The sequence below is a fragment of the Pedococcus sp. P2_E2 genome (genome assembly GCF_056403955.1).
The window spans coordinates 228,073-284,533 of the sequence record NZ_JBFUEM010000001.1 but is presented as its reverse complement, the minus strand read 5'-3'; the positions used below and the strand labels follow the sequence as shown (position 1 = coordinate 284,533).

Sequence of the window (56,461 nt, the reverse complement as noted above, 5' to 3'; positions counted from 1 at the left end):
TGACCGTGATGCGGTCCTGAGCCAAGGACCGGCCGATGCTTGCCGCCGCGGCCTTCACACGGTTGGGCGACTGCGCGCAGGCCGTGTCCGGGAGACCACCCAACATGAACGCCGGGAGGCCCCCCGACAGGTGGGCCTCGACCTCCACCACGGCACCGGCAAGTCCCTCCAGCGTCACGGAGCGCGTCCGCCCGAAGGTCATCCGCCGACCCCCTGGAGGTGCCTGACCCGGGCCGGGCCGGCGACGGGACGCAGGATGCCGATCACGTCGATCCGGATCCGCCCGGGGTGCTCGTCGTGGGCCTGCAGCCAGGCGGACGCGAGTCGTCGGAGTCGGGAGGCCTTGCGCCGGTCCACGGCCTCGACAGGGGCACCGAACCGCTCGGTCCGGCGCGTCTTCACCTCACAGAAGACCAGGCAGTCGCCGTCCCTGCCCACGAGGTCGATCTCGCCGCGGGCGCACCGCCAGTTGCGGTCGATGACCGCCACCCCGTGCTCCCTCAGGTAGCGCTCGGCCAGTCGCTCGCCGTACTCCCCGAGCGCCCGGCGCGGATCTGTCTGGTGTGCCATGCGCCAAGCCAAGCCGCCTGCCCGTCCCGCTGACAGCAGCCAAGCGCCGGGCTGTGGACCAGGACGACGCGGCAGGGTCCCCTGTGGGCGTCGACTCCCGATACGGCGCCATTGCTGTCGCCGTCGCGCCCTGGGCCACCGTGGCCGGCCAGTGGCGCGCGACTCCGACCTAGAAGCCCTGCCCCTTGGGCAGCTCGAGATCGGACTTGGCCAGCTCCTCGACGTTGACGTCCTTGAACGTCACCACCCGCACCTGCTTGGCGAACCGCGCGGGCCGGTAGATGTCCCACACCCACGCGTCGGCCATCGTCACGTCGAAGTAGACCTCGCCACCGTCGGAGCGCACCTTCACGTCGACGGAGTTGCACAGGTAGAAGCGACGTTCGGTTTCCACGACGTGGGAGAACAGGCCCACGACGTCGCGGTACTCCCGATAGAGCTGCAGCTCCATCTCGCTCTCGTACTTCTCCAGGTCCTCTGAACTCATCGCGCACTCATCTCCACCTGCGTCACGTCGGGTGCTGTCAGCGCACCCTGCCCTGCCCGATCGCCGAGACCAGTCCCATCATCTCCCGAGATGCCGGGCAGCCGCCACGACCTGCGGTGCAGGTCCGTGGCGCCGAAGGCCTCCAGCGCCGCGAGGTGTTCCGGCGCGGCATACCCCTTGTTCTCGTCCCAGCCGTAGGCCGGGTGGTCGGGGGCGGCGGCCACCATCATCGAGTCGCGCTCCACCTTGGCCAGCACCGACGCGGCGGCCACGGAGGAGCACTTGAGGTCGGCCTTGATCATGGTCGTGACCGGCGGGGCAACGGGGGCGGAGTCGGACGCGAAGGCGAAGAGCCCCACCTCGTCGGGCGCGGTGAGCCAGTCGTGGTTGCCGTCGAGGATGACCAGGTCGGGCACGATGTTCACGGCCGCGAGCGCGCGGCACCCCGCCAGACGGAGGGCGGCGATGATCCCGATCTCGTCGATCTCCTCGGGCGAGGCGTGGCCGACGGCATACGCCAGGGCCCACCGCCTGATCCGCGGCACCATCGCTACCCGCGCTGCGGGCGTGAGCAGCTTGGAGTCCTTCACGCCGGCGGGCGCGCTGCGACACGTCTCGTCGATGAGGACGACGCCGACGCTGACGGGCCCCGCGAGGGCGCCACGGCCCACTTCGTCCATGCCCGCGAGGATGCGGTGTCCGTCTCGCTGGAGCTGGCGTTCGACCCGCAGGTTGGGTTTACGGCTGCGTCCCGCCGGTTGCGCCTGAGCCACCGGTCAGCCCGTTCCTGTCGGGGCGTCGGTGTCGGTGCCTCCCACCTCGCCACCACCCTGGCCGTCGGTCGCCCCGTCGGACCCGCCCGTCGTCGAACCCCCCTGGGGATCGCCGGCGGGCGCACGGCTGCCGCTGGTAGCGGGCGCGGGCACGGTGGCGAAGGTGTCCTTGGGGTTGGACAGCCAGGTCAGGTGGTCCAGCGGCCAGACCAGCGCCACCGCGCGGCCCACGATGAGGCGCTCGTCGACCGAGCCCTCGCTGCCGTTGTTCTCGGGAGCGTCGTGGGCGCGCGAGTCGGCGGAGTTGGAGCGGTGGTCGCCCATCACCCAGACGCGTCCTCTGGGCACGGTGATGTCGAAGTCCTGCTCGCTCGCCGCGTCGCCCGGCTTGAGGTAGGGCTCCTTGATGGCGGTGCCGTTGATGGTGATCCGGCCGCCCTCGTCACAGCAGACGACATGGTCACCGGGTAGCCCGATGACACGCTTGATGAGGTGGTTCTCGGCGTTGTCGGGCAGCAGTCCGACGAAGGTCAGGGTGTCGCTGACGATCGTCGCCAGCGGTCCGCGCTGGACCGGTGTGGTCGCGTCGAGCCACTGGCCCGGGTCGGCGAACACGACGATGTCGCCGCGTTCGAGGTCGATGGGTCCCGGCGTCAGCTTGCTGACGATGACGCGGTCGTTGAGGACGAGGGTGTCCTCCATGGAGCCTGACGGGATGTAGAACGCCTGGAGCAGCCAGGTCTTGACGATGAAGGACAGCACCAGGGCCATCCCCACGACGATCGCGAACTCCTTGAGGGCAGCACCGAGCACCGCCAGACCGCCCACCGGCGCATCGTCGGCATGGCGTCCCTTGCGAGACGCCGATGCCGCCGTCGGTCCTTCGGGCTCGGCGGACTCGTCGGCGCCGGGATCGACCGCGTCGACCCCGTCGACCTGGGCGGGCTCCGACGATGGCGGGGACTCTCCCTCGTAACCGAGCCACCCCGCGTCGCCGCGGCGCGCGTCCCGCGCGTCGCCACTCACGGGGCACCGACGCGGGGGATGTCGGCCAACGCCTCAGGGGTGTCGAAACCACCGACGCGCGACAGCGGCCAGTAGGTCGCACTGGCGCGGCCGATCACGTCGGACAGCCGCACCGTGCCGCCGCCCGGGTCGCCGAGGTGGGAGCGGGAGTCGGCGCTGTCGCTGCGGTGGTCGCCCATCACCCAGACCCGGCCAGCCGGCACGGTGACGTCGAAGGTGAGGTCGCTCGACTGGTCCCCCGAGAAGAGATAGGGCTCGGCCAGCGGCACTGCGTTGACGGTGAGCCGGTGCTGGGCGTCACAACAGACGACGTGGTCGCCGGGCAGCCCGATGACCCTCTTGACGAAGTCCTGCTCACCGAGGTCGAGACCCACCAGGGAGGCCGCGCCGCCGAGTGCCCGTCCGATCAGACCGTCGTCCTTGTGGGGCTCGCGCTCGGCGACGGCGAAGCTCGTGGTGCCGTCGAAGACGACCACGTCCCCCCGCCGCAGCGAACCGCCGGAGACCAGCTTGTTGACCAGGATGCGGTCGCCGGGCTCGATCGTCGGCTCCATCGATCCCGACGGGACGTAGAACGACTGCACGAGGAAACCCCGGACCAGCACCATCACCAGCAGGGAGACGCTCGCCAGGAGCAGCCACGACGGGCCGCCACGTGGGCGTTCCGACGCGACCGCCGCATCAGTCTCGACTGGAGCGGCGGCCGGGTCGTGCTGGGGTGATTCCGGTCCGGGGTTCATCGCATCCGGAGCCTAACCCTCGGGCCTGTGCCGCCGCGTGGCGGGACACCTGAGGGAGAGATGGTTCCCGCCTTACTTGGCGGTGACCGTCTCGCGCTTCTCCTTGATCTTGGCAGCCTTGCCGCGCAGGTCGCGCAGGTAGTAGAGCTTGGCGCGACGGACGTCACCGCGGGTGACGAGCTCGATGTGGTCGATGATCGGGGTGTGCAGCGGGAAGGTGCGCTCCACGCCGACGCCGAAGGAGACCTTGCGGACGGTGAACGTCTCGCCGATGCCACCACCGTGGCGACGGATCACGACGCCCTTGAAGACCTGGACGCGCGAGCGGGTGCCCTCGACGACCTTGACGTGCACGTTGATCGTGTCGCCGGCGCGGAAGGCCGGGATGTCGTCACGAAGGGATGCCTTGTCGATCGCATCGAAACGCTGCATGGCGGATTCGCTTTCTTCTCGGCGCCACAGGTCGCCCAGGGTGTTGGGTGGTGCTGCTGATGATGGTGCGCGCCTGGTGCGTGACCGACCACGTGGTCGGGACACTGCCCGGACACTCCCCCTGTGGCAGGGGTCGCTGGTCACGCGGGCGCGAGGAGCCATTCTGCCACGCACAGGGGCCGCGACAGAAATCGTCGCGGCCCCTGTGATCCCGGTATGCCGCGTGGCTGGGCCACGCGCTCAGGCGCTGGCGTGCGCCGGACGGCAGGCCGGGTCGATCCGGTCGGCCCAGCGACGCTGGACCGACGCCGTGCTGCGCAACGTGGTCGCGAACGAACGGCGCACGGTCCCGCGAGTCGGACGGGTTCCGAGGCCGTCGTCGACGACGGCGGCGTCCGGGCGGGCCGACCGGGCCAGGGCGGCGCCTGCGTTGCGGTTGATGGTGAGGGCGATGTAGTCGCTCATGTCCTTCTCCTTCCGGGGATGTGGTGGTGCGGTGGTGCTATCGGTGGACGCTGACGGGTCCGTCAGCGCGTCTGTGGCGTCGTGGCAGGTCCGGTGCTGGACCGCACGACGAGCTCGGTGGGGAGCACGATGCGGCGCTCGGTGTAGTTGGGGTCGAGGAGCATGCGGCCGGCGATCCGACCTCGTTCGGCAATGGGCTGCCGCACGGTCGTGAGGCCGTTGTCGGCCGCCGCCGGCACGTCGTCGAAACCGACGAGGGACAGGTCCCGACCCGGGGTGATGCCGCGCTGCCGCATCGCGTCGAGCACGCCGAGGGCGAGGACGTCGCTCACGGTGATGATCGCCGTGGGTCGGTCCTGGCGGTCGAGCAGGTGGGCGCCGGCCGCCCGCCCGGCCTCGACCGAGTTGTGGCCGGGAGGTGCGACGGTGCGCACGCTCACGTCCGGGCCCAGGCCCTCACGGAAGCCGTCGTAGCGGTCCCACGAGAAGGACATCGAGCGGTGCTGCACGTCGTCCACCTCGACGACCTGGTGGGAGTCGACCTTGCTGTCGACGACGATGCCGACGTTCCGGTGCCCCAGCCGTCGGATGTACTCGCCGACCTCACGGGCCGCGCCCCGCTCGTCGATCAGCACCAACCCGTCCATCCGCGGGTCCTTGTCGTCGGTCGCCACCATCCGCAGGCCCCGCTCGACGGCGATCTCGCGGGCCGGGTGGCCGATGTCGAGGCAGTAGGCCAGGACCCCGTCGATGACCGCGGCCCGCATGGCCTCGGCGCTCGCCTCGACCTCCTCGGGCCGCTCCGGGTCGAAGGGCGTCAGCGGGATCAGCAGCAGGCCGGTCTGGAACTGCTCGGCGACCTCGGCCAGCCCCGCCAGCATTCCGACCGAGTAGGGGTCCGAGAACGCGTAGCTGAGCCGTTCGGTGAACACCAGACCGATGGCCCTGGCCCGCTGGGACCGCAGGCTCCGTGCGGCCGGGTTGGGACCGGCATACCCGAGCGCCTTCGCGGTCTCGAGCACCCGCTGGCGCACCTCGGCCGACAGCTGGTCGGGCTTGTTGTAGGCGTTGGAGACAGTGGACACAGACACGCCGGCAGCCTCTGCGACGGACTTCAAGGTGACGTTTCCCATGGCTGGCCTCCCTCCCGAATCTGCGATCTGTATCGATGTACTAAATCGTTCAAGAAAAACGATACAGAAAACATTCCCAACTCGCGCAGCTCTTTTTCGCGAGGGGCCCGCTCGCGCACCACCGCCAGCACGCGGCATACGGTGGCGCCTGTGAGCATCGACCCCGGGTGGCCCGTCGCCATCGCCTTGGCGCTGCTCCTGTTGATCGCGCTGGCGGCCCACCGAGTGGCGGGCTACGACCTCGAGCGTCCGGTGCTGGTCGCGGCCGTGCGGGCCATCGCCCAGCTCGGGGTCGCCGCCCTGCTCATCGCCGCGGTTGTCGACAGCCTTCCGCTGTCGGTCGCGCTGATCGGGGTCATGTTCGCGATGGGCGTGCTGACCACCTCGCGGCGCGTCGAGGCGCCGCAGGCCTGGCGGTGGGCAGCGCTGGCCATGGCTGCCGGCGTCCTGCCCGTGGTCGCGGTGGTCCTCGGCACGGGAACCATCCCGCCCGAGGGCATCGCTCTCATCCCTGTCGTCGGCATCATCGTCGGCAACGCCATGACAGCGCACACCCTCGTGGGCCGCCGCGCCTTCGCTGCCCTGCGCGAGGAGCACAGCCAGTACGAAGCGTGCCTGTCGCTCGGGCTGCTCCCCCACCAGGCCGTCCTCGAGATCGTCCACCGCCGCGCGCCAGAGGCGTTGTTGCCGGGGCTCGACCAGGTGAAGACGACCGGTGTCGTGACGCTGCCCGGCGCCTTCATCGGCGTGATGCTCGGCGGCGGCACGCCGGTGGAGGCCGCCACGGCGCAGGTGCTGGTGCTGTTCGGGATCATGGCCGCCCAGACGGTGACCGTCCTGGTAGCGGAGCGCCTCGTCGCCAGCCGTCGGCTCGTCCCGTCCGACCTCGCCACGGCCCTCGTCGACTGAGCCGACCCGCATCCCTGCAGGTGTCGGTGGCGGCATACTCACGGCATGCCACCGGACGAACGGCGAGACCTGCGGCCGTTCGCGCTGGCCTCCACGGTGGCGATCGCCTCGGTCACCCTGCTCGGACTGGCGACGGTCCACGGCTGGCTCGGCCCGGACGTCGGCCGCGGTGACCGGTTCTGCGAGGCGGCCCGGGACGGCATCGTGCGGCAACCCGCCAACACGCTCAGCAACGTCGGGTTCGTCGTCGCCGGTCTCGCGATCGCATGGCGGGCTGGGGCATCGCGCACCACGATCATGGCCAACCCTCGGCTCGCGGCCGCCTTCGCCGTCGTGGTCGTGCTGCTCGGGCCCGGCAGCGCGGCGATGCATGCCACCCAGAGCGCCCTCGGAGGCCACCTGGACCTGCTCAGCATGTATCTCGTGGCGGCATTCGCCTCGTCGTACGCCGTGACCCGCTGCCTGCACCGCGGTGACGGCTTCTTCGCAGGCCTGTTCGTCGCCGTCGTGGTCGTCTGCGAGCTCGTCGAACGCATCCCTGGGCACGTCCCCGTGGTCGACATCGCCGCCAACCTTGCGTTCGGGGCCTTCCTGCTGGTGGCCCTCACGGGCGAAGCGGTCCTCTGGCGTCGAGGCAGCACGCACAGCGACATCCGCTGGGGCTTCGCGTCGGCCGGCGCCCTGGCCCTGGCCTTCGGGATCTGGAACCTCGCCAAGGACGGCACGGCTTTCTGCCACCCGGACTCGCTCCTGCAGGGGCACGCCGCGTGGCACCTGCTCTGCGCGGTGGCGGCCTACGCGGTGTACCGGCTCTACGCCAGTGAGCGGGTCAGCGGCGCGGCTTGACCAGGTCTACGGTGCCGGGAAAGGCACCCTCGTCCGGCTGCACGCGATAGCCCGCCTTGCGGTAGATCCGAAGGTTGCGGTCGCTGCGGATCCCGGTGTTGAGCCAGTATGCCGCCGTCCCCTCCGGCGCCTGCGCCTCAGCGAAGGCGAGCAGGGCACGCCCGAGTCCGCGGCCCTGAAGGTCGGGCGCCACCATCAGCCGGCCGATCTGCCACAGGGTTCGTTCGGTCGGAGCCGTGCGGCCGCGCACCGACCCGACCAGGCGCCCACCGGCGCGAACGGTCCAGGTGCGCCACTCGGCGATGCCGGCCACGACCTCTGGCAGGGTCTCGACGAGTGGCGGGATGCTGAGCGAGTCGTTGGCTCGCGCCTCGCTGAGCCAACAGGCGCGGCCCAGCGTCATCAGCTCCGGGGCATCCGCCGCAGTGGCGACGGCGACCTCCAGCCCTTCAAGCCCTTCCTGCCCTGCCTGTCCGGTGCCGGTCCGGTGCACCGTCTGGGACACGTGCAACAGGTCGGGGCGGCGGGCCGCGGTGCGATCGAGCCGCTGCTGGTGCCGCCACGCGGCGATGGCGCCGTGGTCACCCGAGAGAAGGACCGGGGGTACGTCGCGGGTGACGCCCGGAGCGGACTCCCAGGACGCGGGCTTGGTGTAGACGGGGTACTCGAGCAGGCCGTCCTCGTGGGACTCCTCGACCAGTGACTCGGCGTTGCCGATGACACCCGGCAACAGGCGGGCGACGGCCTCGACCACGGCCAGCACCGCGACCTCTCCCCCGTTGAGGACGTAGTCGCCGAGCGAGATCACCGACACCTCGAGGCCCAGGTCCTGCGCCGCGTACTCGTAGACGCGTTCGTCGATGCCCTCGTAGCGGCCGCAGGCGAAGGCCAGCCACGGCTCCTCGGCGAGCTCGCGCGCCAGGGCCTGCGTGAACGGCATACCTCCCGGACCGGGGACGACCAGACGCGGACGCGTGCCGCCGTCGGCTGAGGCGACCAGGTGGTCGAGCGCCTCGGCCCACGGCTGCGGCTTCATCACCATGCCCGCCCCACCGCCGTACGGCGTGTCGTCGACGCTGCGGTGCCGGTCGTGGGCGTACTCGCGCAGGTCGTGCACCCTCAGGTCGAGCAGGCCGTCGCGACGCGCCTTCCCGATCAGCGAGAGGTCGAGCGGCGCGAGGTACTCCGGAAAGATGGAGACGACATCGATGATCACGGGGTCACCGGGCCGTCACTCGGCATTGAGCTCGAGCAGTCCCGGCGGGGCGTCCACGACGACGCGGCCGCCCTCGACGTCCACCTCGGGCACGATGGCCTCGACGAACGGGACCAGCGCCTCGGCCCCACCGGTCAGTCGCAGCACGAGCTGGTCCTGGACCGCCCCCGTGCGCAGTCCGGCGACCTCGCCGAGGACGCTGCCGTGGGGGTCGACGGCGGCCAGGCCCACGAGCTCGTCCTCGTACCAGGCGTCATCCTCGTCCTGCGCCACGGCGGCCTCGGCGTCGATGAACAGGCGGGTGCCGCGCAGCGACTCGGCCCCGGTGCGGTCGGGGATCTCCTCGAAGGCCAGCAGCCAGGTCTTCTGGTGCAGGCGGGCCGAGCGCAGCGTCAACGACCTCGGAACCCCCGAGCCCGCGACGGCCTCGGTCTCGTAGGCCACGCCGGGGACGTACCTGACCTCGGGGTCGTCGGTGTGCGTCTGGACCGTCACCTCACCATGCAGGCCGTGCGGCTTGCCGATGCGGGCGACGAGGAGTCTGGAGTCGGCAGGCATGGGTTGATCCTCTCAGGGGTTGGTGGGCTGGCACGACGACGGGGTTGCGGGCCGGCACGACGAAGGGCCACCGGGAAGCCCGGTGGCCCTTCGTCACTGCGTCTGCTGTCGGCGGAGCCTCAGCGCACGCGGTCGGTGTCGACGATGTCGACGCGGACGTTCTGGCCGCCGGCCAGCGCACCCATGACGGTGCGCAGGGCGCTCGCGGTGCGACCGGAGCGACCGATCACGCGACCGAGGTCTTCGGGGTGGACCCGGACCTCGAGCACCTCACCACGGCGGAGCTCCTTGCGTCGCACGGCCACCTCGTCCTTGTGGTCGACGATGCCCTTGACGAGGTGCTCGAGCGCCTCTTCCAGCACGGTCAGGCCTTGTCCGCGGCGTCGGCGTCGGCGGCCACGGGGGCCTCCTCGGTCTCAGCCTTCGCGTCGTCAGCCTTGGGAGCCTCGTCAGCAGCCTTGGGCTCCTCGACGGCGACCTCTGCGGCCGGGGCCTCGGCCTTGGCCTCGTCGACCTTCTCAGCCTTGGCGGGCTTCTCGTCGGCCTTGGCGGGCTTGTCCTCGACCTTGCCGTCGGCCTTGGCGGTCTCGGCAGGAGCCTCGTCGGCCTTCTTGGTGGCCTTCTTCTTCGGGGTGGTGGCCCCGTCGGCGCCGGCCTCGGACTTGCCCGCCGCGGCGATGGCCGCGTCGTACAGCTCCTTCTTGGACGGCTTGGCAGCCTTGACACGCAGGGTGCCCTCGGTGCCGGGCTCGCCCTTGTACTTCTGCCAGTCACCGGTGATCTTGAGCAGAGCGGCGACGGCCTCGGTCGGCTGCGCGCCCTGGCCCAGCCAGTACTGCGCACGGTCCGAGCTGATGTCGATGACCGAGGGCTCCTCGGTGGGGTGGTACTTGCCGATCTCCTCGATGGCCCGGCCATCGCGCTTGGCGCGCGAGTCCATGACGACGACGCGGTAGAACGGAGCATGGATCTTGCCCATGCGCTTCAGACGAATCTTGACGGCCACGGTGGTGGTGTCTCCTGTTTCTGGTTGTGAGCACGGCGAGACCGCGCAGGATTCACGCGGGGTACCGGAACTCGGTGTAGGCGTTCCAGCCAGGAGGCTCCGGTGCGAGACCGAGCCCGTGCCTGGACGGGTACAGCCCACCATTCTGCCAGACCCTCACAGTGCTCCCGACCACGGCGACCCCGCCGGCCAACGGGTCCAGGCGACACGCGAGGGTATGCCGCCTGCTCACCTGCCTGCGCCGCTCCCGACTTGGTGCTCTCCGGTGGTCACCAGATCCCCGATCCGGGTGCTCCGTGACCAGCAGCCGGCACCAAGTCGCCACTCCCGGCCACTTGGTGCTCTCCGGTGGTCACCAGACCCACGATCCGGGTGCTCCGTGACCAGCAGCCGGCAACAAGTCCCACCTCTCCCCGACTTGGTGCTCTCCGCTGGTCACCAGACCCCCGATCCGGGTGCTCCGTGACCAGCAGCCGGCAACAAGTCCCACTCCCCTGGACCGGGCTCTCACCAGGGGCTGGGTTCGAAGTCCTTGACGAAGCAGCCGTAGACGTCCTCACCGGCTTCGCCCCGGACGATCGGGTCGTAGACGCGGGCGGCCCCGTCGACGAGGTCCAACGGGGCGTGCCAGCCCTCGGCGGCGATCCGCAGCTTCTCGTGGTGCGGACGCTCGTCGGTGATCCAGCCCGTGTCGACCGCGGTCATCAGGATCCGATCGGTCTCGAACATCTCCCCCGCGCTCGTGCGGGTCAGCATGTTCAACGCCGCCTTGGCCATGTTGGTGTGCGGGTGGCCGGCACCCTTGTAGCGGCGGGAGAACTGGCCCTCCATGGCCGACACGTTCACGACGTAGGCGCGCCTGGCACCGGCCGCCACCGCCGCCCGCATCGACGGCCGGAGCCGCGAGACGAGGATGAAAGGCGCGGTGGCGTTGCACAGCTGCACCTCGAGGAGCTCGAGCGGGTCGACCTCCTCGACCTTCTGCGTCCAGGAGTTGTTGACCTGGGTGTCGGGCAGCAACCCGCCCGCGTCGACCGCCGTCCCCGCGAGGTGCGCCTCCAGGCTGGCGTGACCGGCGGACAGCGCCATCGACGTCATCGAGGCGGCCGAGCGCTGGGCGAGCGCCTGCGCCGCCTCTCGCTCGGACTCCCCCTCGTGGTGGGCCACCTTGTGCTCGCGCAGGGTGCCCAGCAGGTTGGCGGGGTGCGCCTCGCTGATCCTGTCGAAGGTGACCAGCTCGGGCAGGGCGATGCCCGCAGGGAGTGGGACCGACTCGCCTTCGACGAGGTGGGAGTAGGCGCCCGGCGTGCGGCGCACCGTCTGGGCCGCGTTGTTGATGAGGATGTCGAGGGGGCCCGCGGCGGCGACCTCGTCAGCGAGGGCGACGACCTGGGTGGGGTCGCGCAGGTCGATGCCGACGACCTTGAGCCGGTGAATCCACAGGTGCGAATCCTCTTGTGCCGCAAAGCGTCTAGCCGCATCGTGCGGGAACCGCGTGGTGATCGTGAGGTGGGCGCCGTCCCGCAGCAGCAGGAGCGCGATGTACATCCCGATCTTGGCGCGGCCGCCCGTGAGCAGGGCTCGCTTGCCGGTCAGGTCGGTGCGCTGCTCGCGCTTGGAGTGGCTGAGGGCGGCGCAGTCGGGGCAGAGCCAGTGGTAGAAGGCGTCGACCAGGGTGTACTCCGCCTTGCAGATGTAGCAGTTGCGCGGCTTGAGGAGCTCACCGGCGTGTGCGCCCCGGGTCGTCGACACGAGTGGGATGCCCTTGGTCTCGTCGTCGATGCGCATCGGGGACCCGGTGGCGGTCTGGGCGAGGATCGCCTCGTCGTGGTCGACCTGGGGCTGCTTCGCCTCGCGACGACGGGCCTTGCGCACCCGCTTGTACATCCGGCCGGTGGCTCGCTTGACGGTCTGGATGTCGGGGTGGTCACCATCGAGCTCGGCCAGCTCCTCCAGCACGCGCAGCGCTGTCGCGAGGTCGTCCGGGTCGATTCCCGGCCCGACGTCCAACGGGACAGCGGGCGTGATGTCAGCCGCCGCCCGGTCTGCCCGGTCGTGCGCCATCAGCGGCTGCGCCAGGCGTCGGGGTCAGCGGCGAGGGCACCCACCCGGTCGGGCAGGTTTCCGGAGAGGACGGCAGCAAGGCTGGTCTCGTCCAGCACCGAGCGCAGGCTCGCCCGCAGGGCGACCCACACCGTGGGCAGGTGCTCGGCGACCCCTTCGTATGCCGTCTCGTGCGGCCGCAGGCCCCTCACCTCCGCGAGTGGTCCGTCCACGGCACGGAACACGTCACCGAGTGAGATGTCCCGGGGTTCGCGGGCGAGGGAGTAGCCGCCGCGAGCGCCCCTCGTGCTCTTGACCAGGTCAGCCGTCTTGAGGTCGGCGACGATGGCCTCGAGGAACTTGCGCGGCAGGGTCTGCCGGTACGACAAGGTCTCGACGCTCACCGGACCGGCCGACATCGTCGCCGCCTCGGCGAGGATGAGCATGGCCCGGACCGCGTACTCAGTGCGTGCCGAGATGTCCACCCGCGCATTGTGTCGCACGGGCGGGCGACGGACGCAGCGGACCCTGCGCGCGGCATACCAAAGCGTGTTGCGCCGCTCAGATGGCGAGCGCGGGCTCGACCTCCGCTGCGTCGGGCCGCGTGGTCGCCCGGGCGAAGACCGTCTCACCCTCGACGAGCCGCAGGGCATCGGCCTCCGCGCGCGTGACCTGCGCCGCGAAGCGCACACCCGCGTCGGTGCGCAGGTCGACCCGTACCTCGAAACCGAGACGCACGACGCGTTCGACGACAGCCTCGACGACGCCCGGCGAGCCGCCGACGCGGGCGTCCTGGGCCTGGGCGCGCTCCCGGCTGCGGTCGAGGGCGATGTCGTGCGGACGTACCAGCTGTCCACCGAGCCGGGCCACCGAGCCGAGGAACGACATGACGAAGTCGTTGGCCGGTCGGTCATAGAGGGTCACGGGGTCGCCGACCTGCTCGATGCGGCCCTTGTTGAGCACGGCGATCCGGTCGGCCACGTCGAGGGCCTCCTCCTGGTCGTGCGTGACCAGGACGGTGGTGACGTGGACCTCGTCGTGCAGCCTGCGCAGCCACTGGCGCAGGTCCGCGCGCACCTTGGCGTCGAGGGCACCGAAGGGTTCGTCGAGCAGCAGCACCTCCGGGTCGACCGCGAGCGCCCTGGCGAGCGCCATCCGCTGGCGCTGCCCACCCGACAGCTGGGCGGGGTAGCGGTGCTGGAACCCGTCGAGCCCGACGATCTCGAGCAGGTCGTCGACCTTGCGCGCGATCTCGGCCTTGGGCCGCTTGCGGATGGTCAGGCCGAAGGCCACGTTGTCGCGCACCGTCATGTGCTTGAACGCGGCGTAGTGCTGGAACACGAACCCGATGCCGCGCTTCTGCGGGGACACCCCGGTCACGTCCCGTCCGCCGATGACGATGCGTCCGCCGTCGAGCTGCTCCAGACCGGCGATCGAGCGCAGCAGCGTCGACTTGCCGGACCCGCTCGGCCCCAGCAGGGCAGTCAGTGAGCCCGCGGGGATGTCCAGGGTCACGTCGTCGAGGGCGGCGAAGTCCCCGTAGTGCTTGCGGGCGCCAAGGACGGTGATCATGTGGTTCTCCTCTTGCGGTCGAGCGCGGTCATGCCGAGCAACGTCAGCACGGCCAGGCCCATGAGCAGGGTGGCGGCGGCGTAGGCGCCGTAGGTGTTGTGGTCGTCGATGTAGCGGGAGTGGACGAGCAGGGTCAGGGTCTGGGAGACCCCGGGGAAGCCGGAGCTGACCATGATCACGGCGCCGAACTCTCCCAGCGCCCGGGCGATCGTGAGGACGACGCCGTAGGTCAGCCCCCAGCGGATCGCCGGCAGGGTGATCCGCCAGAACGTCTGCCACGTGCTGGCACCGAGGGTGGAGGCGGCTTGCTCCTGCTCGGTGCCGATCTCGTGGAGCACCGGCTCCACCTCGCGCACCACGAACGGCAGGGTGACGAACAGCGTGGCGATGACCATGCCCGGCAGCCCGAAGATGACCTTGAAGCCGAGCCGTTCGAGACCACCGAACCAGCCGTCGGCTCCCCAGAGCAGGATGAGCGACACGCCGACGACGATCGGCGACACCGCGAACGGCAGGTCCACCACGGCCTGGACCAGGCCGCGTCCACGGAACCGTCCGCGCACCAGGGCCAGCGCCGTCCCCACCCCGAACACGACGTTGAGGGGCACGACGATCGCCACGATGAGCAGCGACAGGTTGAGCGCGGAGATCGCCGCGGGAGTCCTGATCGACTCGAGGAACGCCCCCACACCCTCTCCGAACGTGCGCACGAGGATGAGCACGATCGGGACGGCGAGCAGGAGCACGAGGTAGCCGAGCGCGACGGTGCGCAGGCCGATCCGGGCGGTGGTGGAGGTCTTCACTGGGCCTCCTCCTCCCGGCGCAGGCTGCGGCCGGCGAACACCCGCAGCACGAACAAGGTGGCGAAGGCGATCACCAGCAGCGCCACCGACACCGCCGCGGCGTTCAGCGGCCGGTCGATCTCGATCTGCTGCTGGATGTACTGCGAGGCGACCTGGGTCTCGCGTGGGATGTTCCCGCCGATGAGCACCACCGAGCCGTACTCCCCGATCGCCCGGGCGAACGCCAGTCCGGTGCCGCTGATCAGGGCCGGAGCCAGGGTCGGCAGCACGACCCGTCGGAAGGTCGTCCAGTTCGACGCCCCGAGGGAGGCGGCGGCCTCCTCGACCTCGCGGTCGGCCTCGATGAGCACCGGCTGGACGGACCGGACGACGAACGGCAGCGTCACGAAGGCCAGTGCGACGAGCAGCCCGGGCTGGGTGGCGTTGAGGTGGACGTGGATCGGGCTGTTCGGCCCGTAGAGCGACAGCAGCACGATGCTGGCGACGATGGTGGGCAGGGCGAAGGGCAGGTCGATCAGGGCGTTGACGACGCGCTTGCCCCGGAAGTCGTCGCGCACCAGCACCCAGGCGATGAGCGTGCCCATCACGGCGTTGACCACCGCGACGACGGCGGCGACCAGGACGGTCACGCGCAGTGAGGCCAGGGCGACGGGTGCGGTGACGGCATCCCAGAAGCCGCCGACGCCTTCGCCGAGCGAGGTGACCGTGAGGGCTGCGAGCGGGAGCAGGACGAGAACGCTCAGCCACAGGCCCACCAGGCCGATCCCGAGGGGGCGGGCGAGCGGTCTGGCGCCCTGGAGCCGGCGACGAGGGGTGTCTGCGCGCGGCGGCAGGGACGCCACCTCGGAGATCGAGATGTCGTCCCTGCGCGCGCTGTGCGTGGTTGCGGTCATGGCCTACGACGTGGCCTTGTCGTAGATGACGGCGATGGAGCCGGTCTCCTTCTTGAAGAGCGTGCCGTCGACCGTCTTCCAGCCACCCAGGTCGTCGATGGTCCAGAGCTTCTGGGGCGCCGGGAAGTCGGCCGCGAACTCCTTGGCCACTGCCGGGTCGACGGGGCGGAAGCCTGCCTGGGCCCACAGCTTCTGGGCCTCTGGGGTGAAGAGGTAGTCGTTGAACGCCTTGGCCTTGGCGAGGTTGGGGCTCTTGCTCAGCACGGCGGTGGGGTTCTCGATCTTGAAGGTGGTCGGCGGCGTGACGTGCTCCACCGGGTCCCCGCTGCGCTCGGCGAACAAGGCCTCGTTCTCATAGCTCAGCAGCACGTCGCCGGTGCCCTGCAGGAACGTCTCGGTCGCCTCGCGCCCCGACTTCGGCTGCACCTTGACGTGATCCGTCACCAGCTGCTCGATGAAGGCGAGCCCCGCCTTGGGGTCCTTTCCACCGTCGCTCTTCGCGGCATACGGCGCCAGGAGGTTCCACTTGGCGCTGCCCGAGCTGAACGGGTTCGGGGTGACGACCTCGACGCCCGGCTTCAGCAGGTCGTCCCAGTCCTTGATGCCCTTGGGGTTGCCCTTGCGGACGACGATGGTGACGACCGAGCCGAACGGGATCCCCTTGTACTGGTTGGCGTTCCAGTCCTTGGCGACCAGTCCCGCGTCGACGAGGCGGGTGATGTCCGGCTCGACCGAGAAGTTCACGAAGTCAGCCGTCGCCCCTGCCGCCACCTTGCGCGACTGGTCTCCCGAGGCGCCGTAGGACTGCTGGAACTGAATGCCCTTGCCGGCCTCGGTCTTGTTGAACGCGGGGATCACCTTGTCGTAGCCGACCTTCGGCACGGCATACGCGAAGAGGTTGATCGTGCCCGTCTTGGCGGCGGCATTCTCGGCGTCCGCGGCGGCACCGACCGTGTCGCTGGCTCCGCCGCCGCCACAGGCGGTCATCACCATCGCGCCGACGGTCGCGGCGGCGGCCAGGGCGAGGCGGGGGTGACGGCGGGTCGACTTCATCGGAGCTCCTTGGTTGCCGTGAGGCGTTGGATGCGCACCCTGCGCATCTCCTATGTGACAACTAGGAGTTTGGATAGCAATTTGTTATCGGTCAAATAACGTGACCTTATGTCTCGCATCGTGGAAGGGCCGGGACTGGCACGTATGCCGCGCGCCGGCCACCGCGCGGAAGTCAGGACGCGCGTGGGTCAGGAGAAGTCGCGACCGCGCAGGACGACGTGCTCGGGGGCCGCGAGCGCGCGGATCTCGCGTCGCGGATCGGCCGCGTAGACCACAAGGTCGGCGTCTGCACCCTCCTCCAGCCCAGGTCGGCCGAGCCATTCGCGAGCGCCCCAGGTCGCGGCGTACAGGGCCTCGTCGGTGGACAACCCCGCCTTCGTCAGCTCATGGGCCTCGTCGGCCACCAGTCCGTGCCGCAAGGATCCCCCCGCGTCCGTGCCCAGATAGATGGGTATGCCGGCGTCCCGGGCCGCGCCGATCGTGGCGTAGCGGCGTTCGTGGAGCGCGAGCATCCGGCGGTGGTAGTCGGGGAACCGGTCCCTGGCAGGCTCGGCGACGGATGGGAAGGTCGCGATGTTGACCAGGGTCGGCACGATCGCGATCTGCTGCTCCGCGAACTGCGCGATGGTCTCGGCCTCCAACCCGGTCGCGTGCTCGATGCAGTCGGTGCCCGCCGCGGCGAAGTCGTAGAGCGAGGCCTCGCCGAAGCAGTGGGCGGTCACCCTGGCGCCCTCGTCGTGGGCGGCGGAGATCGCATCGGTGAGCACGTCGACCGGCCAGCAGGGCGTGAGGTCGCCGGCGTCGCGGTCGATCCAGTCGCCCACGAGCTTGACCCACCCGTCCCCTGCGCGAGCCTCGATCCGGACGCGCTCGACGAGCTGGTCGGGCTCGATCTCGTGGGCGTAGTTGCGGATGTAGCGACGGGTGCGCGCGATGTGGCGGCCGGCCCGGATGACCTTGGGCAGGTCGTCGCGCTCGTCGATCCACCGGGTGTCGGCGGGCGATCCCGCGTCGCGGATGAGCAGCGTCCCCGCCTCGCGGTCGGCCAGCGCCTGGGCCTCCGCGGTCGCGTCGTCCACCGCGCCGTGGGCGTCGAGCCCGACGTGGCAGTGCGCGTCGACGAGGCCGGGCAGGACGTAGCCGCGCAGCGTCTGGACGTCGGATCCGCTCCCGCTCGGCCGTTCGAAGGTCAGCCTTCCGCCGACCACCCACGCCTCGGGCCGCACGTCCTCGGGGCCGACGAGGACCTCACCCTGCAGGTGCAGCACCGTTGCCGTCATGTCGCCGACCCTACCGGCGCAGGGAACTCACCCAACTGGACCGATATTCACGCCTGGCCCGCGCAGGTATCGGTCCAATTGGTGAATTGGACCTGCGGGGGTCAGCGGGTCTCGGTGAGCGGCCGGACGAAGCGGCGAAGCGCCTCGACCACAACCTCCGGAGCGTCGGTGTGCACCCAGTGAGTGGCGCCCTTCACCGTTACCTGGCGCACCTTCGGGAACAGCGCCCGCATCGAGGGCAGGTCCTCGTCGGTGATGTAGGACGACTCCGAGCCGGCGATCCACAGGACAGGCCCGGCAAAGGGCGGGAGCTCGGCGGCGGTCTCGGGCCAGTCCGCGATCACCGAGCCCGCCCCCCGGGCGGCATCGGCGGCGAACAGCTCGAGGTTGGCCTGCCAGCGCCAGGAGTCGCCGTCGCGCCGGAGGTTCTGCAGCAGGAACGCCTTCACACCCGGGTCGGGTTCCTCGAAGCGCGCCTCGGCGTCACGCCGGCTGGCCAGCTCTCCCAGGGGCAGCCGCTGCATCTCCTCGATGTAGCCGCTGAACCGCTCCAGGCTGCCGTAGCTCTTGGGCGCGATGTCGACGACGACCAGCCTCGACACCAGCTCGGGGTGCTCGAGGGCCAGCAGCATCGCGGTCTTGCCACCCAGGGAGTGCCCCACGACCACCCACGACGCGTCGGCGTCGATGCCGCGCAGGGTGTCGGCGACGGCCGCGGCATACCCCTCGAAGGAGAACTCCTGTGACCACGGGGACCGGCCGTGGTCCGGGAGGTCGACCAGGGTGCTGCGCGCACCCCTGCCGTCGGGTCCGGCGAGCGCCTTGGCGATCTGCGACCAGTTGCGCCCCTGCCCGAAAAGCCCGTGGAGAAAGGCGATTCGCGGCCCTGCGGTGCCGACCGAGAGGGTGTGCAGCGGTGCTGCGTGGCTCACCTGCCGAGGAACTTCTCGAAGCCTGCGGGCAGCTGGTTGGGGTCGAGGTCAGCGGGTATGCCGCCGTCCCCGGCGCCTCCTCCGAAGGCGGCCCCGCCACCGCTCGCCTTGGCGGCCGCGCCCTTCTCGAGGGCTGCCCGCTCCTCGGCGGCCCGCTTCGCCGGGTTGCCCGACTTGGACTTCTTGCGCTGTGGCTGCTGCTGGCGGCCCTTCTTGCCGCCACCCATGCCCGGCATTCCGGGCATCCCGGGGATGCCGCCACCGCGCGCGAGCTGCTTCATCATCTTCTGCGCCTCGGTGAACCGCTCGAGCAGCCCGTTCACCTCGGACACCTGCACCCCCGAGCCCTTGGCAATGCGCAGCCGGCGCGATCCGTTGATCTGCTTGGAGTGGGTGCGCTCGAACGGGGTCATCGACCGGACCATCGCCTCGATGCGGTCGAACTCGCGCGGGTCGAGGTTGTCGAGCTGGGCCTTCATCTGGCCCATGCCCGGCATCATGCCGAGCATCGCCTTCATGCCGCCCATCTTCTTGAGCGCCGACATCTGCTGCAGGAAGTCGTCGAAGGTGAAGTCCTCCTCGGCGAGGAACTTGCGCTGCATCTCTTCGGCCTGGCTGCGGTCGAACGCCTTCTCGGCCTGCTCGATGAGGGTCAGGACGTCACCCATGTCGAGGATGCGCGAGGCCATCCGGTCGGGGTGGAAGACCTCGAAGTCCTTCACGCCCTCGCCGGTGCTGGCGAACATGATCGGACGACCGGTCACCGAGGCGACGGACAGGGCGGCGCCACCACGGGCGTCGCCGTCGAGCTTGGACAGCACGACGCCGGTGAAGTCGACGCCAGCCTGGAACGCCAGGGCCGTCTCGACCGCGGCCTGGCCGATCATCGCGTCGATGACGAACAGGACCTCGTCGGGCTCGATCGCCGTGCGGATGTCGGCGGCCTGCTGCATGAGGTTGGCGTCGACGGCCAGGCGTCCGGCGGTGTCGACGATGACCACGTCGTGCTGGGCGCGGCGCGCCTGGTCGATTCCGGCTCGGCTGACCGAGACCGGGTCGCCGAACGAGCGGGTGCCCTCACCCGTCGGACCGACGGCGTCGTGGCCCCCGATGTTGCCGCGCTCGGGTGCGAACACAGGCACGCCCGCGCGCTCACCGACGACCTCGAGCTGGGTGACGGCGTTGGGTCGCTGCAGGTCGGCGGCCACGAGGATCGGCGTGTGGCCCTGCTCCTTGAGCCACCGGGCGAGCTTGCCGGCGAGGGTGGTCTTGCCGGCGCCCTGCAGACCGGCGAGCATGATCACGGTCGGCGGGTTCTTGGCGAACGCGATCGTGCGCGTCTGGCCACCGAGGATGCCGATGAGCTCCTCGTTGACGATCTTGACGACCTGCTGGCCCGGGTTGAGGGCTCCCGACACCTCTGCCCCGAGGGCCCGCTCGCGCACGGCGTGGGTGAACGCCTTGACGACGGGCAGCGACACGTCGGCGTCGAGCAGCGCGAGCCGGATGTCGCGGACCGTCGCGTTGACGTCGGACTCGGACAGCCGGCCCTTGCCCCGCAGGTTCTTGAAGGTGGCTGTCAGGCGGTCGGAGAGTGAGGTGAACACGGGCCCAAGGTTAATCGACCCAGGGTCCTGCGCCGGACGCAGCGCCAGAAGGTGGTCCGCGTGCAGGTATCCGTCCGATTGGACGGATACCTGCACGCGCGGGGCGGCAGCTCCTAGGCGGGAGCGGCGCCGTCGCAGGTGTCGATCACCATGGCCACGGTCTGCGCGACCTTGGCCGGCGACAGGAGCCGGCCACCGAACTCGGTGAGGTAGAAGGTGTCCAGGGTCTGGCCGGCATACGTAGCGATGTGCGCGGAGCGCACCGAGAGCCCGGCCTTGGCGAACCCCATCCCGAGCTCGTGCAGCAGGCCCGGACGGTCCTGGGCACGCACCTCGATCACGGTCGCCTCCTCGGAGGCGCGGGGCACGACGAGGGCCCGGGCCTGGCCGGGAGACCCTGTTCCCGACTCGGCGCTGGGTCGCGCGGCGAACTGGCGCCGGCGTTCGAGGAGCCCCAGCGGCCCGCGGTCCCCTTGCGCGAGCCGCTCCAGCCCACGGACGATCCGCTCCTCCTGGGGCGCCTCTCCGCTCGGGTTCTCCACGTGCCACTCGTTGGCGGCGACGCCGTCGATGGTGCGCAGGATGGCGGTGCGGACGACCAGCCCGTATGCCGCGAGCAGCCCCGCGGTGTCAGCGAACAGTCCCAGCCGGTCGCGGTCGAAGACGTCGATGCGGTAGGACCCGCCCTGCGGACGGATGATGACGCGGGGGTCCCCAGCCGCCACCGACTGGAGGTCGGCCTCGTCGACGGTGGCTGTCTCGGCCGGCGGTGGCACGCTGCCTTCCTCCCAGCCCTTGCGGGCTCCTTCGGCGAGCTGGGCCAGCAGGGTCGCCCGCCAGTCGGTCCAGGCCTGCGGGCCGGCGGCGCTCGCGTCGGCCTCGGTCAGGGCCACGAGCAGGTCGAACACCTCGCGCGAGCCGCCCACCGCGGCCCGGGCCGCGGTGACCGTGCCTGCGTCCTGGTGGTCGCGGCGGGTGGCGAGGTCGATGAGGGTGAGGTGCTCGCGCACGAGCGTGGTGATGACCTCCACGTCGGCGGCGGGGTACCCCAGCCTCGTGGCGATGGTCCGGGCGAGGGGAGCTCCGGTGGCCGAGTGGTCGTGGGCACCCCGGATCTTGCCGATGTCGTGCAGCAGGGCGGAGAGCAGCAGGAGGTCGGCCCGGGTGACCCCGCGCACCAGTCCGCCGGCGAGGACGACGGTCTCGATGAGGTGCCGGTCGACGGTGTGGCGGTGCACGGCGCTTCGCTGCGGGCGAGAGCGCACGGCTGCCCACTCGGGCAGCCAGCGGTCGATGATGCCGGCCTGGTCGAGCCCCTCCCAGACGGCGACGAGGCCGGGACCGGTCGCCAGCAGGTCGGCAAAGAGGTCGCGAGCGATCTCCGGCCACGGCTCGGGCAGGGTGGGTGCCTGGCCGGCGAGGTTGGCCAGCGTGGTCGGGGCGATGGGCAGGTGGCTGCGGGCGGCGACGACTGCCGCGCGCAGGGGCAGCAGCGGGTCGCTCGACAGGGTGCTGCGCGGTCCGAGGACCACCTCGCCGTCGTGCTCGAACATGCCGAACCCGAGCGGGTTGAGCTGTGGGCGACGCGGTCCGACGCGCAGGGTGCGGGCTCGCTGGGACTGCCCGGCGCGGCGCACCGTGCCGTCGAGGGCGTAGGCGATGGTCCGGCCGGCGTCGGCGACCGCCGTCATCATCTCGTCGGAGTCGCCGTGGCCGAGCAGCGCCGACACGGCATCGTGGTCCTCACGGGTCAGCCGGTCGCGGCCACGGCCAGTGACCACGTGGACGGCGTCACGCGCGTCGAGCAGGGTCTGGTGGGCCTCGTCGACCCCCACGTGGGGACGGTCGGTCAGCCAGGCAGCCACGAGGGCGCCGAGCACCGTCATGTCTCGCAGGCCGCCGTGGGCCTCCTTGAGGTCGGGTTCAAGGCTCTGGGCGAGCTCGCCGTGGCGGGCGTGCCGGGCCTTGAGGCTCTCGACCAGCTGCGGCAGCCTGCGCCGGGCGTTCGCGCGCCAGTCGTGCGCGACGGTCGAGCGGGCTGCGGCCACCACCTCGGGGTCGCCGGCCACGCATTGGAGGTCGAGCAGTCCGACGGCTGCGGCGAGGTCGCCGGAGGCGACCGTCCGGCACTGGTTGACGGTACGCACCGCGTGGTCGAGCTTCACGCCGGCGTCCCAGACGGGGTACCAGACCCGGTCGGCCAGTCCGCGCAGGTCGTCACCGCTGAGTGAGCGCCCGTAGTGCAGCAGGACCAGGTCGACGTCGCTGAGCGGCCCGGCGTCACCCCGCGCGAGGCTGCCGACCGCGGCCAGGGCGATCCCCTCGGTCGAGCGGCCGTCCAGGGCCACCTTCCAGACCTCACCGAGCCAGCCCCGCGTGAGGGACGCGATCGCGTCGCGGCGGACCGGGCCGGCCCCGGGGGCGTCGAAGCCCCTCGCCCCCGCAAGGTCGAGGCGGCGGGCCGCCAGGTCGGTCTGCTCGATGGTCACGTGCTCCACCCTCCCCTTCCGACGTTTCGGAACGTGAGCCGTCGTGTTACGCCCGTGTTAGACGTTCCATGGCCGATGGCGCCCGGCCCCGCGAACGGGACCGGGCGCCATACCCAGTGGTTGGTGTGCTGCTAGAGGGCGTCGACGCCGCGCTCTCCGGTGCGGACCCGGACCACGTCCTCGACGGGGATGGTCCAGATCTTGCCGTCACCGATCCGGCCGGTCTGGGCCGCCTTGAGGATCACGTCGGCCACCGAGGTGGCATCGATGTCGTCGACGAGGACCTCCACCCGCACCTTCGGTACGAAGTCGACGGTGTACTCGGCGCCGCGGTAGACCTCGCTGTGGCCGCGCTGCCGACCGTATCCGGACGCCTCGCTGACGGTCATGCCGGAGATGCCGTAGGCCTCGAGGGCCTCCTTCACCTCGTCGAGCTGGTGGGGCTTGATGATCGCGGTCACGAGTTTCATGCCGATGCTCCCTCATGGGTCTTGGCAGGCTTGCCGGACGACGTGGTCGAGACTGCACCAGAGGAGCCGAACCGGCCACCCGTGAGACCGCTGAGGTCGTAGGCGCTCTCAGCGTGCTCGGAGAGGTCGACGCCCTGCGACTCCTGCGTGTCGTCGACCCGGAAGCCCATGGTCTTGTGGATGGCCAGGCCGATCAGGTAGGTCATCACGAAGGAGAAGACCAGGACCACGAGGGCACCAAGGACCTGCGCTCCGAGCTGCGAGAACCCGCCGCCGTAGAACAGTCCCTCGTTGACATCGAGGCCGGCAGCACCCGTGGGGCTGCCCTTGGTGGCCAGCAGGCCGATGAGCAGGGTCCCGATGAGACCACCGACCAGGTGGACGCCCACCACGTCGAGGCTGTCGTCGAAGCCGAACTTGAACTTCAGGCCCACGGCCAGGGCGCAGCCGGCGCCGGCAACCAGGCCGACGATCAAGGCACCGATGGGCGAGACCGTGGCACAGGCCGGGGTGATGGCGACCAGGCCGGCGACAACGCCAGAGGCCGCGCCGAGGGAGGTGGGGTGGCCGTCGCGGACCTTTTCCACGATCAGCCAGCCGAGCATCGCCGTGCAGGTTGCGGCCAGGGTGTTGACCCAGACGCCTGCGGCCTGCGTGCCGGCACCGAGGGCGGAGCCGGCGTTGAACCCGAACCAGCCGAACCACAGGATGCCTGCGCCGATCATGACCAGCGTCAGGTTGTGCGGACGCATGGGCTCCTTGGCGAACCCGATGCGTTTGCCGAGGACGATGGCCAGGGCCAGACCGGCTGCACCGGCGTTGATGTGGATCGCGGTTCCACCCGCGAAGTCGTAGGCGCCGGCGCCGCCGAACAGCAGCCCGTCCGCCTTGTTGGCGATCCAGCCACCGGTCTCAGCTGCATAACCGCTGAAGGCGAAGACCCAGTGGGCGGCCGGGAAGTAGACAAGGGTGGCCCAGACGACGGTGAATACGGTCCAGGCGGTGAACTTTGCCCGGTCCGCGATCGCGCCGGAGACCAGGGCCACCGCGATGATGGCGAAGACGACCTGGAAGGCGACGAAGGCCGGGGCCGGGATGCCGCCGGCTGCGGCGGTCCCGGTGGTTGCGTCTGCGGCGACGAAGCCGTAGATCTGGTCGAGAGTTCCCTTCAGTCCGAAGTGGGTGAAGGGGTTGCCCACGATGCCGCCGCCCACGTCCGGGCCGAAGGTCTCGCTGTAACCCCAGAGGATCCACACTGTGCCGACCGTGCCCATGGTGATGAAGCTCATCATCATCATGTTCAGCACGCTCTTGGTCCGAACCATGCCTCCGTAGAAGAGGGCGAGGCCCGGTGTCATGAACAGCACCAGGGCCGCCGCAGCAAGGACCCAGGCGGTGTTCCCGCTGTCGGTGAACGGCACGTCGGCCGCCACGAAAGTTATAGCGCTCATGCGGAGAACCATGCCGTCGGCGGATTTCGCGGAGAGCCACGACATGTTACGGGCGTGTTAGCGGATCCTCACATCGGTAAGCATCAGGTAACTGGATGGTCAACGTCTCACATCGTGGGAGCGTCTGCCCTGGTGAGGTATGCCGCGGGCGCGCAGCGGTCAGAACGCCGAGATCACTGCGGGTGCCCGTTGCGGGCGGCTGAGACCGCGAACCACCGCGGTCTGGCCGTGGCGGCGGACCGCGACGCCGGTGAGCAGCCCGAGCACGGGAGTGATGACACCCTCGGGATAGGTCGGGGTGTGGAGCCCGACACTGGCGGCCAGGTCGTCGCCGTGGACGACGAGCTCCATCATCCGCGTCGTCAGGAAGTCCTCGGTCGTCAGCGACCAGCCCTGCCACGGGATGAAGATCGTGTCCGGGTCGCGAGGTGCCGCGAGCAGCCCCGGGAGGTCGTCGGCCCACTCCCCAGCCAGCTCGAGCACGACGTGGGGGCCGACCTGGGCGCCGTCGTTCTCACCGTCACGGATGGACACGTTGGCCTCGTCCTCCGGACCGGCCTCCACCCACGCAGCCCGGGCGTAGTGGTCCAGCAGCGCGATCGGCGGCGCGTCGTCGGGCTCAGCCCGCAGGCCGCGCACGGTGTTGCCGGCCTGCTTGAGCAGGTGGTGGGTGAGCCCTCCCACGGTCATGCCCGCGCAGGCGCTCTCCTGCTCCCAGGCATCGCGCACCTGCGGTCGGGCAGCCAGCTCGAGGGACAGGTCGACGGCCCCCAGGAACGCGGTGACGTGCTCGCCTCTGCTCACGCGACGACCCTAACCGGCGGCACCGACGGGGTCGCGGCTCGATCGGTCGATGTCCTCCGGCTCTCCGTCGGGTGGAGTGGCAGGTGACCCGCCGCGAACGCGGGCGAAACGGTCACGGAGCCACGCGGCATACCTCTCGAGGGGGAGGAACGCGAGCATCATCACGAGGTGTGGCCAGAAGGCGATGGTGATCGCGCCGTAGGTCATGGCGTGGAAGACGAACCACCCGCCCACCGCCCGCCGCCGCCACTTCTCGGAGAGCAGGAAGATGACCGGCGAGGTGAGCTCGGCTCCCATCAGCACCCACTGGAACCAGTGCAGCGTCCAGGGCACCTCGAGCAGCCACTGGGCCATCGGGGTCCCGCGTCGCACGACCGCCCGGACCATGGTCGCCGAGTTGACCCAGTCCCAGCCACCGAACCGGACCTTCGCCCAGGACGAGAGGAAGTAGGTGGCGATGGCCGCCAGCTGGACGGCCCGCAGCGCGAAGCCTGCCGCCTCGCTGCGACGGCGGTCCGACAGGTGGGCCAGCCCCACCGTCGGCAGCAGCGCGAGGGCGACCACGAAGTCAGCACGGTCGTGGTCGACCTTGCCGTAGGAGAAGGCGACGTACTGGTACCAGACCCAGCCGACGGCGACTGTCCAGCCGAGCACTCGTGGCGCCCGGCCGGTCATCGCAGCCAGCGCCGCGAGCACGCAGCCCCACTTGAGGACCTGGACGAGCAGGACCGAGGCAGCGGGCAGGTGCAGGATCCTGCCCATGACCAGCGGTTCGTACCAGACGGGGTCTGCGTAGCCGTGGTACCAGCCGGAGGTGTGCAGCAGCACCACGTCGACGATGACGAACGCGAAGACGAGCACCCGCAGCGCCGCCACCCGGGACACCGGCATCGGGGCGAACAGCCAGCCGGACAGACCCTGCGCCCCACGTCGGCGCCAACCCGTCAGGGCACGCGGTCCCGCGCTCATGGCGCCTCCCACTGTGCGAGCACCTCGGTGCGCACCTCGCCGGTGGGCTTGCGGTCGACCACGACGATGAGGCGGCGCACGACGCGCAGCGCGGTCCACTCGGCCGCCGTCGGGCGCAGCTCGGCATGGCTGCGCGCCAGGGTGCCGAGGCGGGACGGGTCGGCTTCGATCTGGGGGATGCGACCCTCGACCTCGGCGCGGTTCAGGCCGACGTTCTCGGGCGTGAGTGGCGCGCGCACCCACGTCCCTGGCGCGTCGGCGGTCTGGACCTCGATGCCGGTCGACCACACCGAGCCGGTCGCGGCCTGCGACGTGGAGAACATCCGCCACGGCCCGAACGGCCACCAGTGGTCGTCGCCCACGAGCGAGCCCGCGCAGAACACGACGGTGAAGGCGAGGACGACAGCCACGCGCCACGCCTTTGCCACTCGACCGAGTCGGTCCACCCCCGTCTCCACGCGCTCAGGCTAAGCCATCCGGTGTGCCGGCCGGTCCTCCGCGATGGCGGCGGCGAAGAGCGAACGGCTGGACGCAAACCACTCCGCATCGCGCAGTGGTCGCTCGGCATGACCCGCTGCCACCATGCGCACGAAGGCCGGATCGCCTTGCGCTGCAAGCTCCTCCACCGTGCGGGAATGGTCCAGCATGCATCGCAGGACGGCGTCCGGCACCTGCGCACGCAGCCCGGCGTCGGCGGCATACCCGTCGAGGACGGCAGCGAACTTGTGCAGGCGGCCCGCCATCGTCACCACACCCATCTCCCTGCGAACGGCCGACTGGTCGTGCCAGAGCGGCGTCCACGACCACAGCACGTAGGCGAGATCCTCGACCGGCCACCCCGGCGAGGCGAAGTCGAAGTCGATGACGGCGAACGACCCGTCCGGGCGCAGCACGGTGTTGTAGGTGCCGACGTCATGGTGGGCGATCACCTCGCCGGGTCCCAGTGGTCGGCCCGGCACCACGCGCCAGGGCTGCGCGGGGTCGGGTTCGAAGCCGGCCTGGGCGTCGTGGAACGCCCGCAACCAGGCGCCGATGGCACGGCACGCCTCGACCGTCCGGAACTGCGGCGCGAGCTGGTCCGGGCCCAGCGTGCCCGCAACACCCTCGACGTATGACGCGACCTCGCGTCCCAGCGCATCGGTGCCCAACGCGCGGGGTGCGGCGTCGAAACCTGCGGCCGCGAGGTGGTCCAGCAGCGCGTGCACGGCGGGAGTCCAGTGGCCAGCCTGCCGCCGGACCGTGTCGCCGACGCGGACGACGTGGCCGGTGTTGCCGCCGCTCAGCGCCTCCTCGCGCACGTCGGCGTTCACCGGCGCCTCCTCCGTGCCAGTTTCGCGACGACGTACGCCAGGGCCACGAGACCGGCACAGGCTCCGAGGCCCGAGATGAGCTCGCCACGGTTGGCCTCGACGACGCGGGTGTCGTCGTCGCCGGTGGATGAGCCGGATGGCCTGGACGGGCTGGGCGAGCCCACCTGCACGACGCTCACGCGCTGGATCAGCGAGTGCAGGCCCTCACTGCCTGCGAGGAGGTGCTTGCCGCCGGGCGCCATCGACAGCGTCTCGCCCTGGGGCTGCATGGGAAGCACCTGGTTGGACTTCGCCTGCCAGGTCGCCGGGTCGAGCACGGCCAGTGCGGTGTAGGTCCGGACCGCCAGCCCGGAGCCGTCGGGCAGGAACACCGCGTCGGTCACGATGTCGGGCGCGGTCGCGACCTTGGTGAGCCGGTTCACGCCCTGGCGGCTGGGCGTGGCGGGGAGGGCGTAGATCCCACCCGGCCGCTCCTTGGTCACGACGAGAACCCCACCCGACCTGGGGTCGACCGCGATCGCCTCCGCGTTGTGAGAGCCGTCGGGATAGGTGAGCTCCCACGACGCCCACGGCCCGGAGGTCGTGCCCAGCTCGGGCTCGTCGAACCAGAACACCCGCACCATCGGCCGGGCGCCGTCGTTGTCGCCGATGTCCGCCACCAGCATCCGGCCCTGGGGCGTGATCGCCAGGGCTTCGACGTCGCGCACCGGCGCGTCGAAGGTGTGCACCCCGACCGTCCTGCCGGTCGCGGTGTCCACTGCGAAGACCCGGGACGTGTCACCCGAGTCGTTGACCGTCCAGACGGTGTGCGGGTGCCTCCGGCTGAGCGCCAGGCCCGACGACTCGGTAATCCGGTCGTCGTCGATCCGGATGGCCGGGCCCTGAGACCCGGAGGTCCCGGTTGGTCGCGCCGGATCGAGCAGGGCGGTCGCGGCACCGTGCCGGGCGGCTGGAGCGGCAAGGGCCGCCCCCGGGACACCGATCACCGCTGCGGCCAGTAGCGCGGCCGTGAGGGCGAACCCCCTAGGCAAGAAGCGCGTCGACGAAGGCCTCGGGGTCGAACGGCGCGAGGTCGTCCGGCCCCTCCCCCAGCCCCACGAGCTTGACGGGTACACCGAGCTTGCGCTGCACCGAGACCACGATGCCGCCCTTGGCGGTGCCGTCCAGTTTGGTCAGCACGATCCCGGTGACATCGACGACCTGGGCGAACACCTCGGCCTGGCGCAGGCCGTTCTGTCCGGTGGTGGCGTCGAGCACGAGCAGCACCTCGTCGATCGGGCTCTGCTTCTCGATGACTCGCTTGACCTTGGCCAGCTCGTCCATCAGGCCGACCTTGTTGTGGAGCCGTCCGGCCGTGTCGATGAGCACGACGTCGGCCTCCATCTCGGCCCCGGCCCTGACGGCGTCGAAGGCCACGGCCGCGGGGTCGGCACCGTCACGCTCGGAGCGGACGGTCGGCACCCCGACCCGGGCCCCCCACGTCTCGAGCTGGTCGGCGGCGGCGGCCCGGAAGGTGTCCGCAGCGCCGAGCACGACGTCCTTGTCCTCGGCGACGAGCACGCGGGCCAGCTTGCCGACCGTGGTCGTCTTGCCCGTGCCGTTGACACCGACGACCAGCACCACGGCAGGACGCCCGTCCACCCGCGAGCTGACGACGGTGCGGTCGAGCGACGGGTCGACCAGCCGCAGCAGGTCCTCGCGGAGCCAGCCGCGCACGGTGGCCTCGTCGGTGGTGCCCTCGACCTTGACCCGTGCACGGAGGGTCTCGACGAGCTCAGTGCTGGCCTCGACCCCGAGGTCGGACGCGATGAGGGTGTCCTCGACCTCCTCCCACGCAGCCTCGTCGAGCTTGCCGCGGGAGAGCAGCGTCAGCAGTCCGTGCCCGAGGGCGGTGTTCGAGCGGGCCAGTCGGGCGCGGAGCCGCTGGAGCCGTCCGGCGGGCGCGTCCGGGCGGTCGAGCGTCGGCGTCGGCTCTGGTGAGGGCAGGGACTCCTGGGGCGGCGACGGCAGGGTGTCGACCGAGCCGGCGTCCTCGATGGAGCGCTTCGGGGCGTCCCGTGGCGGTTCGGCGTCGTCACCGACACCGGGCAGCACATCGGTGGGCCCCTTGGTGCCGCCCCTCGGGGCGGGTGCCGACTTTCCCCGGCCCCCGCGTCCGCGCACGAGCCCCAGCAACACCGCGCCCAGGACGACGAGGAGCCCGACGGCGACGGCAATCCATTCCCACAGCTGATCGATCACGCGCGCCATCCTCTCATCCGGAGGAGCGCGCGCCGACCGCACGCCGACCGCAGACCCACGGTCGGCACCGCCGCGGCTGGACGCGCCGGTGCCCCGCCGACGAGGTCGACGGGGCACCGGGATGACGCAGCTGCTGCTACTGGGGCACGGGGATGCTCCAGATGCCGCGGCCATGGGTGGCGGCGTACACGTTGCCGTCAGGACCTGACTCCAGGTCCATCACCACGGTGCTCGGCAGCCCTGAACCCAGCACCTGCCAGGAGGTCGCCCCTGGTGCTCGGTAGAAGGCGCCCAGGTCGGTGCCCACCACCAGCGCGCCGTTGGACAGCCGCTTGACCGTGCTCGAAGGGACGTCCGGCAGGTTGGCGCTCACGTCGGTCCAGGTGGCACCGCCGTCGGTCGTCTCGTAGACGTGACCCACGCCCGCACCCGGGCCTTCGGTGAACCGGCGCGAGAAGCCGTTGATCGCGGCATACGCGTGGTTGCCGTTGGCGGCATCGATGGCCAGGCCCTGGACGAACCGCAGCGGGAAGCTGGCGGCCAGCGTGAGCTGGTGCCAGGTGCCTCCCGCGTTGGTCGCGATGCCCCGCGCGAACCCGGCGTTGTTGCAGGGGCCGCACCACGACACGTAGGCCGTGCCGCCCTGCATCGCCACCGCGGTCGCCGAGTGCCCCGCTCCGAGGTCGAACGCCTTGGTCAGGTCGGCGGCGCTGCGCGTGGCCGTCCAGCCCTTGGTGCCGACGTAGACGTAGCGGCCGCCGAAGATGAAGTGGTCGGACGCTGCGCCGTCGAGCGCGATCGGGGCGATGAACCGCGGCGACGGGTCACCCGGGTCGAGTGACCACGAGCTCGCGTCGGCCTCGCTGAGCGCCCCTGGGTTGAGGGCGCAGTTGTTGGTGATCTTCACCGCGAGGTTGACGTACTCCTGCAGCTGGTTGCACCCGTTCGCCGGGTCTGCGGCACCGTCACCACCGTCACCGCCGAAGTTGGAGCCCATCTCGGTGTCGGCGTTGGTGCCGTTCGGGGCGACCTTGAACAGGTTCGACACCCCGTTGTCCTGCAGCCCGCCCGAGACCACGACACCGCTGCCGTTCTTGGTGTCACGCCCCACGGAGACCGAGTAGTACTGGAGGGCGTCCATCGTGCCGTCGGTGGTCGTCGACACCAGGTCGGTGGCGTTGCCGTTGGCGTTGACCGCGCCGTTGACCGGGCGCCGGTAGACGCCGCCGTCGTTGCCGAAGAAGACGACCGGGGCGCCGCCCGCGGTCCCCACCGTCACGGAGTGCTGGTCGGGGTGACCCGCCAGCGGACAGGTGTTCTTGCCGTCGGCGATGTTCCAGCACGGGAAGTAGAAGTTCCAGTACGGCGACACGGCCGACCAGTGCGAACCCGCGTCCTTGGTCTCGAAGACCTCTTCGAGGCCCGCCCACACGTGGTCACGGTTGGCCGGGTCGACGGTGAGGAACTGGTTGTACCAGGCCTGCACACCGACGCCGTAGCCCTTGCGGTCCAGGGCGGAGCCGCTGTTGTGCAGCTGTGCCTGGTCGCCGATCTTGTTCCATGGTCCGTTGGGTGAGCCACTCTTGGAGACGAAAATGCCTGCGAGAGAAGACGATGCGTTGATCTTGCTCGGCTGCTGGACCATCGCGTAGAGGCGGTCACCGGTCTTGCTGAACGCGAACGTCGTGTAGCCCACGTCGCTCGTGTTCGTGATGCTGCCGAGGGTCACCGACAGCTTGTGCCAGCCCGACGGACCGGTCGTGAAGTCGTTGGTCTCGTAGAAGCCGTTGTAGGTGTCACCCGAGCGCCAGCCGATGGCTGCGATCACGTGCTTGGGGTTCTTGGGGTCGACCGCGATGTCGTTGACGATGTTCTTGTATGCCGCGTTCGTGGGTCCCGAGGCAGTGTTGCCTCCCCAGTCGCTGCCTGCCGGCACGAGCACGTTGCCCGCGTTGTCCTTGATCTCGGGCATCCAGCTCATGTTGGGGGCGAACCCGAAGGTCCAGGCGCCGGCCTTGGTGCCCGCAGCGTGGTACCAGATCCCCCTGTTGGTCGCGGCGAAGACGGTCGCGCCGCCGCCCCAGCGGATCCGGCCGATCGTGGTCGACTCGAGCTCCTTGCCACCGACCCGGTCGGTCGGGGCGAAGGAACCGGACGTCGGGTTGGCGAGGCGGAAGACCCCGGCGCCGACGTAGGAGGTGGCCCCGGTGTTGGACTCCCCGGTCGCGAACCAGAGGGAGCCGTCACCCGCGAGCTGCAGGTCGCCCGAGCTCAGCGAGGGCAGCGAGTCGGCGATGGGCGTCCAGCCGCCCCCACCCTGGGAGGATCGCCAGACCCCGCCGTCTGCGCCGGCGGCATACACGTGGTTGGCAGCGTCAGCCGCGAGTCCGGTGATGCGACCGGTGACGTGGCCCGCGCCGCCGGAGGAGTTGGAGTACCAGTCCCGGTAGCGCGGGTCGTCGGCGTTGTAGGGGACCTTGGTGACCTCGTTCCAGCTGCCGGGGCTGTGCTGCATGGCCTGCATCTGGGCGAAAGCCGAACCATAGGCGCCGGGCGCGACGATCCCCGAGGGAGCGGTGCGAGCCTGGTCGAACTGCTCGGCGATCGTGACGGCTTCCTTGGACTCGCTCTGCGCCTCGGCGGGGTTGCCGCCGGCGATCATGAGCGCCTTCTCCATCACGGCGGCGTTGTAGTGCCGGTCGCGCCATTGGTACTTCAGCCATGCTTCGTTGAGCTCGTGCCGGCCGAGGAAGCCGGCGGCTCCGCCGGCGACCAGTGCCAGTCCAGCGCCGCCGGCGATCAGCCTGCGGGCTCGGGGTGTGAACGATGCCATCCGCGCATCTCCTCCTGGAGGGATAGGACCCGATCGGGCCCGCCCCAGCATCCAGCCACAGCGCGGGAAGCACCCATGACATTTGTCATGGGTGGTGAGGGTCAGTTGCCTGCTGACCTGCGCAAACGCGGACGGCTAGCGGTGTCTTGGCACCGCCTCGCCAGCCCAGGGAGAGGTATGCCGTGCGGGCCACGCCGGGCACGCAGGGGCGCCGAGGCACGCCGGGGGCGGCCGGGTGCGTCAGGCGTCAGGCGTCAGACGGCGCGGTGACGGCCAGCGTCGTCCAGGCTGTCACTGGGGGCACTGCTGCTCACGGTGTCGCTGACCTTGTCCTTGGCGGACGTGATGGCGTCGCCGGTCTTCTCCAGCGTCGACTCGGTCTTCTCCTTGACCACGGCGATGAGCTCTTCGCCCTGCGGCGTCAGGAGCTCGCGGCCCTCGCGGCGTGCCGGGATTGCGACCACGGCGACCACCGCAACAGCGAGTCCGACGCAGAGCAGCATGCCGATGATGAGGGGGACCATGCTTCAAGGGTGCCCCGCGGGGCGGGAATGCTCAAATCGACCCGCCGCGCGCCCGAGCCCGTCGCTGTGAGGTCCGGCACGGCGGCATACCCGTTGAACTGCACGTTCGTGCCGCGCGGCCCATCAGGGTCGGCGCGCTCAGGCGCTCTGCGCCGCCACGTCGCGGATCCGCTGCGAAACCACAGTGGTCACACCGTCACCACGCATCGACACACCGTAGAGCGCGTCGGCGACCTCCATCGTGCGCTTCTGGTGGGTGATGACGATGAGCTGGCTGGAGTCGCGCAGCTCCTCGAACAGCGTGATCAGGCGGCCGAGGTTGGCGTCGTCGAGCGCCGCCTCCACCTCGTCCATGATGTAGAACGGGCTGGGCCGCGCCTTGAAGATCGACACCAGCAGCGCGACCGCGACCAGCGACCGCTCGCCGCCGGAGAGCAGCGAGAGCCGCTTGATCTTCTTGCCGGGTGGGCGCGCCTCGACCTCGATGCCGGTCGTGAGCATGTTGGCCGGGTCGGTGAGGGTCAGCTTGCCCTCACCGCCGGGGAACAGTCGGCTGAAGACGCCCTCGAACTGGGCGGCGGTGTCGTGGAAGGCCTCGGTGAACACGCGCTCCACCCGCTCGTCGACCTCGCGCACGATGTCGAGCAGGTCGCGCTTGGACTTCTTCAGGTCCTCGAGCTGCTCGGTGAGGAACTTGTGCCGCTCCTCCAGCGCCGCGAACTCCTCGAGCGCCAGCGGGTTAACGCGACCCAGCGCGTTGAGCGCTCGATCAGCCTTGCGCAGCCGCTTCTCCTGGGTCTCGCGGACGTAGGGCCCGGGCTCGGGGATCTCGTCGGGGTCGTCGTCGGGCCCGACGACGAACGGGACGAGCTGGTGGGGGCCGAAGTCCTCCATCAGGGCCTCGGGGGAGATGCCGAGCTCCTCGACGGCCTTGGCCTGCATGGCCTCGATCCGCAGCCGCTGCTGGGTGCGGGCCACCTCGTCGCGGTGCACGGTGTCGGTCAGCTCTCGCAGGTCGTCCTGCAGGACGGAGACGTCGCGCCGCACGACGGTGAGCGCCTGGTCTCGCTCGGTGCGCTCCTGCTCGGCGACGGCGCGCCGGAGGGCCGCGGTGTCGAGGGCGCCGGCGATCAGGGTGCTCGCGTACGCCGCGCCGCGTCGGACGGCCTCGGCCACCGTCGCCTCGCGCTTGCGGCGTTCCTGGCGCGCGGCCAGTCGCTGGCGGGCGGCCAGCTCGTTGCGCGCCGCCCCCTCGAGGGAGTCGGCGCGGCCCTTGAGCGCCCGGGCCCGCTCCTCCTTGGTGCGCAGCGTCAGCCGCAACTCGGTCTCGGCCGTTCGTCCACGGCTGGCTTCGAGCTCGAGGCGATCACGCTCGTCGGTGCTCGGGTCCTGCGACTCGGTCGGCTCGGCGCTCGCCTCGTCGAGGCGCTCGGTCAACTCGGCGAGCTCGCGGCGGTCGTTCTCGAGCCCCGCCGTCGCGTCGGCGATGGAGCGCTCGGTGCGCTCGGCCTCGGCCTTGGCCGACCGAACGGTGGCGCCGAGGTGGCCGAGCCGCTCGGCCACCGCGGCCATCTTCGCGTCCGAGTCGTGCAGCCGCTCGAGGGCGGCCTCGACGTCGTCGGTGGCGACGCGGTGCCGCTCCTGGGCGGAGGTCAGGGCGAACCGCGCCTGCTCGCCACGCCTGGTGGCATCGGCCACGCGGTCGCGCGTCTCGTCCACGGCCGACTGGATCTCGATGAGGCTGGGCGCGTGGCTGCTGCCGCCACGGACGAAACCGGGGGCGAACACGTCCCCATCGGTCGTGACCGCGGTGATTCCCTCGCCCTGGGCGACCAGGGCGGCCGCCAGGGCGGGGTCGGACACGAGGGCGACCCGGTCGAGGAGCTGCTCCACCGCCGGGCGCACCGTCGCGGGGGCCTCCACCACCTCACGGGCCCAGACCGCCGAACCCTCGAGTCGCGGCCAGCTGGCCGGGTCGCTCGACGAGGCAGTCTGTCCGACGAGGAAGGCAGCCCGACCGGCGTCGTCGGCACGCAACGTGGTCAGTGCGCGAGCGGCGTGCTCGACGGACTCCACGGCGAGGGCGTCACCGGCCCAGCCGAGGGCTGCGGCGACCGCGGCCTCGTGACCGCCCTTGACCTGGAGAAGCGACGCGACCGACCCGACGATGCCGTGCCGGGAGTCCGCGGCGGCGAGGAGAGTGGCGGCTCCGTCCTTGCGGGACAGGCTGAGCTCGAGGGCCTCGAGCCGGGCGGTGCCGCTGGTTCGGTCGCGTTCGGCGAGACGCTCGGCCTCGCGGTGCTGCTCGACCTCGGCCTCGACCTGCTCGAGGACGGCGGCGGCCTTCTCGTAGGCCGAGTCCAGCCCTTCCTCACCCTCTTCGTCGACGGCGACGGAAGCCTCGAGGGTGTTGAACTCCTGTTCGGCGGCTGCGGCTCGTTGCAGGGACTGCTCGATGACGCCGCGCAGGCGACCGATCTCCGCCTCGCCGGCTTCGAGACGGCTCTTGCGGGCACCGACCTGACCGGCGAGCTTCGCCAGCCCTTCGCGGCGGTCAGCGGCCGCTCGGGCGAGGCGCTGGAGGCGTTGCTGCTCCGCGGCATACGCCTGCTCGGCGGCCTCGCGGGCGGCGACGGCCCCCTCGAGCTCGGCCCTGGCCTCGCGCACCTCGGCGAGAAGGGCTTCCTCCTGCTTGCGCGCCTCCACGGCCTGGGCGCGCAGCTCCTCCGGGTCGCGACCTGAGGTCTGCTCGTCCTGGGTGTCCTGCGACAGCAGGCGGACACGTTCGGCGGCGAGCGACTCGGTGGAGGTGAGCTTGTCGCGCAGCTGCTGCAGGCTGAACCAGCGCTCCTGGGCCCTGGCGAGCTCGGGAGCCGCGTCCTGGGCCTGCTGCTCGAGCGTGGCCAGGCGGCTCCGCAGGGTGGCCAGGCCCTCCTCCACCTCGGTGCGTTTGGCGATGAGAGCGGTCTCGTCAGCCACCTCCTGCTCCAGCGTGGAGGTGAGCTGGACGAGGTCGTCCGCGAGCAGCCGCAGGCGGGCGTCGCGGGCGTCGGCCTGGATGACGGCAGCCTTGCGGGCGGCTTCGGCCTGACGACCGAGGGGGCCGAGCTGGCGGCGGATCTCACCGGTCAGGTCGTTGACCCGGGTGAGGTTGGCCTCCATCGACTCGAGCTTGCGGAGCGCCTTCTCCTTGCGCTTGCGGTGCTTCAGGACGCCGGCGGCCTCCTCGATGAACCCGCGACGCTCCTCCGGGGTAGCGCGCAGCACGGCATCGAGCTGGCCCTGACCGACGATGACGTGCATCTCGCGGCCGATGCCGGAGTCGGAGAGCAGCTCCTGCACGTCGAGCAGGCGGCACGAGGTGCCGTTGATGGCGTACTCGGAGCCGCCGTTGCGGAACATCGTCCGCGCGATCGTGACCTCGGTGTAGTCGATCGGCAGCGCGCCGTCGGTGTTGTCGATGGTCAGGGCCACCTCGGCGCGACCCAGGGGCGCGCGTCCGGCGGTGCCGGCGAAGATGACGTCCTCCATCTTGCCGCCGCGCAGGCTCTTGGCGCCCTGCTCCCCCATCACCCAGGCGAGCGCGTCCACGACGTTCGACTTGCCGGAGCCGTTGGGCCCGACGATGCAGGTGATGCCGGGTTCGAGGCGCATCGTGGTCGCCGAGGCGAAGGACTTGAAGCCCTTCAGGGTCAGGCTCTTGACGTACACGAGCGGGTCGGCTCCTGGTTCGTGGCTGGCGGGGTCTGCCGGGGCTGGCTGTGCGTGGGCCACCTTACCTGCGGGAGGGAGGCGCTCCCGGCACCTTCCGCCGTCCTGCGTTGCCTGTGCACCGTGAGACTGGAGTGACGCCAGAGGTATGCCGCCCCGCCCCGTCAGCCCGGCACCTCGCCGTGGGACCCGCCCCACCTTCCCCGACTTGTTGCCGGCAGATCGTCACGAGACGCCATTCCGGCGCGTCCGTGACCACCAGGTCGCAACAAGTCCCAGCGGCCCCGGACTTGTTGCCGGCAGATCCTCACCGGACCCCCAGTTCGGGCCGTCCGTGACCACGAGGTGGCAACACGTCCCAGGCCCTGACTTGTTGCCGGCAGATCGTCACGAGACGCCATTCCGGCGCGTCCGTGACCACGAGGTGGCAACACGTCGCGGCGCCCCCGGACTTGTTGCCGGCAGATCGTCACGAGACGCCATTCCGGCGCATCCGTGACCACCGGGTCGCAACAAGTCGCGTGGCAACACGTCGCGGGCGGAGCGCTCCGAAGTCAGGAGCCGGCGATGGCCTCGTGGTGGTGGATGACCTCGGCGATCACGAAGTTGAGGAACTTCTCGGCGAACGTCGGGTCGAGCCCGGCCTGGTCGGCGAGGTCGCGCAACCGCGCGATCTGGGCCTCTTCGCGCGCGGGGTCAGCGGGCGGCATACCCTCACGCGCCTTGAGCTCGCCGACCTCCTGGGTGCACTTGAACCGCTCGGCCAGCAGGTGGATCAGGGCGGCGTCGATGTTGTCGATGCTGGCGCGAAGGCGCACGAGATCCTCGGGCGTCGAACGGGAAGTACGGGACCCAGGTCCTGGTGCGGAACCGGGTGTCTGTGCGGGCGAACTCACCCGGCAATCGTAGGCATGCCCGCCGCCACGACGTCGGGCTGTCTCAGATCCTCACGAAGCTGGTCGTTGTCACGTTGCAGCCGTTCGACGAGGAACTCGAGGTCGCGGACGCGGCGGCGCAGTTCGACGGTCTCGAGCATCAGTCGCGGGTCGGACGCCACGCGATAGCCCACCAGGGCCTTGGCCATGTCGACTCCTTCTCCGCAGACGTCGGGGGTCGCGTGCTGCGGGTGCCCGAACCGGGCATCTCTCAGGGTGGCATCCGGATTCCGCAGGGTCAATGCCGCTTCGGTCAGCTCACGTCCATTCTCGTGGTGTCGCGTGCGGCAGGACCGCCCGCGGACTCACTTCTCGACGAAGCCCGCTAGCCCGTCGCGCGGCGCCCCCCAGGTCGTCACGCAGGTGTGCACCTCGCCGGGGCGCAGGTGCTGCGACGGTCGCTCTTCGATGAGCTCCACGAGCTCGCGGATGCGCTCCTCGTCACCCTGGGCGACCACCTCGACCCGGCCGTCGCCGGCGTTGCGGGCATGGCCGACCAGACCCAGCTCGAGGGCCCGCGCGCGGGTCCACCAGCGGAAACCGACGCCCTGCACCCGACCGTGAACCCAGATGACCGCCCGGGCGGGACCGTTGTGATCCATGTGCACCACCTCTCGGTTCAGTTGTACAACCGCAGGACCTGTCCTGTCAGCCGCGCCTCAGTCGGGGACGCGGCTGGCAGCGCGGGCAGGAGAACGACGACCGGTTCATGAAGGCCTCGCGCCGGATCAGCGTGCCGCACCGGTCGCAGGGCCGCCCCTCCTGGCCGTAGGCGTGCAGCGACCGGTCGAAGTAGCCGGACGCGCCGTTCACGTTGACGTACAACGCATCGAAGCTCGTGCCGCCCTCCCCCAGCGCGGCCAGCATCACGTCGTGGGCGTGGCCGAGCACCCGCGAAAGGGTCGGCTTGGTCAGCGACGAACACAGCCGCTCACCGTGCACCTGCGCCCGCCAGAGCGCCTCGTCGGCGTAGATGTTGCCGATCCCGGCGACGAGGGTCTGGTCGAGCAGGGCGCGCTTCACCGCGGAGTCGCGGGACTTCATCCGCCGCACGACCGCGACCTGGTCGTAGGCCGCCTCGAACGGGTCGGGCGCGATGTGGGCGATGGTCTCGGGGACGAGGTCGTCCGTGAGCTCGGCCAGCGCCATCCCGCCGAAGGTGCGTTGGTCGACGAACCGCAGCTCGTCACGGCCATCGGCGAAAGTGAATCGCGCGTGCAGGTGCTTCTCCTCCGGGGCGTCCGACGCCTCGACGAGCAGCTGCCCACTCATCCCGAGGTGCGCGATGAGGCCCTGCCGGTGGCCGTCGGGGGCGCGCAGCACGAGCCACAGGTACTTGCCGCGGCGCCGCGCCTGCTCGACGTGGTTGCCGGTCAGCTGGTCGGCGAGGTCGAGCGGTCCCGGCAGGTGGCGCCGCGCCACCCGCTGCCCGCGGAACTCGGCAGCCGTGATCGTGCGCCCGACCACGTGGTCGGCGAGACCGCGGCGGACCACCTCGACCTCGGGCAGCTCAGGCATGGGGCAACTCAAGCATGCGGGGCCGACACCCCTGCGGGGTGGCCCGCACGGACGTGGGTATGCCGGGCGCTCGCCTAGGAGGGCGAGCCCGCCACGGCGTCCTCGTCGGCCAGGACCACGGAGTCGGGCAGGTTGTCCGACGAACCGGCGGCCACACCTGCGGCGGCGCGCGCGCTCAGGGCACGCCAGGCCAGCTCGGCAGCGCGCTGCTCGGCTTCCTTCTTCGACCGACCGGTGCCGGTACCCAGCACCTCATCACCCACCACCGCCTGGGCGTGGAAGGTCTTCTCGTGGTCGGGGCCCTCTTCCTCGACGCGGTACTCCGGGACGCCCTGGGCTGTGGACGCGCCGAGTTCCTGGAGGCTGGTCTTCCAGTCCAGGCCGGCGCCGAGGGTGGCGCTGGCAGCCATGAGCGGGTCGAGCAGGTGGTGCACGAGGTTCGCCGCGGCCGCCATGCCGCAGGACAGGTAGACCGTCCCGATGACGGCTTCCATCGTGTCGGCGAGGATCGAGGCCTTGTCGCGTCCCCCGGTGCTCTCCTCGCCACGACCGAGCATCACGTGGTCACCCAGGCCGAGGGTGCGGGCCACATCAGCCAGGGCGCGCATGTTGACGACGGCGGCGCGCAGCTTCGCGAGCTGCCCCTCGGGCAGGTCGGGGTGCGTGGCATACAAGGTGTCGGTGACCACGAGCCCGAGAACCGAGTCGCCGAGGAACTCGAGGCGCTCGTTGTTGGGCAGGCCACCGTTCTCGTAGGCGTACGAGCGGTGCGTGAGGGCACGCAGGAGCAGCGACTCGTCGACGGGGCCCCCCACCACCTCGGTGAGGTGCTGGACGAAGCCGTCGACGGGCCGCTGCATCGCGCTGTCCCCCGGGAGGGACGGAGTGGGACTCACGCGCGGTTCAGACTGACTCAGCCCTGGTGCTCGGTGCGCTCGGCCGGCGTGTAGTGACGACCCTTGTAGGTGCCACAGGACGGGCAGGCGATGTGCGGCTGCATGGCAGCCTTGCACTGCGGGCACGTGGTGAGCGTGGTCGCCGTCGCCTTCCAGTTCGCACGACGCGAACGGGTGTTGGAGCGCGACGTCTTCCGCTTCGGGACAGCCACGTCAGTTCCTCTTCTCTTCGGTGTTGCTGTGGGTTTCGACCTGGGCGCTGCCCAGGAGGTCGGTGGTCTCGGGGGACAGCGCGCTCAGCGCGGCCCACCGGGGGTCGAACACATCGTGGTGGTGGTCCGGGTCGTCCGCCAGGCGCGCTCCACACTCGGAGCACAGTCCCGGACAGTCGGCACGGCACACGGGCTGGAACGGCAGTGCAGGCACCACCGTGTCCAGAAGCACGGGTTCGAGGTCGAACAGGTCGCCCTCGAGGGTGTGCTCCTCGGTCTCGTCGTCGTCCGCTCCCACCTCACGGTGGTGGGCCGCGCGATCGGCGTAGGCGAACAGCTCCTGGAAGTTCCCCTCAACCTCGTGGCTGACGGGGTCCAGGCACCGCACGCAGGCGCCGGTCGCCGTGGCGCGGGCCGAGCCGGTGACCAGCACGCCCTCGACGACGGACTCGAGCCGGAGTTCCAGCTCGATCGTGGACCCCTGCGGGACCGCGATGACGTCCGTGCCGAAGTCGGCAGGTGCCTCGATCGTGCGCTGCAGGCGTTCCATCGAACCGGGTCGCCGACCGAGGTCCGTGGTGTCGAAGACCAGCGGCGATCGGGGATTCAGGTGTTCCATGGCTCCAGCAGACGTCGAGTGACTCGGACTTCGCCTCGGGCGAGGACAAGACCGACGCACGAGATTACCGGAGCACGGCCCAGTCCCCCAAATGCGCGGGTATGCCGGGTGGCTGCCGACCCTCGAACCGCCGCCCTCACCGGACCGCACCAGGGGGCTCCGCACGCTCCAGCGCCGCCCCAAGGACAGGTGCCAGGGTGCGGACGTAGGTCGCCGTGAGGTGGTCGCCGGCCCGGTGGATGGCGACGTTGCCGATGGCGACGGGGCAGCGTTCCACCGGGCAGATCCACTCCGTGAGGTCGACCAGCGGGGTGGCGGAGGCGGTGCTGGCCTCGCGCTGGGCGGGCAACCCGCTCCCCGCCACGGCGCGGTCCCGGGCGAAGGCGCACCGGCTCAGCTCGTGCGGGTGGCGGGCCGTGCAGACGTCCAGGTCGTTGGGCGACACCGGGCTGTCCCCCAGCACGACGACGGGGATCCCGGCGCCACGCAGCGCCGACCAGCGGTCTGCCAGCCCGGCCACCAGCGCGGCACTCGTGGCGTGGGCGCCGTCCCAGGCCGTCGCGGCATACCCGGACGTGAGGACCAGGTCGGGAGGGTCGGCCCGGAGCCGGTCCACGACACGGCGGTTCCACTCGTCGCACGCCGGATAGGGCCTGCCTTCGTTCTGGGCACGGCCGGCGGCAAAGGCGCAGGCCGACTTGCCGTAGGTCACGATCCTCCAGCCGCGGTCCGGAGCCAGCCGTTCGAGGGCCGGCAACCACTGCATCGCCTTGGAGTCCCCGACCAGGGCCACCGTGGTCGCTCCCCCCGACACCCCGAACACGCAGGTCACCGGGTCCTCGACCAGACGGTCCACCTGGCACCGGTCGACGTCGGCCCTGGGACGGTCCTCGCCGGCGAGCTGCGGATCGGGGGTCAGCCACTCCCAGTCGTCGACGGCGTAGTTCCCGGGGTCGGTGCTGGGCGGCGAGGTGAGCGTGGCCGCGCCGAGGGTCTCGATGGCCGGTCGGGGGCCCGCGATCGGCGAGGTGCGGAACGGCGACGACGCCTGCGCGAGCGGGAGCGCGGCGAGGGCGCCCACCGCGGACAGCGCGAGTCCCAGGGCGAGCACGGGCCGGGTGCGGGCCGCCAGCGTCCGGCTGTGGTGGATCGGGTTCTCCAGGAACCGGTGACTCAGCCAGGCGGGCACGACGGCAAGGGCGACGGCCAGCGCCTGCTGCGTCGCGCCGAGCCCGTCGAACGTCCACTCGCTCAGGACGAGGACCGGCCAGTGCCAGAGGTAGAGCGAGTAGGACAACCCACCGATCCAGACCATCGGCGCGGTGCCGAGGACGCGGACCGGGCCGGCCGGCGTCCCCGTCCAGCCGGCGTAGAGGACCGCGGCGGCCCCCAGCGTCGGCACCAGGGTCCACCCGCCGGGCGTGACCGCGTCGGCCGGAAGCCAGCAGGCCGAGCCCAGGACCGCGGCGAGGCCCACCCAGCCGATGGCGGCGTCGAGCAGCCCCCTGCCCCGTGAGGACGCAGCGGCCGGGCCCTCTCCCGTATGCCGCGCCCGCTCGCCTCTGCCTGCACACCAGACCGCGAGCGCCGCACCGACCCCGAGCTCCCACGCCCGCGTGGTGGTGACGAAGTAGACCCGCGCCGGGTCGACGGCACCCAGCCACACGGCATAGGCGAAGGAGGGCACGGCGATGGCGGCGAGCAGGACCCCCACCGCGCCCACGGTTGGGCGCCGACCCAGCCGGCGCAGCACGAGCGCGAGCGCGATCAGCGCGAGCGGCCAGATGACGTAGAACTGCTCCTCGACCGCGAGCGACCAGAAGTGCTGCACCGGTGAGGGGATGCTGTCCGAGGCGAGGTAGTCGACGGCCCGGTGCGAGAACACCCAGTTGACGACGTACAGGGCCGCACCAGCGACATCGGTGCCGATCTCGCGGCGGCGCAGGCCGGGAACCACCGCCAGGGCCACGAGCGCAGTGACGACGAGGACGAGGATCGCCGCGGGCAGCAGCCGACGGATCCGTCGACCCACGAAGCGGGCCCAGTCGATGGTGCCGGTGGCGACCAGCTCGCGGACCAGGAGGCTCGTGATGAGGAAGCCCGAGATGACGAAGAAGACGTCCACCCCGAGGAAGCCGTTCGCCAGCGGGACACCGGCGTGGTAGGCCATCACCAGCAGGACGGCGATGGCTCGCAGCCCCTCGATGTCGGGCCGAAAGCGTTCCGGCCGGGGGGATCTCGAGGTCAGGTCACTGCTCCCGCAGGCGCGCCAGGAGGGCGTCCCGGACGCGGTCGCTGACCAGCCCGGAGACGTCGCCGCCGTAGCGCGCGACCTCCTTGACCAGCGAGCTCGAGATGTGTTCGAGGCTCGGGTCACCGGGGAGGAAGACGGTCTCGACGCCGGTGAGGTGCCGGTTCATCAGGGCCATCGGCAGCTCGTAGGCGAAGTCGGTGCCGCCCCGCAGACCCTTCACGATCGCCGTCGCGTCCAGCTCGCGGCAGACGTCGACGAGCAGCCGGTCGGCGAACAGCTCCACGCGGACGTTTCCCAGGTCGCGGCAGCCGTCGAGGATGAGGTCGCGACGCTCCTCCGGGCTGAAGGTCCCGCGCTTGGCAGGGTTGTGCAGCACCGCGACGACGACCTCGTCGTAGAGCGCTGCGGCGCGCCGGATGACGTCGGCGTGGCCGAGCGTGACGGGGTCGTAGGAGCCGGGGCACACACACCGTCTCGTCGCTGGGCTGGTCACACCGGCACGCTAGCAGCGCGCCCGGCTACTCCTTGTCGTCCTCGCCCTCGTCGTCGGCCGGGAGGAGGCCTTCCTTGTGCGCCCGCGCGACGATCTCGCGGACGTTGGTGAGGGTCCCGACCCCGGCCTCGAGGAGGCGGTTGCGCTCGGTCGCCCACTTCACGCCGAGGTCCTGGCGGACCTCCTCCGACACCTCGGTGCGGGCCGGGTTGAGGATGGTCTGCTCCTCCTCGCCGATGTGGTGGTTGAGCGCGGTGGCGAGGTCCTCGACGGCGTCGTCGAACTTCTGGGTGTCGGTGCCCTTGCACTCCAGGAGCGCCAGCAGGGCCTCGTTGCCCTCAGCGTGTTCCTCCTCGCCGTGCTCGGCCTCGTGGGCCGTGATGGCGTCCTTGCGCTTGAGGCTCGCATAGACCTTCGCCTCTTCCGCCTCACCATGGGCGATGAGGACCGCGGCCAGGGTGGCCCGGGCCGCCTCGCGGTCCGCCGTGGCGTCGCGCAGGTCGCGCAGGAGTGCCTCGAAGAATCGGTGGTCGTCGAGGATCAGCTCGACAACGTCGCCGTTGGTCGGCCGGGGGATCTCGTAGTCCGTCATGTCCATACCCTCTCCCACCTGCGGCGATGCCACACCTCGGGGGTCGCGGCGAGACGACGTCCCACCCACCGGACGCCTGGTTTGAAGTCGGGACGCGGGTTGCGACACGGTGGAGGGGTCCTGACCTCCATAGCCTGACACCGTCGGAAAAGAAGGAGCCACATGCTCACCCTGACCGAGAACGCCAGCACGATCGTCAAGACCCTCGTGGACCAGAACCTCAGCACCGAGGACGCGGGTCTGCGCTTCAGCCAGGAAGGCGTCGACTCCGGCGGCCTGACGGTGACCACCGCCGAGCAGGCCCTGCCCGGTGACGCCGTCGTCGAGCAGGACGGCGCCAAGGTCTACCTCGACGAGACCGCCGCCGTGGCCCTGGGCGACCAGGTGCTCGATGCCGCGGTGGACGAGACCGGGGGTGTGCAGTTCAGCCTGCTCCCCTCCTCCCCCACGGTCTGACCGACCAAAGTCACGGAGCCCGATCGCTGTGCGGTCGGGCTCCGCCGCGTTCGGCCCTGCTCGCATCCCTTGCCAGGGCGGCGCTCAGGCCACGACGTCGGGCAGGCGTGGGCCTGCGAACCAGATCTTCGTCTCGCCGTAGCGTCGCTCCCCCTCGCGCTCGAGCTCCTCGGGCCAGGCCGGTTCCGGTGACCTCGCGGACCGTTCGACCACCACCAGCGCCTCGGGATCGAGCCACTCCTGCTCCACCAGGGCGACGAGGTCCGCGGCCAGCTCCTCCTCGCCGAGCTCGTACGGCGGATCGAGGAAGACCAGCGTCTGTGGCTGCGCCGGAGCCGCACACAGAGCCCGCTGCACGGTGGCGTGCCGCACCGTGATCCCGGGTATGCCGAGTGCTCCCGCGTTCTGACGGGTCACCTTCGCGGCGGCCTTGTCCGACTCCACGAGCAGCACGGTCGCCGCGCCACGGCTGGCCGCTTCGAGACCGAGGGCGCCGGACCCGGCATACAGGTCCACCACCCGCGCACCGACGAGCACCTCGAGGTGCTCGAGACGCGAGAACAGCGCTTCTCGGACGCGGTCGCTCGTCGGTCGGGTGCCCGAGCCTGCCGGGGTGGCCAGCCGCATGCCCCCGGCCCGCCCACTGATGATCCGCGTCACGGCGGCAACGTAGCAGCGCCGCCGGACCCAGGTCCCTCGCTCAGGGCGCGTGCACCGTCGGGTCGTCCCGCAGCACGTCGAGGAGCAGCGTCAGCACGGCGTCGGGCCGCTCCATCGACGGCAGGTGGCCGGCCCAGTCGAGCTCGACCCACTCGGCCCCCGGGATCTGCCTGCCGAGATGAGCGGCAATGGCGCGGAAGTGGTCCAGGTCGTGCGCGCCCGACACCACCAAGGTGTCCACCGCCAGCGCCGTCGGGTCGACCTCGATCCGGCGCGCCGAAGGCGGCGGGTCCTGTTCGTCGGCCGCCAGCTGGACCTCGTAGGCACGGCGTTGCATCGTAGCGACGAGCTCTCGCACCTCGGGCCCCGCCTCCGGTCCCACCCAGGTGTCCACGGTGAGTGCGGCGGCACCCGCGAGGTCGCCCGCCTCGAGCAGCCGTGCCTCCTCGTCGCCATAGGCCTCCAAGGCCGGCGCGTCTGCTTCGGAGGGCTCCAGCCCGCGATAGCCCGGGCAGAGCAGGACCAGCGAGGAGACCCGCGCCGGATGGGCCGTCGCGAGCTCCATCGCCACTCGCCCGCCGTACGAGGACCCGACCACCGCGGCGCTGCCCACCCCCAGCGAGTCGAGCAGCCCGTCGAGGTCGTCGGCGTCTGCGTACTCCTCGCCCGGTTGCGCCGAGTCGCCGAAACCTCGCAGGTCGGGACGGATCACGCGGAAGGTGTGGCGCAGCCCCGGGACCAGGGGGTCCCACATGCGGCGGTCGGCAACTCCCGCATGGAGCAGCAGGACCGCTGGGCCGGAACCTTCGTCGTCATGGGAGAGCAGCACCCTTCGAGACTAGGGCGAACTCGCATGTGAGCGCCCCTGCAATTTCGGTCAACCCTCGCGTCATCCCCGCTCGAGGAAGGCTGCCTGCTCCTCGTCGAGGCGTTCGCCGACTGCCACCCTGAGCTCGGCGTGGGCCGTGAGGTCGAGGTCGGAGGCCACGAGCTCGGCAGCGTCCTCACGGGCCTGCAGGATGAGCTCTTCGTCGCGCACGAGGGACAGGAACCGGAAGCTGCCCCTTCCCATCCCCCTGGTGGACCGGCCACCACCGCTCTGTCGTCCACTGAGCACGTCACCGGTCCCGCGCAGCTCGAGGTCGAGCTGGGCGAGGGCGAACCCGTCGGTGGTGGCGGCGACTGCCTCGAGTCGTTCGCGGGCTCCCCCGTCGGCCTCGGCACCGGTCATGAGCAGGCACAGGCCGGGGTGTCCCCCACGACCCACGCGTCCACGGAGCTGGTGGAGCTGGGAGACCCCGAACCGGTCTGCGTCCATCACGACCATCACGGTCGCGTTCGCGACGTCGACGCCTACCTCGATGACGGTGGTCGAGACGAGGACTCCGGTCTCTCCGCGGGTGAAGCGCGCCATCGCGGCGTCCTTGTCCTCGGGGGTCATCCGGCCGTGCAGGACGTCGACGGTGATGCCGTGGAGCGCAGGGTCGGACCGCAGCTGCTCGACGACCGCGAGGACGCTGGCCCAGACGCGTGGCGCCGTCGACTCCGCGGGCTCCCCTTCGTCGAGCTCGGCATCCTCGGCCGCCGGCCGCGCGTCGGGAACCTCCTCGTCCGAGACGCCGCTGGAGTCCTCGGTGTCCACGATCCTCGGGCACACGACGTACGCCTGGCGGCCGGTCCGGACCTCCTCGGCGATGCGTTCCCAGGTGCGCTCGACCCATCGGGGGTTGTCGGTCGGGACGACGTGCGTCGTGATGGGGGCGCGACCTCGCGGCAGCTCGGTGAGCGTCGAGGTCTCCATGTCGCCGAACACCGTCATCGTCACGGTTCGTGGGATCGGGGTGGCCGTCATCACGAGCACGTGGGGCGGTTGCCTTGCCTTGTCCCGCATGGCATCTCGCTGCTCGACCCCGAAGCGGTGCTGCTCGTCGACGACGACGAGGGCGAGGTCGAAGAACTGGACGTGCTCCTGGATCAGGGCATGTGTGCCGATCACGATGCCGGCGTCGCCGCTCGCCAGGTCGAGCAGCGACTTCTTCCGGGCGGCCGCCGACTGACTGCCGGTGAGCAGTGCGACCTGCGTCCCGATCTCGCTGCCTCCGAGCATTCCGCGCTCGGCAAGCTCCCCGAGCATCGCTGTGATCGAGCGATGGTGTTGTGCCGCAAGGACTTCCGTGGGGGCAAGCAGTGCAGCCTGACCACCTGCGTCGACGGCCGCCAGCATGGCCCGCAGCGCGATGACCGTCTTCCCGGAGCCGACCTCACCTTGCAGCAGGCGGTTCATGGGGGTGTCGCCGGACATCTCGCGGGCGAGGGTCGCCCCGATCTCCCGCTGACCCTCCGTCAGCTCGAACGGCAGCCGGGCGTCGAACGCGTCGAGCAGCCCACCCACGCCGGGCGTCCGCGCGACCGCGGTGTGCTGGAGGGCTGCCCGCGCACGACGCTGCGCCAGCAACGTCTGCAGGACCAGGGCCTCCTCGTAGCGCATCCGCTGACGGGCGCGATAGACCTCCGGCATCTCCCTCGGGACGTGGATGCCGCGCAGAGCCTCCAGCCGACCGGGCAGGCCGCGCCGCTGTCGCAGGTCGGCGGGGACCGGATCCGGCAGCGCGTCGAGCTGGTCGAGCGTCAGGCGCACGCACTCGGCAACGGCCCAGTTCTGCATGCCTTTGACCTGGAGGTAGACCGGGATCGGCCCACGGTCGGTGGCGGCATCGCCGAGTCCGCCGTGCATGAGCTGGTATGCCGGGTGCGCCAGCTGCCATCGCCCGCGGTACATCCCGACGGTGCCGGCGAACAAGGCCGTCGTGCCGGGCACCAGGGAGTCCTTGTGCCCCCACGCCTTGAAGAAGACCAGGTCCACCTCGTGTGCGCCATCGGTGATGGTGACGGTGAGCATCTCGCCCCGGCGGTTCTTCATCGACCGGGTCGCGGCGGTCTTGACGGTGGCCACCGCCACGACGTACATCCCGACGTGCAGCATGCCGAGGTCAGCGCTGTGTTCGAGGTAGCGCCGCGGCCAGAACTCCAGCAGGTCCCCCACGACCTTGATCCCTCGGTGCTTCGCCAGCTTGGGCGCAGCCGTGGAGACGATCTGTGAGAGCTTGGTGGACTGCGTGACCACACCGACCACGCCTACTCGACTCCGAGCAACAAGGGGTAGTGCGGCTGGCCGCCGTCGATCAAGCTGACCTCGACGTCCCGGTGCCCGCGCTCGATGCGGGCGCCGAGCGACTCGGTGAGTCCGGGTGGCGCGTCGGCGCCACCGATCACGGTGACTATCTCGCCGCCACTGCTCAGCAGCCTGGCCACCACGTCGATGGCGACCTCCTCGAGGTCGGCGCCCACGATGACGACATCTCCCGCGACGGCACCCAGGACGTCTCCGGGCTCGCACGGGCCCGCGCTGGTCAGGGCCTGCTTGCTCGCCACAGCCACCGCGCCATGGCGGGTCGCAGCCGCCGCGTGGCTCATCTGGGCGGCGTTGCGTGAACCGCTCGCGGTCGGGTCGAAGACCGCCAGCGCCGCCAGGCCCTGGACAGCTGTCCGCGAGCGCACGACGTGCAGCATGATCCCGTCCTGCTCGGCCGCACTCGCCGCGGCCTCGGCCGCCATGACGGTGTCGCCGTCGTTGGGCAGCACGATCACCTCGAGCGCATGCACCGACCGGGCCGCGTCGAGCAGCTGTCCTGCTGACGCACGCCGGCCCGGCCCGCTCTCGACGACCTTGGCCCCCGCCTGCCCGAGCACCGCCGCCAGCCCCGGACCCGCCGCACAGGCGACGACGGCAACACCGCCCGCGGGGTGGGCACCGCCGACCTGGTCCGCTCGGTCACCCTGACCTGCACGATCACCGTGGGTGGCACGATCACCCTGAGAGGCAAAGTGAGTCACCCGGACGCGGTAGGGACGCCCTGCCTCGATCCCCGCCTCCACAGCGGCTCCGACGTCGTCGACGTGCACGTGGACGTTCCACAGGTCGGGACCGCCGACGACGAGCAGCGAGTCACCGAGCGCGTCCAAGGTGTCGCGCAGCACCGCCGCCCGCTCCTCGTCGCTGTCGCGCAGCAGGTACATGACCTCGTAGGCCGGGCCGCCGGGGACGAGGTCGCCCTCGCCCGAGGGCGAGCCGCCAGAGGCGCCCATCGGCGCGACCACACCGCCGGCCTGGCTCCAGTCCTCTCGGCGGTGCATGGTGTCGTCGGCGAAGACCTCCATCCGCTCTCCGACGTGGGTTCCGTCCTGGTGCACGACCCGCGCGAGAGCCTCGAGGAGCAGGAGGTAGCCCGCGGCTCCTGCATCGACGACGCCCGCGCGCTCCAGGGCGGGCAGCTGGGCGGTCGTGGCCTTCAGGGCCTCGGTGGCAGCGTCGAGGGCGTCCTCCGCCACGGCGACCAGCCCACGGTCGACGGCGGCCGCACCCGCGCTCGCCGCCGCCCGAGCGACGGTGAGGATGGTCCCCTCGGCCGGCCTGGTCACACTCGCGTAGGCACGCTGGCTGGCGCGCTCAAGTCCATCCGCAATCGTCCCGGCATCGGCGAGGTCCTTGCCGCTCTCCGCGATGGCCTCGGCGAAACCGCGGACCAGCTGGCTGAGGATCACGCCGGAGTTGCCACGGGCCGTCAGCAGCAGGGAGCGCGCCATGGCGCTGCACTCCTGCTCGAGCGAGGCGGCACCGAGGATGCCGGCCCTCTCGTGCTCGGTGCGGACCGAGTCGAGCGCCGCGTCGAGGCTGAGGTAGAGATTGGTGCCCGTGTCACCGTCGGGGACGGGGAAGACGTTGAGCGCGTCGATCTCGGCCCGTCGCGCGGCGAAGGCGGCGCGCGTGAGCACGGCCCATCGCCTCGCGTCCACGGCACTGAGGGCTTCGAGCACGGTGGCAGGCTAGTCGCAGACGCCCTCGTCAGCCCCGTTTTGGCCGTTGCGCCACACCTCGGCTACGCTTGACCGGTTCCCATGGACCTCTGCGTCGCTGGCCTGTGCCCGCGCGAGGAGACACCGGGAGCGCCCCATTTCTTGTACCAATCGATTTCAGGAGAACACCCGTGGCTGCCAACTGCGACGTCTGCGGCAAGGGACCGGGCTTCGGTCACAACATTTCGCACTCGCACCGCCGCACCAAGCGTCGCTGGAACCCCAACATCCAGCGCGTCAAGGCCCTGGTGGGCGACGCGGGCGTGACCCCGAAGCGTCTCAATGTCTGCACCTCGTGCCTCAAGGCCGGCAAGGTCAAGCGCTGACCCTGCCCCTGCGGCATACCGAAACGAGCCGATCTCCCCACCGGGAGGTCGGCTCCTTTCATGCTTCAACCCCGGAAGATCTGATTTCCTGCTACGCCCGGAAGTGATCCCAGCCGCGCGGCTGCTGCACCACGCCGTCGAGCGTGACGCCCTCGCCCGCCTCGACCACGCCGATGGTGCGCCAGCCGTCCGGGACGCCCACGGGAAAGGTTGCCAGGAGGCTGTGCTCCTCGCCGCCCGCGAGCACGCACTCCCAGGCAGCGTCACCGACGGCCTGCTCGACGGCGGCGAGGTCGTCGTGCAGCGCCGCCGGGGACAGAGCGAGGCGCGCTCCGCTGGCCTGGGCGATGCGGTGTCCGTCGCGCAGCAAGCCGTCGGACAGGTCGATCATGGCGCTCGCGCCGGCTTCGGCCGCCTGCCTCCCGGCGATCAGGTGGACCCTGGGTCGCAGGTGGTGAGCCAGGCAGGCCGCGGGTATGCCGACCGCAGCCGCTCGGGGGTCGGCGCCCCCCTCGAGCATGGCCAGGCCGGCGGCGGAGCGGCCCAGGGTGCCGTAGACCGCGACGACATGGCCCGGCCGAGCACCGCTGCGCAGCACCGGTTCGCGGCCGTCCAGGTCACCGAGCGCCGTCACCGACACCATGAGCACGCCGGCCGGCGCCGATGACAGGTCGCCACCGGCGACGACGACCCCCAGCGCGGCCGCGCCTTCCCCGAGGGTGCGCGCGAACTCGACCACCCAGTCCAGCGGGGTCGCCGGGTCGGCGACGAGAGACACCAGGATCGCGGTCGACCGCGCGCCCATGGCCGCCACGTCGGCGAGGTTCTGGGTGAGCAGCTTGGTCGCGACGTCAGCCGCGGTCGACCACTCGTCGAGCCAGTCGCGGCCGCGGACCATCGAGTCCGTGGTCGCCACGGTGGTCGAGCCGGTGCGAAGGACCGCGGCGTCGTCACCGGGGCCGACCGCCAATGACGGACCAGCCTCGAAGAGCGGGAAGATCCGCTGAAGCAGGTCCGACTCGGACACCTCCGCCAGCGTCAGCGCGGCCGTGACCATGACTTGACCTCCTCGTGACGGCCCGGGGGAGACGGGCGGGACACGGGCACGGTAGCGTCTGCCGTGGCCGAGGTGCGCCCCCGGCCATGCGGTTCTCCGGGGTCGTGGAAACAGGCTCTGTCTCAAGAGCAGGCTGTGCACAAGGAAACAGGCTCAACCTGTTGTCAACAGAAAGTGTGAGGTGTCTCGTGGTGGTCCAGGCTTACATCCTGATCCAGACCGAAGTCGGCAAGGCGGCGTCCGTTGCCGAGGCCATTGCCGCAATTTCCGGTGTAGTCCTCGCCGAGGACGTGACCGGGCCCTACGACGTGATCGCCCGTGTCGAGGCCAACACCGTTGACGAGCTGGGCAAGCTGGTCATCGCCAAGATCCAGGACGTGCCGGGCATCACCCGCACCCTGACCTGCACCGTCGTCCACGTCTGAGCGTCCCACCGACCTCTGTGTGCCCCGGCGCCCGCCACGCGGCCGCGCGCCCACTGCGCACCACGACCACCGGCCTCCTCGTCCTCGGGGTGGCCGGTGGTCTGCTGTCAGGGTGTTCCGACTCGGTCGAGGTCATCCCTCCCCCGCACGACGCAGCCTGTGAGTCCGCCACCGCGTTGTGGCCGGCGAAGGTGGCGGGCAAGGAACCCCGGACAGTGGACAGTGGGCAGCGCACCACGGGCCCCGCAGGCAGGGATGCCAGGGCGTGGGGCGACCCCGCCGTCATCGCGTCGTGCGGCTGGCCGGCGCTCGGCGCCACCGACAAGGAGTGCCTTGACGTCGACGGCGCCTACTGGGTCGTCGAGCGGCTCGGGGACGGCGTGAAGTTCACGACCTTCGGACGCGCGCCGGCGATCGAGGTGCTCGTGCCGGACTCCTACAAACCCGAGCCCCTGCTGCTCCCTGCCTTCGGACCAGCTGCCAAGGCGCTGCCCACCAACGGCCGCTCCTGCAGGTGACGCACGTCCTGCTCAGACCCGCAGGATGCTCGCCGAGACGCCCGCCCCAGCAGCGGGTTGCTGGGAACCTGACGGCCGGGGTGGGTCAGACACGTCCGACACCGTTGGTTGTCAGCGACTGGACACGACTGACCAGCTCGCGCCCCCGAAACGGCTTGACCATGTAGTCATCGGCTCCTGCGGTGAAGGCTTGGTCGATGTCGGCCTCCTGGGCTCGAGACGTCAGGAGCAGGACGGGAATGTTCTTCGCCCGAGGGTCCGCACGCAGAGCCCGGCAGACGTCGACCCCGCTCAGCCCGGGCATCATCCAGTCCAGGATCACCAGGTCGGGTTGCTGCGTCAGGGCAGTGGCCAGTCCCGCGTCACCGTTGCCCTCGGCGAGCACGTCGTAGCCGGCGCGACTCAGCAAGCTGATGACGAGATCCTGGATGTCCACATCGTCTTCCACAACGAGAACCTTCATCGGTGGTCCCTTCGCGCGGCTCGTCTCGCGGCCGCCGTCGACCGTTCGGCCAGCGTACGCGTGGTGACTGCCGGCCACGGCCACGCGAGCAGTCGCCGATCAGCCAGCCAAGCCAGGCGGTTTGCCCAATCGATCGTCGTCGGGCAGTCTCACCATCGTGGACCGCGTGGAATTCCTGCGACTCAGAACCGCGCTGACATCCAACCTGCCGCCGGCATCTGGTGCGCTCATCGACGCCGCTGCAGCCAGGCTTCGTCAACGACTGGTGTCGAGCGTCATGTTCGCTCACGTCGAGGTGGAGGCCACGGAGGACCCCGACCGTCTTCTGGTCGCTCTGGTCCGCTACCGGCCCGGCACGCCCGAGCGTCAGGTGTCCAGCTTCCTCGAGGCGGTGTGGATCTCCGAGCTGCGTCTCCCCGGTCTGGATGTGTTCCACTTTCTCGCCGAGGACGGGCAGGTCGAGCTCGAGTCCGTGACGGGAGACCCGGAGTCCGGATACTTCCTCAGCCTGAACCTGATAGCAGTCGAGGGCAGCGCCGAGGACTTCGAGGGCAGGGCCGAAGGCTTCGAGGGCAGCGCAGACTTCGAGACCCAGCCTCCGGTCGAGACCGATGCCCCGCCCACGAAGAAGCGGTGGTTCCGCAGCTAGCCAGCCGTCATGGGCGCCCGTCGCGTGTGGACTCCCAGCGGTGACGGAGCGCTCAGCGGAGTCCGACGGGCCGGGTCAGGGCGAGCTGGATGAGCTCGTCGATCAACTCCGGGTACGGCAGCCCCGTCGCCTCCCACATCTGGGGATACATCGAGTGCGGCGTGAAACCGGGCATCGTGTTGATCTCGTTGATGACGACGTCGCCGGTGTCGGTGTAGAAGCAGTCCACCCGCGCCAGTCCCTCGCAGCCGAGCGCCTCGAACGCGGCACCCGCGAGCCGCTGGACCTCGGCCGACACCGAGTCGGGCACGTTGGCCGGGCACGACAGCACCGCACCGTCGTCGAGGTACTTGGCCTCGAAGTCGTAGAACTCGTGACCGCCCGTGGTCGTCACCTCGATCTCGCCGACGTGTGAGACCCGCGGCGCGTCGGTCCCCCGTCCCTGGAGCACCGCGCACTCGATCTCGCGTCCCACGATGCCCTGCTCGACGATGACCTTGCGGTCGTGCTCGCGGGCGATCTCGATGGCCGCCTCGAGCGCCTCGGGTGTCGACACCTTCGAGATGCCCATGCTCGAGCCGGCCCGCGACGGCTTCACGAAGACGGGGTAGTCCAACGCACCGACGGCGTCCATCGCCGCGGCCTTGTCGCGCCGCCACTGCGAGTCGGTGATCACGGCATACGGGCCGACCGGGAGTCCGGCGCCGGCAAACAGGACCTTCATGTAGTGCTTGTCCATCCCCGCGGCGGACGCGAAGACGCCGGACCCGACGTAGCGGATATCGGCCATCTCGAACATGCCCTGGATGGTGCCGTCCTCGCCGAAAGGCCCGTGCAGCAACGGAAAGACGACGTCGACCTCGCCGAGGCTCCTCGGGACCTCCTGGGGCTCCAGGGTGGTGAGCGTGCGATCCGTCGTGGCCAGCGGCACGACCACGCCAGCGCCTCCCGGCGCGACCTCGGGCGTGCTGTCGGCGGTCAGCTCGAGCAGCTGCGGGTCGCCGTCGGAGAGCACCCAGTGCCCGTCCCGGGAGATGCCGATCGGGATGACCTCGTAGGCGTCGCGGTCGATCGCCCGCATCACCCCAGCCGCGGTCGCACACGAGACCGCGTGCTCCGACGAGCGGCCACCGAAGACGATGGCGACTCGAGGCTTGTGGGTCGCTGGCTGGTCCGTAGTCATCGCCGCCGAGCGTATCCCGACCATCCGCCGGGCACCCCGCGCGGCTCGCCTGGCGGCGCCTCTACGCTGGCCGCGTGAACCATGAGCACCTGTCCCCCGCGTCCCGCGTCGTCGCCCTGGGACGCCAGTCCCGTATGCCGGGTGCCGGGGTCAACGCGCCCCTGGAGTTCACGTCGACCTACATCGCGGACGGGCCGGTGAACTACGCGCGCGCCGGGAACCCGACGTGGTCGGCCTTCGAGGAGGCGCTGGGCGGACTCGAGGGCGGGGATGCCCTCGTCTTCGCCTCCGGGATGGCCGCCGTGTCGGCGGCACTCTCGCTCGTTCCGCACGGGGGCGCCGTCGTGGTGCCGGCCCACGCCTACAACGGCACGACCACGCTCCTCGACCAGCTCGCCGACTCCGGTGCCGTCGTGGTCCGGCGGGTCGACCCCACCGACCAGGAAGCCGTGCGCGTCGCCGTCGAGGGCGCGGCACTGTTGTGGATCGAGTCGCCCACCAACCCCATGCTCGAGGTGTCCGACATCGGGGCCCTGGTCGCGATGGCCCGGGAGTCGGGCGCGCTGACCGTCTGCGACAACACGTTCGCCACCCCGTTGGTGCAGCAGCCGCTCGCCGACGGCGTCGACGTCGTCCTCCACTCGGTGACCAAGTACCTCTCCGGCCATTCCGACGTGATCCTCGGCGCCCTCGTCACCCCGCCCACGGAAGCTGGTCGCGGGTTGCACGCCCGTCTGTCGACCGCACGCCTCCTGGGTGGTGGCATCGCCGGACCGATGGAGACCTGGCTGGCGCTGCGCGGTCTGCGCACCCTGCACGTGCGGCTCGAGCGGGCCACCGCCAACGCCCGCGAGCTCGCCGCCCGGCTCGAGGGGCATCCCGCGGTGAGCCTGACGCGCTATCCCGGTTTCGGCGCGATCATCGCGATCGAGGTACAGGGTGGCGCCGAGGCGGCGGAGCGGGTTGCCACCAGCACCGCCCTGTGGACGCACGCCACCAGTCTGGGGGGTGTCGAGTCCCAGATCGAGAGGCGCCGTCGGTATGCCGCTGAGCCGCCGACCGTCCCCGACGCCCTGCTCCGGCTGTCCGTCGGCATCGAGGACGTCGACGACCTCTGGCACGACCTTGACCGCGCGCTGACGGAC

Annotated in this window: 59 protein-coding genes and 1 pseudogene (2 of these 60 running past the window's edge); 8 read left to right on the top strand and 52 right to left on the bottom strand. The window is 70.9% G+C overall.

The features are described 5' to 3' along the window. The 9 genes from AC1DWR_RS01345 to AC1DWR_RS01305 form a co-directional block, all read right to left on the bottom strand. Positions 1–202, bottom strand: partial view of a YifB family Mg chelatase-like AAA ATPase gene (locus AC1DWR_RS01345; protein WP_477623375.1) — the 5' portion only. The gene continues 1,337 nt to the left of window position 1, outside the view; the window shows 202 of its 1,539 coding nt (coding positions 1–202); its start codon is at positions 200–202; the stop codon falls past the left edge of the window. Next, entirely contained in the window at positions 199–570 is a 372-nt protein-coding gene (locus AC1DWR_RS01340) for a YraN family protein (RefSeq protein WP_477623374.1), read from the bottom strand. The genes AC1DWR_RS01345 and AC1DWR_RS01340 overlap by 4 nt, the downstream gene beginning before the upstream one ends. A gap of 169 nt (positions 571–739) precedes the next feature. Continuing rightward, the gene (locus AC1DWR_RS01335; protein ID WP_140741572.1) at positions 740–1,057 is read right to left on the bottom strand and encodes a DUF2469 domain-containing protein; all 318 of its coding nucleotides are present in this window, start codon (positions 1,055–1,057) and stop codon (positions 740–742) included. Then, positions 1,054–1,737 carry a ribonuclease HII gene (locus AC1DWR_RS01330; protein WP_477623373.1) on the bottom strand — a complete coding sequence of 228 codons (684 nt, stop codon included), beginning with the start codon at positions 1,735–1,737 and terminating at the stop codon, positions 1,054–1,056. Before AC1DWR_RS01330 ends, AC1DWR_RS01335 begins: the two co-directional genes overlap by 4 nt. A gap of 96 nt (positions 1,738–1,833) precedes the next feature. After that, a complete protein-coding gene (lepB, locus tag AC1DWR_RS01325) occupies positions 1,834–2,856 on the bottom strand; it encodes a signal peptidase I (RefSeq protein WP_477623372.1) in 1,023 nt (340 codons plus the stop codon). Further along, positions 2,853–3,596 carry a signal peptidase I gene (gene lepB, locus AC1DWR_RS01320; protein ID WP_477623371.1) on the bottom strand — a complete coding sequence of 248 codons (744 nt, stop codon included), beginning with the start codon at positions 3,594–3,596 and terminating at the stop codon, positions 2,853–2,855. Before lepB (AC1DWR_RS01320) ends, lepB (AC1DWR_RS01325) begins: the two co-directional genes overlap by 4 nt. A 72-nt stretch (positions 3,597–3,668) precedes the next feature. Further along, a complete protein-coding gene (gene rplS, locus AC1DWR_RS01315) occupies positions 3,669–4,028 on the bottom strand; it encodes a 50S ribosomal protein L19 (RefSeq protein WP_477615466.1) in 360 nt (119 codons plus the stop codon). 240 nt (positions 4,029–4,268) lie between these two features. Further along, positions 4,269–4,493, bottom strand: a complete 225-nt coding sequence (locus AC1DWR_RS01310; RefSeq protein WP_477623370.1) for a hypothetical protein — start codon at positions 4,491–4,493, stop codon at positions 4,269–4,271. 62 nt (positions 4,494–4,555) lie between these two features. Continuing rightward, positions 4,556–5,626, bottom strand: coding sequence for a LacI family DNA-binding transcriptional regulator (locus tag AC1DWR_RS01305; protein ID WP_477623369.1), 1,071 nt, complete (start codon positions 5,624–5,626; stop codon positions 4,556–4,558). A gap of 150 nt (positions 5,627–5,776) precedes the next feature. On the opposite strand from AC1DWR_RS01305, the gene AC1DWR_RS01300 reads away from it, so the two are divergent. Both AC1DWR_RS01300 and AC1DWR_RS01295 read left to right on the top strand, forming a co-directional pair. Further along, a complete protein-coding gene (locus tag AC1DWR_RS01300) occupies positions 5,777–6,535 on the top strand; it encodes an ABC transporter permease (protein ID WP_477623368.1) in 759 nt (252 codons plus the stop codon). A 45-nt stretch (positions 6,536–6,580) separates the two neighbouring features. Then, positions 6,581–7,381, top strand: coding sequence for a ceramidase domain-containing protein (locus AC1DWR_RS01295; protein WP_477623367.1), 801 nt, complete (start codon positions 6,581–6,583; stop codon positions 7,379–7,381). Here the strand turns inward: AC1DWR_RS01295 and trmD are convergent. From trmD to AC1DWR_RS01115, 36 genes and pseudogenes are all read right to left on the bottom strand, one after another. Further along, positions 7,365–8,597 carry a tRNA (guanosine(37)-N1)-methyltransferase TrmD gene (gene trmD / locus AC1DWR_RS01290; protein ID WP_477623366.1) on the bottom strand — a complete coding sequence of 411 codons (1,233 nt, stop codon included), beginning with the start codon at positions 8,595–8,597 and terminating at the stop codon, positions 7,365–7,367. The two genes, AC1DWR_RS01295 and trmD, sit on opposite strands and share 17 nt — an antisense overlap. Positions 8,598–8,612: 15 nt before the next feature. Continuing rightward, entirely contained in the window at positions 8,613–9,155 is a 543-nt protein-coding gene (rimM, locus tag AC1DWR_RS01285; RefSeq protein WP_477615472.1) for a ribosome maturation factor RimM, read from the bottom strand. Between the two features lie 119 nt (positions 9,156–9,274). Then, positions 9,275–9,517 (bottom strand): RNA-binding protein, encoded by a 243-nt coding sequence (locus tag AC1DWR_RS01280; protein WP_140741550.1) that lies wholly within the window; start codon positions 9,515–9,517, stop codon positions 9,275–9,277. Between the two features lie 2 nt (positions 9,518–9,519). Beyond that, positions 9,520–10,161 carry a 30S ribosomal protein S16 gene (gene rpsP, locus AC1DWR_RS01275; protein ID WP_477623365.1) on the bottom strand — a complete coding sequence of 214 codons (642 nt, stop codon included), beginning with the start codon at positions 10,159–10,161 and terminating at the stop codon, positions 9,520–9,522. A gap of 507 nt (positions 10,162–10,668) precedes the next feature. Next, complete coding sequence (locus AC1DWR_RS01270; RefSeq protein ID WP_477623364.1) at positions 10,669–12,225, bottom strand: SDR family NAD(P)-dependent oxidoreductase; 1,557 nt, start codon at positions 12,223–12,225, stop codon at positions 10,669–10,671. Continuing rightward, positions 12,225–12,689 carry an RrF2 family transcriptional regulator gene (locus AC1DWR_RS01265; RefSeq protein ID WP_477623363.1) on the bottom strand — a complete coding sequence of 155 codons (465 nt, stop codon included), beginning with the start codon at positions 12,687–12,689 and terminating at the stop codon, positions 12,225–12,227. The genes AC1DWR_RS01270 and AC1DWR_RS01265 overlap by 1 nt, the downstream gene beginning before the upstream one ends. Before the next feature lie 76 nt (positions 12,690–12,765). Further along, positions 12,766–13,092 carry a TOBE-like domain-containing protein gene (locus AC1DWR_RS01260; protein WP_477615610.1) on the bottom strand — a complete coding sequence of 109 codons (327 nt, stop codon included), beginning with the start codon at positions 13,090–13,092 and terminating at the stop codon, positions 12,766–12,768. A gap of 30 nt (positions 13,093–13,122) precedes the next feature. Beyond that, positions 13,123–13,776 (bottom strand): annotated as a pseudogene (locus tag AC1DWR_RS01255) (sulfate/molybdate ABC transporter ATP-binding protein); the annotation flags it as partial. Beyond that, positions 13,773–14,579, bottom strand: a complete 807-nt coding sequence (gene cysW / locus AC1DWR_RS01250; RefSeq protein WP_477623362.1) for a sulfate ABC transporter permease subunit CysW — start codon at positions 14,577–14,579, stop codon at positions 13,773–13,775. The gene cysW and the pseudogene AC1DWR_RS01255, both read right to left, overlap by 4 nt. Then, positions 14,576–15,472, bottom strand: a complete 897-nt coding sequence (gene cysT, locus AC1DWR_RS01245; RefSeq protein ID WP_477623361.1) for a sulfate ABC transporter permease subunit CysT — start codon at positions 15,470–15,472, stop codon at positions 14,576–14,578. Before cysT ends, cysW begins: the two co-directional genes overlap by 4 nt. Before the next feature lie 3 nt (positions 15,473–15,475). Further along, a complete protein-coding gene (locus tag AC1DWR_RS01240; protein WP_477623360.1) occupies positions 15,476–16,525 on the bottom strand; it encodes a sulfate ABC transporter substrate-binding protein in 1,050 nt (349 codons plus the stop codon). A 188-nt stretch (positions 16,526–16,713) separates the two neighbouring features. Beyond that, a complete protein-coding gene (locus AC1DWR_RS01235; protein ID WP_477623359.1) occupies positions 16,714–17,805 on the bottom strand; it encodes an amidohydrolase family protein in 1,092 nt (363 codons plus the stop codon). Positions 17,806–17,906: 101 nt separating this feature from the next. Next, on the bottom strand, positions 17,907–18,737 hold the full coding sequence (locus AC1DWR_RS01230) for an alpha/beta fold hydrolase (protein WP_477623358.1): 831 nt from the start codon (positions 18,735–18,737) through the stop codon (positions 17,907–17,909). Then, positions 18,734–20,344, bottom strand: a complete 1,611-nt coding sequence (gene ffh / locus AC1DWR_RS01225; RefSeq protein WP_477615480.1) for a signal recognition particle protein — start codon at positions 20,342–20,344, stop codon at positions 18,734–18,736. Before ffh ends, AC1DWR_RS01230 begins: the two co-directional genes overlap by 4 nt. Before the next feature lie 113 nt (positions 20,345–20,457). Then, positions 20,458–22,833: a [protein-PII] uridylyltransferase gene (locus AC1DWR_RS01220; RefSeq protein WP_477623357.1), complete on the bottom strand. Its 2,376-nt coding sequence runs from the start codon at positions 22,831–22,833 to the stop codon at positions 20,458–20,460. 131 nt (positions 22,834–22,964) lie between these two features. After that, complete coding sequence (locus AC1DWR_RS01215; protein WP_344131170.1) at positions 22,965–23,303, bottom strand: P-II family nitrogen regulator; 339 nt, start codon at positions 23,301–23,303, stop codon at positions 22,965–22,967. Further along, a complete protein-coding gene (locus tag AC1DWR_RS01210) occupies positions 23,300–24,754 on the bottom strand; it encodes an ammonium transporter (protein WP_477623356.1) in 1,455 nt (484 codons plus the stop codon). Before AC1DWR_RS01210 ends, AC1DWR_RS01215 begins: the two co-directional genes overlap by 4 nt. Positions 24,755–24,913: 159 nt before the next feature. Next, complete coding sequence (locus AC1DWR_RS01205; protein WP_477623355.1) at positions 24,914–25,558, bottom strand: maleylpyruvate isomerase N-terminal domain-containing protein; 645 nt, start codon at positions 25,556–25,558, stop codon at positions 24,914–24,916. Between the two features lie 9 nt (positions 25,559–25,567). After that, on the bottom strand, positions 25,568–26,527 hold the full coding sequence (locus AC1DWR_RS01200; RefSeq protein WP_477623354.1) for a hypothetical protein: 960 nt from the start codon (positions 26,525–26,527) through the stop codon (positions 25,568–25,570). Further along, the gene (locus AC1DWR_RS01195) at positions 26,524–26,985 is read right to left on the bottom strand and encodes a hypothetical protein (protein WP_477623353.1); all 462 of its coding nucleotides are present in this window, start codon (positions 26,983–26,985) and stop codon (positions 26,524–26,526) included. Before AC1DWR_RS01195 ends, AC1DWR_RS01200 begins: the two co-directional genes overlap by 4 nt. A gap of 9 nt (positions 26,986–26,994) precedes the next feature. Continuing rightward, the gene (locus tag AC1DWR_RS01190; RefSeq protein WP_477623352.1) at positions 26,995–27,837 is read right to left on the bottom strand and encodes an aminoglycoside phosphotransferase family protein; all 843 of its coding nucleotides are present in this window, start codon (positions 27,835–27,837) and stop codon (positions 26,995–26,997) included. After that, the gene (locus tag AC1DWR_RS01185; RefSeq protein WP_477623351.1) at positions 27,834–28,868 is read right to left on the bottom strand and encodes a hypothetical protein; all 1,035 of its coding nucleotides are present in this window, start codon (positions 28,866–28,868) and stop codon (positions 27,834–27,836) included. The genes AC1DWR_RS01190 and AC1DWR_RS01185 overlap by 4 nt, the downstream gene beginning before the upstream one ends. After that, entirely contained in the window at positions 28,861–30,087 is a 1,227-nt protein-coding gene (ftsY, locus tag AC1DWR_RS01180) for a signal recognition particle-docking protein FtsY (RefSeq protein ID WP_477615488.1), read from the bottom strand. The genes AC1DWR_RS01185 and ftsY overlap by 8 nt, the downstream gene beginning before the upstream one ends. Positions 30,088–30,214: 127 nt before the next feature. After that, entirely contained in the window at positions 30,215–32,911 is a 2,697-nt protein-coding gene (locus tag AC1DWR_RS01175) for a WD40/YVTN/BNR-like repeat-containing protein (RefSeq protein WP_477623350.1), read from the bottom strand. 254 nt (positions 32,912–33,165) lie between these two features. Next, a complete protein-coding gene (locus AC1DWR_RS01170) occupies positions 33,166–33,435 on the bottom strand; it encodes a hypothetical protein (RefSeq protein WP_477615490.1) in 270 nt (89 codons plus the stop codon). A gap of 138 nt (positions 33,436–33,573) precedes the next feature. Then, positions 33,574–37,146: a chromosome segregation protein SMC gene (gene smc, locus AC1DWR_RS01165; RefSeq protein ID WP_477623349.1), complete on the bottom strand. Its 3,573-nt coding sequence runs from the start codon at positions 37,144–37,146 to the stop codon at positions 33,574–33,576. 554 nt (positions 37,147–37,700) lie between these two features. Then, complete coding sequence (locus AC1DWR_RS01160) at positions 37,701–38,042, bottom strand: chorismate mutase (RefSeq protein WP_477615492.1); 342 nt, start codon at positions 38,040–38,042, stop codon at positions 37,701–37,703. Continuing rightward, complete coding sequence (locus AC1DWR_RS01155) at positions 38,039–38,230, bottom strand: hypothetical protein (protein WP_179420502.1); 192 nt, start codon at positions 38,228–38,230, stop codon at positions 38,039–38,041. Before AC1DWR_RS01155 ends, AC1DWR_RS01160 begins: the two co-directional genes overlap by 4 nt. A gap of 156 nt (positions 38,231–38,386) precedes the next feature. After that, positions 38,387–38,683 carry an acylphosphatase gene (locus tag AC1DWR_RS01150; RefSeq protein WP_477615493.1) on the bottom strand — a complete coding sequence of 99 codons (297 nt, stop codon included), beginning with the start codon at positions 38,681–38,683 and terminating at the stop codon, positions 38,387–38,389. 46 nt (positions 38,684–38,729) lie between these two features. Continuing rightward, positions 38,730–39,599 carry a bifunctional DNA-formamidopyrimidine glycosylase/DNA-(apurinic or apyrimidinic site) lyase gene (gene mutM / locus AC1DWR_RS01145; protein ID WP_477623348.1) on the bottom strand — a complete coding sequence of 290 codons (870 nt, stop codon included), beginning with the start codon at positions 39,597–39,599 and terminating at the stop codon, positions 38,730–38,732. Positions 39,600–39,673: 74 nt separating this feature from the next. After that, positions 39,674–40,459: a ribonuclease III gene (gene rnc / locus AC1DWR_RS01140; RefSeq protein ID WP_477615611.1), complete on the bottom strand. Its 786-nt coding sequence runs from the start codon at positions 40,457–40,459 to the stop codon at positions 39,674–39,676. Between the two features lie 53 nt (positions 40,460–40,512). Further along, positions 40,513–40,707, bottom strand: coding sequence for a 50S ribosomal protein L32 (gene rpmF, locus AC1DWR_RS01135; RefSeq protein WP_056922518.1), 195 nt, complete (start codon positions 40,705–40,707; stop codon positions 40,513–40,515). A gap of 1 nt (position 40,708) precedes the next feature. After that, positions 40,709–41,326: a YceD family protein gene (locus tag AC1DWR_RS01130; RefSeq protein WP_477623347.1), complete on the bottom strand. Its 618-nt coding sequence runs from the start codon at positions 41,324–41,326 to the stop codon at positions 40,709–40,711. 136 nt (positions 41,327–41,462) lie between these two features. Continuing rightward, complete coding sequence (locus AC1DWR_RS01125) at positions 41,463–43,523, bottom strand: acyltransferase family protein (RefSeq protein WP_477623805.1); 2,061 nt, start codon at positions 43,521–43,523, stop codon at positions 41,463–41,465. 52 nt (positions 43,524–43,575) lie between these two features. Beyond that, the gene (gene coaD, locus AC1DWR_RS01120) at positions 43,576–44,073 is read right to left on the bottom strand and encodes a pantetheine-phosphate adenylyltransferase (protein WP_477615496.1); all 498 of its coding nucleotides are present in this window, start codon (positions 44,071–44,073) and stop codon (positions 43,576–43,578) included. 25 nt (positions 44,074–44,098) lie between these two features. Beyond that, positions 44,099–44,665, bottom strand: a complete 567-nt coding sequence (locus AC1DWR_RS01115) for a hemerythrin domain-containing protein (RefSeq protein ID WP_477623346.1) — start codon at positions 44,663–44,665, stop codon at positions 44,099–44,101. Between the two features lie 162 nt (positions 44,666–44,827). Here AC1DWR_RS01115 and AC1DWR_RS01110 point away from each other — a divergent pair, with 162 nt between their 5' ends. Continuing rightward, the gene (locus AC1DWR_RS01110) at positions 44,828–45,121 is read left to right on the top strand and encodes a hypothetical protein (protein ID WP_477623345.1); all 294 of its coding nucleotides are present in this window, start codon (positions 44,828–44,830) and stop codon (positions 45,119–45,121) included. Positions 45,122–45,205: 84 nt separating this feature from the next. Here AC1DWR_RS01110 and rsmD read toward each other — a convergent pair whose 3' ends face one another. Genes rsmD through AC1DWR_RS01090 form a run of 4 tightly spaced genes read right to left on the bottom strand, consistent with a single transcriptional unit; the run spans position 45,206 to position 50,656 of the window. Further along, entirely contained in the window at positions 45,206–45,781 is a 576-nt protein-coding gene (gene rsmD, locus AC1DWR_RS01105; protein ID WP_477623344.1) for a 16S rRNA (guanine(966)-N(2))-methyltransferase RsmD, read from the bottom strand. A gap of 40 nt (positions 45,782–45,821) precedes the next feature. Next, positions 45,822–46,610 carry an alpha/beta fold hydrolase gene (locus AC1DWR_RS01100; protein ID WP_477615500.1) on the bottom strand — a complete coding sequence of 263 codons (789 nt, stop codon included), beginning with the start codon at positions 46,608–46,610 and terminating at the stop codon, positions 45,822–45,824. Between the two features lie 60 nt (positions 46,611–46,670). Continuing rightward, a complete protein-coding gene (locus tag AC1DWR_RS01095; RefSeq protein WP_477623343.1) occupies positions 46,671–48,905 on the bottom strand; it encodes an ATP-dependent DNA helicase RecG in 2,235 nt (744 codons plus the stop codon). Positions 48,906–48,916: 11 nt separating this feature from the next. Beyond that, on the bottom strand, positions 48,917–50,656 hold the full coding sequence (locus AC1DWR_RS01090) for a DAK2 domain-containing protein (RefSeq protein ID WP_477623342.1): 1,740 nt from the start codon (positions 50,654–50,656) through the stop codon (positions 48,917–48,919). Positions 50,657–50,826: 170 nt separating this feature from the next. Between AC1DWR_RS01090 and rpmB the strand changes: the two genes are divergently transcribed. Next, complete coding sequence (rpmB, locus tag AC1DWR_RS01085) at positions 50,827–51,021, top strand: 50S ribosomal protein L28 (protein ID WP_056922510.1); 195 nt, start codon at positions 50,827–50,829, stop codon at positions 51,019–51,021. Between the two features lie 91 nt (positions 51,022–51,112). On the opposite strand, the gene thiL is transcribed toward rpmB, so the two are convergent. Continuing rightward, a complete protein-coding gene (gene thiL / locus AC1DWR_RS01080) occupies positions 51,113–52,078 on the bottom strand; it encodes a thiamine-phosphate kinase (protein WP_477623341.1) in 966 nt (321 codons plus the stop codon). A 191-nt stretch (positions 52,079–52,269) separates the two neighbouring features. Between thiL and AC1DWR_RS01075 the strand changes: the two genes are divergently transcribed. Both AC1DWR_RS01075 and AC1DWR_RS01070 read left to right on the top strand, forming a co-directional pair. Further along, positions 52,270–52,503 carry an Lrp/AsnC ligand binding domain-containing protein gene (locus AC1DWR_RS01075; protein WP_140741828.1) on the top strand — a complete coding sequence of 78 codons (234 nt, stop codon included), beginning with the start codon at positions 52,270–52,272 and terminating at the stop codon, positions 52,501–52,503. A 17-nt stretch (positions 52,504–52,520) separates the two neighbouring features. Further along, the gene (locus AC1DWR_RS01070) at positions 52,521–53,021 is read left to right on the top strand and encodes a hypothetical protein (protein ID WP_477623340.1); all 501 of its coding nucleotides are present in this window, start codon (positions 52,521–52,523) and stop codon (positions 53,019–53,021) included. Positions 53,022–53,106: 85 nt separating this feature from the next. On the opposite strand, the gene AC1DWR_RS01065 is transcribed toward AC1DWR_RS01070, so the two are convergent. After that, positions 53,107–53,568 (bottom strand): response regulator transcription factor, encoded by a 462-nt coding sequence (locus AC1DWR_RS01065; RefSeq protein ID WP_477623339.1) that lies wholly within the window; start codon positions 53,566–53,568, stop codon positions 53,107–53,109. Positions 53,569–53,641: 73 nt separating this feature from the next. Between AC1DWR_RS01065 and AC1DWR_RS01060 the strand changes: the two genes are divergently transcribed. Beyond that, positions 53,642–54,133, top strand: coding sequence for a hypothetical protein (locus AC1DWR_RS01060; RefSeq protein WP_477615506.1), 492 nt, complete (start codon positions 53,642–53,644; stop codon positions 54,131–54,133). Between the two features lie 52 nt (positions 54,134–54,185). On the opposite strand, the gene AC1DWR_RS01055 is transcribed toward AC1DWR_RS01060, so the two are convergent. Continuing rightward, positions 54,186–55,316, bottom strand: a complete 1,131-nt coding sequence (locus AC1DWR_RS01055; RefSeq protein WP_477623338.1) for a D-alanine--D-alanine ligase family protein — start codon at positions 55,314–55,316, stop codon at positions 54,186–54,188. 74 nt (positions 55,317–55,390) lie between these two features. On the opposite strand from AC1DWR_RS01055, the gene AC1DWR_RS01050 reads away from it, so the two are divergent. Further along, a protein-coding gene (locus tag AC1DWR_RS01050; RefSeq protein ID WP_477623337.1) for a trans-sulfuration enzyme family protein crosses the window boundary here: on the top strand, positions 55,391–56,461 show its 5' portion. 6 nt of this gene lie beyond the right edge of the window; only the first 1,071 of its 1,077 coding nucleotides appear in the window; it begins with the start codon at positions 55,391–55,393; its stop codon lies off the right edge, out of view.

Bases quoted from the DNA above. Each gene is read 5' to 3' on its own strand.
- AC1DWR_RS01340 (WP_477623374.1), bottom strand. From the start codon at position 570: ATGGCACACCAGACAGATCCGCGCCGGGCGCTCGGGGAGTACGGCGAG.
- AC1DWR_RS01335 (WP_140741572.1), bottom strand. From the start codon at position 1,057: ATGAGTTCAGAGGACCTGGAGAAGTACGAGAGCGAGATGGAGCTGCAG.
- AC1DWR_RS01330 (WP_477623373.1), bottom strand. From the start codon at position 1,737: ATGGACGAAGTGGGCCGTGGCGCCCTCGCGGGGCCCGTCAGCGTCGGC.
- lepB (WP_477623371.1), bottom strand. From the start codon at position 3,596: ATGAACCCCGGACCGGAATCACCCCAGCACGACCCGGCCGCCGCTCCA.
- rplS (WP_477615466.1), bottom strand. From the start codon at position 4,028: ATGCAGCGTTTCGATGCGATCGACAAGGCATCCCTTCGTGACGACATC.
- AC1DWR_RS01310 (WP_477623370.1), bottom strand. From the start codon at position 4,493: ATGAGCGACTACATCGCCCTCACCATCAACCGCAACGCAGGCGCCGCC.
- AC1DWR_RS01305 (WP_477623369.1), bottom strand. From the start codon at position 5,626: ATGGGAAACGTCACCTTGAAGTCCGTCGCAGAGGCTGCCGGCGTGTCT.
- AC1DWR_RS01295 (WP_477623367.1), top strand. From the start codon at position 6,581: ATGCCACCGGACGAACGGCGAGACCTGCGGCCGTTCGCGCTGGCCTCC.
- rimM (WP_477615472.1), bottom strand. From the start codon at position 9,155: ATGCCTGCCGACTCCAGACTCCTCGTCGCCCGCATCGGCAAGCCGCAC.
- AC1DWR_RS01270 (WP_477623364.1), bottom strand. From the start codon at position 12,225: ATGGCGCACGACCGGGCAGACCGGGCGGCGGCTGACATCACGCCCGCT.
- AC1DWR_RS01260 (WP_477615610.1), bottom strand. From the start codon at position 13,092: ATGTCGTTCCTCGGCTCGGTGGCCCGGCTCGGTGGACAGCTGGTACGT.
- cysT (WP_477623361.1), bottom strand. From the start codon at position 15,472: ATGACCGCAACCACGCACAGCGCGCGCAGGGACGACATCTCGATCTCC.
- AC1DWR_RS01240 (WP_477623360.1), bottom strand. From the start codon at position 16,525: ATGAAGTCGACCCGCCGTCACCCCCGCCTCGCCCTGGCCGCCGCCGCG.
- AC1DWR_RS01235 (WP_477623359.1), bottom strand. From the start codon at position 17,805: ATGACGGCAACGGTGCTGCACCTGCAGGGTGAGGTCCTCGTCGGCCCC.
- AC1DWR_RS01215 (WP_344131170.1), bottom strand. From the start codon at position 23,303: ATGAAACTCGTGACCGCGATCATCAAGCCCCACCAGCTCGACGAGGTG.
- AC1DWR_RS01210 (WP_477623356.1), bottom strand. From the start codon at position 24,754: ATGAGCGCTATAACTTTCGTGGCGGCCGACGTGCCGTTCACCGACAGC.
- AC1DWR_RS01200 (WP_477623354.1), bottom strand. From the start codon at position 26,527: ATGAGCGCGGGACCGCGTGCCCTGACGGGTTGGCGCCGACGTGGGGCG.
- ftsY (WP_477615488.1), bottom strand. From the start codon at position 30,087: ATGGCGCGCGTGATCGATCAGCTGTGGGAATGGATTGCCGTCGCCGTC.
- AC1DWR_RS01175 (WP_477623350.1), bottom strand. From the start codon at position 32,911: ATGGCATCGTTCACACCCCGAGCCCGCAGGCTGATCGCCGGCGGCGCT.
- AC1DWR_RS01170 (WP_477615490.1), bottom strand. From the start codon at position 33,435: ATGGTCCCCCTCATCATCGGCATGCTGCTCTGCGTCGGACTCGCTGTT.
- AC1DWR_RS01155 (WP_179420502.1), bottom strand. From the start codon at position 38,230: ATGGCCAAGGCCCTGGTGGGCTATCGCGTGGCGTCCGACCCGCGACTG.
- AC1DWR_RS01150 (WP_477615493.1), bottom strand. From the start codon at position 38,683: ATGGATCACAACGGTCCCGCCCGGGCGGTCATCTGGGTTCACGGTCGG.
- mutM (WP_477623348.1), bottom strand. From the start codon at position 39,599: ATGCCTGAGCTGCCCGAGGTCGAGGTGGTCCGCCGCGGTCTCGCCGAC.
- rnc (WP_477615611.1), bottom strand. From the start codon at position 40,459: ATGCAGCGGCCCGTCGACGGCTTCGTCCAGCACCTCACCGAGGTGGTG.
- AC1DWR_RS01130 (WP_477623347.1), bottom strand. From the start codon at position 41,326: ATGGAACACCTGAATCCCCGATCGCCGCTGGTCTTCGACACCACGGAC.
- AC1DWR_RS01115 (WP_477623346.1), bottom strand. From the start codon at position 44,665: ATGACGGACTACGAGATCCCCCGGCCGACCAACGGCGACGTTGTCGAG.
- AC1DWR_RS01110 (WP_477623345.1), top strand. From the start codon at position 44,828: ATGCTCACCCTGACCGAGAACGCCAGCACGATCGTCAAGACCCTCGTG.
- thiL (WP_477623341.1), bottom strand. From the start codon at position 52,078: ATGGTCACGGCCGCGCTGACGCTGGCGGAGGTGTCCGAGTCGGACCTG.
- AC1DWR_RS01055 (WP_477623338.1), bottom strand. From the start codon at position 55,316: ATGACTACGGACCAGCCAGCGACCCACAAGCCTCGAGTCGCCATCGTC.